Here is a 49,718-nt window from a genome sequence, read left to right on the forward strand (position 1 = left end):
TTGGGAAGGTCAACTTAATGCCTGGCCACTTGACGAAGGTCTTATCGATTATGTAGCTGCTGACTACCAATATGAGCTTGGTAACGAAGGTGCAGCGGCAAATATCATTGCCAACACAAGCCTAACGATCGGCCCGTCTAAGCTTGACGTGGCAAAAATTACTCCAGAATTACTTGCTAGTTTGAACGAAGTAGGTGGCTCAGAAGCAAACGTAGCAACGGGCTATCACGCGATCGAATTTCTTCTATGGGGACAAGATCTGAACGGCACAAATGCAGGTGCAGGTCAGCGTGCGTACACGGACTTTGTTGTTGGTTCTGGTTGTACAAATGGTCACTGCGATCGTCGCGGTGAGTACTTAAAAGCCGCGGCCGATCTACTTGTTCAAGATCTTGAATGGATGGAAAAACAGTGGTCTGCTGATGAAAAAGGCAACTACCGTCAAGAGCTACTAACAGGTTCAGCAGAAAATGGTTTACGTAAAATGCTGTTTGGTATGGGCTCTTTGTCTTTGGGTGAGTTAGCTGGTGAGCGTATGAAAGTTGCGCTAGAAGCGAACTCTACGGAAGACGAGCACGATTGCTTCTCGGATAACACGCACAACTCGCATTACTACAACGAGCAAGGTATCTACAACGTTTATACGGGTACATACAGCCGCCAAGATGGCACGGTTCTTACTGGTCCAAGTATCGCAAACCTAGTTGCTCAGGAAGATAAGAAAGCCGCTGAAGAAATCCAGAAGCAATTTGACGTAACACGCAGTCAAGTTGGCGAGTTGGTGACTTCTGCTGAAAAACACAATCAGCATTTCGACCAACTTATTGCCGCGGGTAATGCTCAAGGCAACGCACTGGTTAACGACACCATCATGGCGTTGGTTGCACAAACCGGTGCTATTGAGCGCGCAGCGGGTATTGTCGGCATCGATAGCCTAAGCCCAGACACCGCAGACCACGAGTTTTAAGAACACATAATAATAAACAAGGGCTCATCGTGAGCCCTTTTGCCGTTAGAGCTCGTTGTTATCCATTCATATAAGAGCAGTGATATGAAGCCATACCTACTTTCCGCCTTTGCCGCGATCCTTTCGACTTCTGCCATGGCTTACGATGTTAAGTCTGGTGGCAACACCAGTGTCAAAAAAGACGGTGCTAATGCCTATTCATTACCCGCGACGAACTTGCCAATGAGTAAGCGACTTGATTTTAGTGTGGGCAATAGTTTTTTCCGTAACCCATGGGTGCAAGCGCCAGCGACTACAGATGCAAGAGACGGCCTTGGCCCGCTTTTCAACACCAATGGTTGTCAGAATTGCCACATAAAAGATGGCCGTGGGCATCCTCCTGAAAAAGACGACATTCATGCCGTGTCTATGTTGGTGCGTTTGAGTATCCCGGCGATGACGCCAGAGCAGAAGAAAGCTTACATCATGGATGGCGGTATTCCGGAGCCTACGTATGGCGGACAACTGCAAGATTTTGCTCTGCAAGACCAAACGCCAGAGGGCAAAATTGCTATTACTTATACGGACGTTCCTGTTGAGTTTAAAGATGGCACAAAAGTGACATTGAGAAAGCCTACGCTGAAAATTACCAATTTAGGTTATGGGGACATGCACCCTGATACGCAGTTTTCCGCTCGTGTCGCGCCACCTATGATTGGTTTAGGTTTGCTAGAAAGTATTCCTGATGAAACGTTGCTTAAGTGGGCAGACGAAAATGACCGTGATAGCGATGGCATCTCAGGCAAGGTGAATAAAGTTTGGGACATCGAAAAAGGCGACTTTTCGATTGGCCGTTTTGGATGGAAAGCAGGACAACCAACGTTGATGCAGCAAAATGCGGCCGCGTTTAATGGTGATGTTGGTCTAACAAGTCACTTGTTCCCGAATGAAAATTGCACGGCGAAGCAATCCCTTTGTGAGGAGTTGCCAAATGGCGGCAAGCCAGAAGTAAGCCAAAACATACTCGACTTCGTAGAGTTTTACAGCCAACACTTAGCCGTGCCGATTCGTCGAAATGTGAATGATCCTGATGTTCAGCTTGGCCAAAAGATCTTTGCCGCTTCGGGGTGCGAAAGCTGCCATAAAACCAGTGTAAAAACGACAAAACGAGCAGACCGGCCTGCGCTTTCAGAGCAACTTATCCACCCGTATACCGATCTGCTGTTGCATGACATGGGAGAGGGCCTTGCTGATCATCGACCTGAATATCTTGCCAATGGCAGTGAATGGCGTACGCCACCACTTTGGGGGATTGGTTACACAGAAGAAGTGAACGGTCACACGTATTTTTTACATGATGGTCGAGCACGTAACTTGATGGAAGCGGTGCTTTGGCATGGTGGTGAAGCGGAGCAAGCGAAACAAAACGTGTTATCGCTGAACCAAAAAGAACGTGACGCATTGATCGCGTTTCTGAACTCTCTGTAAGGATGCAACCATGAAGAAAACAACATTAATGAGCGCTGTTGTTGCAACGCTAAGCTTAGTTGGTTGCCAATCGACAACGGGCTCGTCGGATGCAAAACCTGAGCAAACTAGCCATATTTCTCAAGCTGTTTACGAAGTGGAGTTTCATGCTGCACAGTCATTTTTAAACCAAGCTTCGCAGTTAGAGCAGAGCTTTGCTGATTTTTGTTTGGCGTCGAAAAATGACGCGGAACCAGTACAACAACAATGGCACAGCACCATGCTGGCTTGGATGGCGCTTCAAGGACAGGAACGTGGCCCAGCGACTGCGCTGGAGCAAAGCTGGAACGTACAATTCTGGCCCGATAAAAAAAATACCACCGGGCGTAAAATGTCGGCGCTGACTAAAGCCGATAAAGTTTGGACAGTGGAAGAGATCTCGACACAAAGCGTGACTGTGCAAGGTTTAGGGGCGTTGGAATGGTTACTTTATGATGATGCATCCACGCTTAATACCAATAGCAATGTATGTGCCTCAGGTGTTGCTATTGCCGAAAACTTGCACGATAAAGCACAGATCATCGCTAATTCTTGGGCTCAAAACCCGTGGAAGTCTTTGCAAAAGACAGAGTGGGAATCGGAGTACATTTCGCTGCTTTCTAACCAGCTAGAATACAGCATGAAAAAGCTCAGCCGTCCGCTAGCCAAGATAGGGCATCCTCGTCCTTACTTCTCCGAGTCTTGGCGCTCAGAAACCTCGCTCTCTAACTTAAAAGCTAACCTAGAAAGCTTGCATCAGTTGTATTTTGCGAACGGTAAAGGTTTAGATGCGCTGTTAAGGGCGCAAGGTAAAACGCAATTGGCGGATCGCGTCGCGTATCAGTTTGACATGGCTTTAGAGACTTGGCCTGAAGATAAAAGCCTGTTCTCTGCACTACAAAGTGTGGACGGATATCGTTTGGTTCTCGCGCAATACAACAAGCTAGAACAACTTAAATACCTCATCCATGAAGAGGTGGCTATCGAGCTTGGTGTCGTTATAGGGTTTAATGCAACCGATGGTGACTGATCAAACCCGCCGAACGCTTCTAAAAGCGGCATTGTTAGGAGCGGCAACTCCCGTGTTGCCGTTTGGTTGTGCGGCGACAACAAAGCGAGAGCCCGCATTAATTGGCTGTTCCATTGTCGGGCGAGATAAGTTTGCTGCCGTGGTGGCTGATGAATATGGAATGCCTATTTCGACGTTACCTATCCCTGAACGTGGACATGGCGTGGCGACCAATCAGCATGGCCATGCGGTTGTTTTTGGTCGACGTCCTGGCGCTTTCTTTATGGTGTTCGACTATCGAACAGAGCAAATGCTCAAGTTGGAACTGGCAAAACCGGAGCGCAATTTTTACGGCCACGGCGTTTATTCTCACGATGGTCTTTATCTCTTCGCTACGGAAGGCGAAAGAGGCACTAGCCGAGGCATCATTGGTGTTTACGATGTTCAAAACCAATACCGAAAAATCGCTGAGTTATCGGGATTCGGCATTGGGCCTCATGAAGTGATCATGATGCCCGATGGCACGTTAGCGATTGGTGTGGGTGGGGTGCATACTAATGGTCGTGAGCCTTTGAATTTGGACAGCATGACGCCAAGCTTGAGCTACCTTTCGCAAAACGGCGAGTTGCTTGATCAACTTGCGTTGTCGGATCATAAGCTGAGCATTCGTCATCTTGCGCATGATGGTTCAGAAACGGTGTTGTGCGGCCAGCAATATCGCGGAGAACCTGACGAATATCCTGCTTTGCTCGCCATGCATACGCGTGGAGGAGAGATGCAAACACTGCAAGCAGAACCTGAAGAATGGGCACGCTTTAATCACTATATAGCCAGTATTGCTGCAACCAATGATTGGATTTTAGCAACATCACCTCCGGGCAGTTGTTATGGCATTTGGTCTAAAGAAACGGGCAAGCTGGTGGAGCTGAATGCACTGCCAGATGCGTCTGGTGTGGTGATTTACGGCGATGAGTTTCGCGTCAGTTCTGGAGCGGGAAAAGTCGTTGAACAGAAACCTTCGCAATTCAAAAACGCATACTCAAGCGGTGTTCAATGGGACAATCATTGGTCACGAATTATTTAAAAAGTTCAATAAATAATCTCTTATTGAGAGATTTGTTGTCGATTTCGTCACCAGATTCTTAATTTTAAACCTGCAAGCTGTGAGATATTTGCCATACTTTTTTTATGGCAAGTAGCGCAAGGATCGTTTCAGTGTTTGCTAGGGTTTTAATAATGACGGCACTTATGGTGCCGTTTTGCAGCTTTTCTACCGTGGTTTCTCTCGATGCTTCTGCCCAAACGGAGCAAGAAGGGGCCGTAGAGCAGTTGTCTGTCGAAAAAATGATCCATTATCCAACGGTGATTGATCAACTTTACCAAAGTACGAATTACCGTTTGAATTGGGAAAATGAGAGCGATGTTGAACAGTTCATTTTTCAGATGAAGCTGGTCGCGCTTGCTGACGTTTCCAAAGAGTTTGACAACCAACTGCATCGTATTAACCAAGTAAGATGGAAAGGAGACAACCTTGACTTCGATTTGGTGATGACCGATTCCCTCCTTATGTACCTCAGCTATCTTGAGCAGGTTCCTCAAGAAGGCGTTAACTGGTTGTTTGCAAATAAAGCCCATGTGAGCTTTCCTGCGCCTAGTGTGGATACGCTATCGGTACTGAGCAATGAGATCACGGTAGGGAAGTTGGACCAGTTTTTAGCCAGCTTGCGCTCGCCTTTGCAAATGGATGCCTCGTTTAATACGGTATTTGCTTCGCTTTCTGAATTCTCGCAATATCAATATCCTTTCTATGAGCAAAAAGGTCTGTTGCGCATCGGTGATCCGATAGAAAACAAATCAACCCTTGTTGAACGCATGGCGATCGTCGGAGTGGATGTCAGTTACATCGATTCAGAAATACCGCAATACGATGAAAATTTGGAGCTGGCGGTGAAAGAGTTCCAGCGTATTCATGGCTTGAACCAAGATGGCGTAATTGGTCCGAACACCATTCGTTGGATCAACTTCTCTCCTCAACAACGTTTGCACTTGCTGGCATTGAATGCTGAGCGTTCTCGTATTTGGGCGAAAGAACGAGACAATGTCGTGTTTGTGAACGTGCCGGGTTATGAAGTTACGTACTGGCATGATGGTCAGCCACTGTTTGAATCAAAAGTTGTGGTTGGTCGAGCTTCAAGAAAAACCCCAATCATGACTGGAACGCTAGATTCGGTGATCTTAAATCCAACTTGGAATGTGCCTTGGAAAATCATGGTGAAAGACATCATTCCAAAAGTGAAACGCAATCCGATGTATTTAATGGAACATAACATTCAAATCATCCGTTCTTGGACCTCGCGCGAAATCATCGATCCAACCACGATCAACTGGGCAACAGTTAATCCAAGAACCTTCCCGTACCGCATGCGTCAGGCTTCTGGTTCGCACAATGCGTTGGGTTTGTACAAGTTCAACATGCCGAACCCACAAGCCATATATCTACACGACACTCCAAGTAAAAACTTGTTCCAACAAGATAGAAGGGCGTTTAGCTCGGGTTGTGTTCGAGTAGAAAACGCCGATCAACTTGCAGAGCTTCTGTTCAAAACTCAAGGTTTGGAAGAGCGTTTAGAGAAAAAGCGGGAAAGCGCTCGTTCATCAACGACTTCGGTGCCACTAGGGGAGCGTATTCCGGTACACATCATCTACCAAACAGCTTGGTTGGAAGAAGGTACGCTGTATTACCGAGATGACATCTACAAATACGACCATCAAGGCTAAGCCTGCCATGGCTCGTAAATTTAAGAAAATTTACAATTCTAAAAAATCGTTTTCTGTTCAATAAGTAAACAAAAAATTCAGCGCGACTTCGATATTCCGGACCAATTTATGCATTTGACGAGATAAATTGGTTTCGGTATCGTCCGCTTTCTTTGTTTAGTAATTGAGCAGTGTTTTTGTTTATGGTAAGTCGTAATTTTTCTCGCCGTGATTTCCTTAAAATGACCGCTGGTGGTGTCGTACTGGCGTCTGCAATGCCTACACTTTCATGGGCTTCACTTCCGGATGAACCACGCGTGTTAGCCATGAATAACTTGAATACGGGTGAGCTTCTCGAGACGTGCTACTTCGATGGCAATCGCTACGTCGGCAAAGAATTGCAGCGTTTGAATGAGTTCTGCCGTGATCATCGCCGTAATGAAGTGCATCCAATGGATAAACGTCTGTTCGATCAAATCAGCCAAATTCAAAAGCTCATCGGTACTGAATCCGAAGTTATCGTGATTTCTGGCTACCGTTCTCCTGTGACCAATGCGTCCCTGCGCAGCGGTTCTACTGGTGTTGCTAAGAAGAGTCTACACATGGAAGGGAAGGCGATTGATTTTCGTCTCGATGGTGTAAAGCTGTCTACGGTGCGTGATGCGGCAATCAGTTTGAAGGCTGGTGGTGTTGGATACTATCCGGGCAGTAACTTTGTCCACATTGATACGGGTGCAGTACGCAGTTGGTAAGCCTATTTTAGGGCTGGCGTAAGTCTTGAAGTCGCCTAGGGTTAGTGTCATAGTTGCGGCAGTTTTAACGCAAATTTATTCGGTAATAGGTTATCTATGGCTCTGAAATACCAAGTTGTCCCAGTGACTTCTTTTTCTCAAAACTGTTCTATCGTGTGGTGTGACGAAACGATGAAAGGCATCGTTGTTGACCCAGGCGGTGACGAAAAACAGCTTGCAATGCTCATCAAAGAGCTGGGTGTTGATGTGGTGAAATTGGTATTGACCCATGGTCACTTAGATCACGTTGGCGGTACTGAGCCATTATCAGCGCTGTTAGGCGGAACAGAAATCGTTGGGCCGCACAAAGCGGATAACTTCTGGCTACAAGGTTTGGAAGGGCAAAGCAAAATGTTCGGTTTCCCTCTAACTGAGGCATTTGAGCCGAATCAATGGTTGAATGAGGGTGACGTTGTCACTTTTGGTAGTCAAAAGCTGAACGTTATCCATACGCCGGGCCATACACCAGGTCACGTAGTACTTTATAGTGAAGAAGCGCGTTTAGCGTTTGTTGGTGATGTTCTGTTTAACGGTAGCATTGGTCGTACTGACTTCCCTCAAGGCGACTTCAATACGTTGATTAGTTCAATTAAAGAGAAACTTTGGCCTCTAGGTAACGATGTTACATTTGTACCGGGTCATGGTCCTCAATCTACCTTCGGTCACGAGCGAAAAACCAACCCGTTTGTTGCTGACGAGATGCCACTATACTAGCGCCTTGTCTGTACTCGTTATTATTCTGGCTCGGCGGCCGCTAAGTATCGCCGAGTCAGCCCTACAAATTCGTCGGCTTCCCTGTCTAAATCACTGGCAGAAATAAACACATCATAGCCGTAAAATTCTCTCTGATACTTCATTCTATTCGCCAGCATGGCTTGCAAACCGTCATATTGTTTTCCCGCTTTGTTAGTGTACGGTTGTGGGTCGAGCACCATATCTTCAAATTTCTCTTCACAATGGTTCTGCCTTGCGCCCAAATACAACAAAGCGCGTTGGCTAAGTAAAATCTCCGTCGCGATACGCGGGCAAATTGCATCAAGATAAGGGGAGTAGTGTTTCAAGCGGATGCCTATCCACGGGAGCGGTTGATGCCAGCCGTCTTGTTGATAACTGCATATACCAATGGACTCAATATTTCGCCAACGGACAACCCAACCGCCTTTAAACAGGTGTTGCTGAAAGTGCGAGGCGGTCAATGTGAAAGTGACTTGGCTTTTCTTAATCATCAAGACGGCGAAACCGACGATGATTGCCATCAAAATGACGGAAAGCATTGCTTGTTTCCAACCCGGAGAAATCACGACAAGAAATAGTGTAATGAGCGCTACCAGCAACAAAATCAATCTGTTGATTGGCGAATCAGACTTGAAGTGTGAATTTGTTAGATGCAGCGTTTCCATGCTCATACCTCAATGAATACTCCAAATAAAATCGAGATTTCTTGATATGCAGCTTGATGCTTTTAATCAAAACGAAACCTCTGTTTTTATACCCAGTATTCAATAAATCCGTTCACAAATGATCTGTTTAAATAGTAGACGTTCTAAGCTTTGAGCGCATTTTTCGTAGCGTTTCGCCGCTAAAACCTACAAATCGATTGTAAATTTTGGTATAAAACGCGCTTCAAATTTTCATCCCTGCTGAGATGCAGTGAACTGGAGAAATATTCAATGAGACTTGCTCATAAGCGTAAAGTGCAGATGAAACTGCAAAAACGCATTAAAGCGACAGTAGCAAACCTAGCTGCAGCACCAAAAACAGCAAAGCCTGTTGCGGAAAAAGCAGCAGTAAAACCTGTTGTGGAGAAAGCAGTAGCTGAGAAGAAAGTAGCTGCAGCGAAAACTGTTGATGTTGCACTTACTCCTAAGCAACAACAAGTACTAGACATCGTTGTAGCGAATGCTGAAGGTATCAACCCTAAAGGCATCGGTTTAGCAGCGGGTCAAGAAGACGCTAAAGCAGCATCATGGGCTACTGGCGCACTGAAGAAGCTTCTTGAAGAAAACCTAGTTCAAAAAGAGCAGTTGGCAGGTAACAAAGTTATCTACAAAGCAGTTTAATTACCGCTATTGTTCTGTTTTTATACAATGCCTCGGTGATCGCCGGGGTATTTTTTTGCCCTAATTTCTTACTTTCCTTTCTAAACAAGCGTGCATTTTAGCGATACAAAAATGGCGTTTGTCACATTTTTTTAAATACTGTGTAAATTTTTTGGTAAGTTAATACGTAAGTAGCTTTCTAAATAATGCCTTTCATGCCTGATTCATAACTTAATGATTTAAGGCGTTATAAAATTACCACCATCTAATCTCCTACGTATAAATACGTAATACTAAGGGCTAATCAGGTTATTGATACTAAGATAACTTGCGTGTTCACGCCCATTTCGAATTAGACAACATTGTTACATCTTTATACCCAAGTTACTTCAAGCGTCGCTACTCGGCTCGTGTTTTGACATGAGAATGGTGCTGGTCAGCTTGTCGTACTTCAAATCCGTATGAAATGGATGACAACAATAACCTTGGTGACAAAGGACGTGAACGATGAGTCTTATCCAAAAATCTTTGAGACGAGTGCTCAAAATGACTGCCGTAGTGGCAGCGATGACATTCGTGGCAACTTCTGCAAGTGCTGCTGAAAAAGTATATCGCCTAAAGCTGGCTGAAACGTGGGGGCCTAACTTCCCAATCTTTGGCGACACGACGAAAAATATGGCGAAAATGGCAGAGGAAATGTCAAATGGTCGTCTACAAATTCGTATCGACTCTGCGAACAAACACAAAGCACCATTTGGCGTATTCGACATGGTGAAATCCGGCCAATACGATATGGGACACTCTGCGTCTTATTACTGGAAAGGCAAAGTGCCAAACACGCTTTACTTCACTTCTATGCCTTTCGGAATGTTGCCGACAGAACAATACGCATGGTTCTACTACGGTGGCGGGATGGAGTTGATGGAGAAGGTTTACTCTCCGCACAATTTGATGTCTTTCCCTGGTGGTAACACCGATGTTCAGATGGGTGGCTGGTTCCAAAAAGAAATTAAGTCGGTCGATGACCTGCAAGGGTTGAAGATGCGTATTCCGGGTTTTGCGGGTGAAATCTTGGCAGAATTAGGCGCGAAGCCAACCAACATTGCACCGGGTGAGCTTTATACCTCACTTGAGCGTCGCACTATCGATGCGTTGGAGTGGGTAGGTCCGTCTTTGGACTTGCGTATGGGCTTTCACAAAATTGCGCCTTACTACTACACAGGTTGGCATGAGCCTGCGACTGAGCTTCAGTTCCTCGTCAATAAGCGAACTTGGGAGCGTCTACCGGATGATCTGAAAGCAATTCTCCAAGTCGCGATGAAAACCGCTGCGTACGACATGTACACGCAATCGAAGCATGAAAGCGGCAAAAACTGGGCATCTATTCAGTCTGAGTACCCAAATGTGGAAGTAAAAGATTTCCCACCTGAGGTGATGGATGCGCTGCGTGCTGCCAATGACAAGCTGCTTAAACAGCATGCTGAGGAAGATGCGTTGGCAAAAGAGATTCAAGAATCTCAAGCGAACTACATTAAGCAAGTTCGTCCATGGTCGAACATCTCGCACCGAGCGTACTTGAATAGCCAAGCGCAATAAAAACTCGGTCTGGCCAAATCGTATGATTTGGCCGACGAGGAAGCCCAAGAAAAATTTCAAATAAAAATCATAAAAACGCTCCGTAGATACTGCGGAGCCAACCCACACGTTCCATGGAGTTCGGAATGAGAAGCCTTATCTATATTGAGCGAATCTTCAACCGCTTTGGTGATTTTCTGGGGTGGTTATCCAGCATCCTCTTCATTTTGTTGTTGTTGAACGTGGTGTATGACGTTGTGATGCGTTACGTGTTTAACGACGTGTCTATCGCGTTTCAAGAAATGGAGTGGCACTTATTCTCTGCTGTCTTTTTGCTTGGCGTGCCTTATGCCATCAAATCCGGCGGTCACGTTCGAGTCGACATTTTTTATGAGCGACTGTCATATAAAGCGCAATCCATCATCGACATCATCGGCACCCTGTTTTTCCTCTTTCCTTTTTGTTTGTTGGTCGCATGGTTTGGTATTGATTTCGCGAAAGAGAGTTATGCCTTGGGCGAGACGTCTGGTGACCCAGGTGGTTTGCCGTATCGATGGATAATCAAAGGCATGATCCCGGTTTCTTTCTTATTTATGGCGGTGAGTGGCGTTGGTTTGCTGCTGCACTCAGTCAATAAAATCGTTAACCCTCATCTTATCTATGCCGGTAGCAACGGTAAGTCGTAAAAGGAAGTCATTATGATCGGTATAGTGATGTTTTTTGTGGCGCTCTTTGCGCTACTGCTCGGGTTTCCCGTCGCGTTCACATTCGGCGGTATTGCTCTTATTTTTGGTGTTTGGGCAGAGGGCATGGACATGTTTGCCTTCATGCCATATCGAATTCAATCCATCATGGAAAACACGGTGCTGATGGCCGTACCGCTGTTTGTTTTCATGGGGCTCGTGCTGCAAAAAACGAAGCTAGCAGAGCAGCTGCTGGAATCGATGGGGCGTCTGTTTGGTGGCGTCCGTGGCGGCATCGCAATTTCGACGGTGCTGGTGGGCGCGCTACTTGCGGCATCGACTGGCGTAGTGGGGGCATCTGTGGTGGCCATGGGGTTGATCTCGCTGCCTGTGATGCTCAAATACAACTATGACAAAGGCCTCGCGTGCGGAACCATTTGTGCTTCAGGTACGTTGGGGCAAATTATTCCTCCTTCCATCGTACTCATTTTGCTCGGCGATGTGCTTGGCGTGCCAGTGGGAGATTTGTTCCAAGCGGCCGTGTGGCCGGGTATCGCGCTAGTGGGTGCATACGTTATTTACATCCTTATTTACGCCAAGCTTAACCCTGAAGCAGCGCAGCCGATTGAACGTGATGAGTCACTCAGCCGCAGGGAAGAAGTGATGAAGGCGCTGAAAGCTGTATTACCACCATTGGCGTTGATCATTGTTGTGTTGGGCTCCATCTTTGCCGGTGTTGCAACGCCAACGGAATCGGCAGCACTGGGCGGGGCTGGGGCGATTGTTCTCGCTGTACTGTACAAGCAATTTAGTTGGTCAATGGTCTACGATGCGTCGAAAGAGACGGTTAAAGTGACCGCGATGGTGTTCGCGATTTTGCTGGGTGCGACGGCGTTCTCGATGGCGTTTACGTATACAGGCGGTGACTATCTGGTCGAAGAATGGATGTTGCAGATCCCGGGTGAGAAGTGGGGCTTCTTGATCATTACGATGATTGTGATTTTGATTCTGGGCTTCTTTATCGACTTCGTTGAAATCTGTTTCATCATCGTTCCTATTATCGCACCGGTTGCTGAGCTGCTCGGCATCAACATGACGTGGTTTGCTATTCTCATCGCGATGAACTTACAAACCTCCTTCTTAACACCGCCATTTGGCTTCAGCTTGTTCTATTTGAAAGGGGTTGCGCCTGCAGGCGTGACTACACGGGATATTTATCGTGGCGTGATGCCATTCATTGCGATTCAAATTCTCGTCCTTGCCTCCTTACTGTTTTTCCCAAGTTTCTACGGCATGGGTTAATGAGTAAGGAATAAAAGAGATTTTGTGAGCTGAGAGTCTTCACCTTTTGAGACAAGTTGTTAAGCTGCTCTTGGGGCATATTGACCCTTTGGGCAGCGTTTCATGGAGGGAAGGATGCCTCTCAAAGCCAAGTTAATTTTGCTGACATTGATTCCAGTGGTTTTAGTGTCGGCAAGCATCAGTTGGATTTCCATTTATCAGGCCAAAACATTGGGTCAACGAGAGGTGGAGATCTTCCATCAAAACCTCATTCAATCCAAAGAAGCGGCGCTCAAAGATACCGTTGATGTCGCATTTGATGCTATTTCCCACATTTACAACGATTCGACGATTGAAGAACGTGTCGCTAAAGCTCGAGTGAAGGCCATTCTCAATCGCCTAACTTACGGCTCTGACGGGTACTTCTTTGCTTACGATAAACACGGCACTAACCTCGTACATCCCGTTCTTCCTGAATTGGTTGGGGAGAACTTACTTCACCTAGAAGACGAAAATGGCGACAGGCTTATAGAAGCGTTGCTTTACCAAGCGCAATCCGGAGGCGGCTTTCACCAATACTTGTGGCAGAAACCCTCGACTGGCGACATTGTACCCAAGCTCAGTTACGCCGCATGGTTGGATAAATGGGAGTGGATGATTGGCACTGGTCTTTACATTGAAGATGTCAGCCAAGAAGTCGCGAACATGCGTGCTGCGGTGAACAAAAACATCGAGACCACGTTTTTTTCTGTGGTGGTGATTTTGGTGGTCACCGTGGCGGTGATCATTGTTCTGACTTTAGCCATCAATTTACATGAGCATCGACTTGCCGATAAAAACCTCAAAGAACTTGCTCACAAAACGGTGATGTTTCAAGAAGATGAGAAGAAACATTTAGCGCGCGAGTTGCACGATGGGATCAATCAGCTTCTGGTATCGAGTAAATGTCATTTGGATTTAATGAGCCATCGATTGCAAGATGAAAAGCTCAAGTCGCATCTCGACAAATCACAACGTTCTTTGGTGACGGCAATTAATGAAGTGCGGCACATTTCCCATCAACTTCGCCCAAGCGCATTGGATGATATCGGTTTGGAAGCTGCGTTGACGACATTGTTGCAAGATTTTCATTCACACTCTGAAATTGATATCGACAGCCATTTTGACACTCAACAGCACAAGCTGACCTCCGAAGTCGCAACAACACTGTACCGAGTTGCGCAAGAGTCGCTAAATAACATTGAAAAGCATGCAAAAGCGAAAAAAGTGACGGTGATTTTGCAAAAAATGGGCAATATGTTGCAATTACTCATAAGAGACGATGGCGTAGGGTTTGTCGTCAACCAAGCTGTGCATCGCCAAGGGATTGGTTTGCGCAACATGCAAGAACGTGTGGAGTTTATTGGTGGCGAGTTCGAACTCATGAGTGAGCTTGGTTTAGGCACGGAAATTACCGTGCTTTTGAATTTGGATGAATTAGTTTATGGACAAACCGATTAGTGTGGTGATCGTCGATGATCACCAAGTGGTGTTAGATGGATTTATCGCGCGTTTAGAGCTGGAGCCGGACATTGATGTGATTGGCACGGCAAGCAACGGCTTGGGAGCGATTGAGGTCGTTAAGCATCTGCGACCGGATGTTGTGCTTATGGACATCAGCATGCCAATCATGAATGGCATCGAAGCAACGGGTGTGATTAAAGAGGAATTACCAGAGAGTAAAATTCTCATGCTTACGATGCATGATAACCGCGAATACATCATGAAAGTTATGCAGGCAGGGGCGGTGGGATACATGCTCAAGGAAATTTCAGCCGAGAAAATGGTGCAAGCCATCAAAACCGTGAACCAAGGTTCAACCTATTTTTGCGAGTCCGTAACTCAGACGCTCTTTACACAAGAAATCAAACCCGCCCATCACAAACCCAATCCGCTTAGTCGACGAGAAGAGGCGGTCTTGAGGTTGGTGGCACAAGGCAATAGCAGTAAGAAAATCGCGACGTTACTCAATATCAGCTATCGAACAGTAGAAACGCATCGTCACAACATCAAACATAAATTAGATCTGCATTCGACAGCGGAATTAGCCAAATACGCATTTGAAACGGGGCTGACGGAATAAAAAAGTGCCCGTTTAATACGAGCACTTAAAGAGGTGATTATTCTGGTTTGGTGATGCTGCCGATTTCTAGAAGAGGCGCTACATCGATGTCTTCTGCGTTCATCATGGTGGAGATGCGCTGGACAGAAGAAAGCAGCAATGTTTGTTCCCACTCTTCCAATTTTTGGAATCGATTGATGAAGTGTTCTTGCAGCGGAGTTGGCGCTTGTCTCAGAGCTTCTTCGCCCTTCTCGGTAAGTACCGCATGTACCTTACGTTTATCTTCAACGCTACGACGACGCTCAACGAGTTGATTGCGTTCTAATCTGTCCAAAATCGTGGTCGCAGTTGCTTGACTCATATTGGTGTGGTTAGACAACTGTTTGATAGTCACGTTATCTAACTCATTGATAGCACGCATCAAAATCAATTGCGGAGCGGTCAATCCCGACTCTTTGCTCAGCTTTTTAGAATGTAAATCAATAGCGCGGATGATCTGACGAATCGAGACCAATACTTCTTCGTACTTTTCCAATTTTTTCATCCAGTCTGTAGGGAACATGTAACGACGCGACACTAACTCAAATGCGCTGTTATTTAAAGGGCTGCAGTCAAAATTTAGGTCTACATTTTTCAACTATTTATTCGTCTTTGGCGATTTCTTTTTATTCGCTCGTGCAACTGAAACAGAAAGACCTAAAATTATTATAGCAATAATTGTTTGTGGTCTAATTAATGATGTGGAGATTTGCGCTTTTTGTAATGCAAATTACCGACTGAAAAGTAAGTTATTGGATTTTTTAACAGCAAAAGATAGACAAAAACGCCTCAAATGATAGGATCTTCCGCTTTCACGGAATGTAAAACGTATCGTGTTCGAACGATTTTTTGTTTGGTACGGAAAAAATAATACAAAAATAGAGAGGAACGATGACAAAGGGTATAGATAAGTACAGTATTGACAGTACCGACTATACGGTAGGTCAAGACAACGTTCAAAAGTGGGGCTTTGATGTTCATAACCCAGTTTTTGGTATTAGTGCAGGCTTTATTGCACTGTTTCTTGTCGCAGCATTAGTTCTAGATGCTCATACCGCGAAGACGGCATTGGATGGGCTTAAGTGGAAGATCATTGGTTCATTCGACTGGCTGTTTATTATCGCTGGTAACATTTTCGTTATTTTCTGCTTAGCGTTGATTGTGTCGCCGCTCGGGAAAATACGCTTAGGCGGTAAAGATGCTGTCGCTGATTATTCATTCATGTCTTGGCTCGCGATGTTGTTCGCAGCCGGTATGGGTATTGGTTTGATGTTCTGGAGTGTGGCAGAACCAGTGGCTTACTTCACTGGTTGGTACGAAACGCCACTCGGCGTAGAAGCAAACTCACCAGAAGCCGCACGTTTGGCGCTAGGCGCGACGATGTTCCACTGGGGTCTTCACCCTTGGGCAATTTACGGCGTTGTGGCACTTTCACTTGCATTTTTCACCTACAACAAAGGGTTGCCTCTATCAATGCGTTCGATCTTTTACCCATTATTGGGCGATCGCGCTTGGGGCTGGGCTGGCCATATCGTTGATATTCTTGCAGTACTTGCCACTCTATTTGGTCTAGCGACATCACTTGGTTTGGGCGCTCAGCAGGCGGCAAGTGGTATTCACCATGTATTTGGTGTTGAACCTGGTTTAGGTTTGCAAATTGTCGTTATCACTGTGGTTACTCTGCTCGCAGTGGTTTCTGTTGTTCGCGGTATCGACGGCGGCGTAAAAGTGATCAGTAACATCAACATGGTTGTAGCGTTTTTGCTGCTTATCCTTGTTGGTTTGATTGGCTGGGCGGCGAGTTTAGGCTCGATCCCAACAACGTTAATGGCGTACGTAGAAAACATCATTCCATTGAGTAACCCGTTTGGTCGTACCGACGAAGCTTGGTTCCAAGGCTGGACGGTATTCTACTGGGCTTGGTGGATCTCTTGGTCACCATTCGTTGGTATGTTCATCGCTCGCGTTTCACGTGGCCGTACAGTACGTGAGTTCATCACAGCGGTACTGATTGTTCCGACGGTAGTCACCGTGGTTTGGATGTCGGTGTTTGGCGGTCTGGCGATTGATCAAGTCGTCAACAAAGTAGGCGAGTTAGGCGCAAACGGTCTGACCGACGTATCACTGGCGATGTTCCAAATGTTTGATGTGCTGCCATTTGGCAACATATTGTCGATCATTGCTGTGGTTCTGGTATTGGTATTCTTTATCACCTCTTCAGACTCTGGCTCGTTGGTTATCGACAGCATTACGGCGGGTGGTAAAGTCGATGCGCCTGTATTGCAACGTGTTTTCTGGGCATTTATGGAAGGTGCGATTGCGGTTGCATTGCTTTGGATTGGTGGCTCAGAAGCGGTACAAGCGTTACAAGCGGGCGCCATTTCTACAGCACTGCCATTTACCTTTATATTGCTAGCAATGTGTGTAAGTTTATTGATGGGGATGAAGACAGAGCGTCAATAATCCATTAATTTTATAAATTTGCTTAAATAACAAGTAATTAAGAAGCCAGCACCCTGCTGGCTTTTTTTGTGCGGTTTTTCTGACGCTAGACAAAAAAATGACACGCAAAAATCCATATTTTACAAAGAGTTAATGCGCTATTTTGTTTTTTAAAAATTAGTGAATAGTCGTGAAAAAGTGTGTAATATTCACCCACCTTAACTGTTCTCCCAACTCAATTATAATTATGAAAATATCATTAAAACAAAAGCTAATAGGCGCAAGCCTTTCTGCTGTTGTTGTGATGGCAACAGCACTTACTTGGTTGTCGGCTGGTCAATTATTTGATCAGACTCGTTCAGGTGTCTATTCACGAGCACAAAGTCTAAGTACCACTGCGTCAGAAGGTATTTCGGACTGGGTTAATATCCGTAAGGATATTGCAAGCGCATTCAACGACTACTCGACAGAGCAAGACGTTGTTCCTTTCCTACAGCAAGCACGCAAAGCTGGTGGCTTTGACGACATCTTCTTGGGTACACCAAACGGCGATATGTATCGTTCTCACCCAGAGCGTAACCGTGCTGACTACGATCCGCGTACTCGCCCTTGGTATAAAGATGCCAATGCAGCAGGTAAGCAGATCATCACAGAAGCATACCAAGACGCTATCACTAATGCATTGCTAGTGACCATTGCTGAACCAGTAATGAAAAACGGCAAGTTTATTGGTGTAGTGGGTGCTGACGTACTTATTGATCAGCTTATCGATGACGTAATCAATCTTGATGCGGGTGAAAATGCGCACGCAATGTTGATTGATATGAACGAAGGTACGTTCCTTGCTCACCCAGATAAAAGCCTAACGCTTAAGCCTATCACCAGTTTTCTAAAAGACTTTTCAGAAGAGGCTATTGAGCGTGCGGCAGCAGAAGGCAAGATTGAAAGCACGATGCTGAAAGGCCAAGAGAAGCTTTACTACTTCAAGAAAGTACCTGGCACACATTGGATGTTCGCGATTGAAATGGATCGCGCAACAGAAGAAGCAGGCCATGCAGTACTGCTTCGTGACCTGCTGATCACCGCTGTGATGATCACCATCGTTGTGATTCTTGCGGTATCTTGGTTGGTTGGCTTCTTGTTCCGTGACCTAGGCCGCGTGTCTGATGCATTGGAAGAAATTGCATCTGGTGAGGGCGACCTTACTCAACGCCTAGAACCTCGCAGTGACGATGAAGTGGGCAAACTGGCTGAGAACTTCAACCGCTTTGTGGGTAACATGCACACGATGGTTACCAAGCTAAGCCAAGTTTCTGCCTCACTTTCTGAGCAAGCACGTACAACGGCACAACAAGCAGAAGAACGTAGCCAGCGTATTTCTTACCAGCAAGACGAAATCAACATGGTTGCGACTGCGGTTAACGAAATGGCAGCAGCAACGCAAGAGATTGCGGGTAACGCAGACAGTACAGCACATAGCTCTGAAGAAGCGGTGCAAGCATGTGCTCACGGTTCTAGCCAAGTGAATCAAACGCAAGGCTCTATCCAGAATCTGGCGCAAGAAGTTCAAGTCGCGACAAATGTTATCCAAGAACTTGAAGCGCACGGTAATAGCATCAACACGATTCTATCGACGATTCAAGACATTGCAGAGCAAACTAACTTGTTGGCACTGAACGCGGCGATCGAAGCGGCGCGTGCAGGCGATCAAGGTCGTGGTTTTGCGGTCGTTGCTGACGAAGTTCGCGTATTGAGCCAACGTACTCACGCATCGACCAAAGAAATCCAAGAAACGATCGAAATGCTTCAAGGTACAACCAAGAAAGCGGTTGATATCATGGGAGATGGTCGTCGTTTGGCTGATACCAGTGTGGATGACGCGAATTCTGCAGCAGCGAGCCTGACGCAAATCCACAGTGCGGTAGAGCGCATCAGCGACATGGCAACGCAAATTGCGTCTGCGGCGGAAGAGCAAGCATCTGTAACAACAGAAATCACTCGTAACACAGAAGGCATCCGCGACGTATCGAACGAGCTTTCTGTAGAAGCTCACTCAGCAGCGGAGCAAGCAGCGCACCTATCTGAGCTGTCTCACGAGCTTGAGCAAGAGATCAAACGTTTTAAACTGTAATTCTCAGTTTGACGAAAAAGAAAAAGGAGCCGATAGGCTCCTTTTTAATGCATGTTTTTCGGTGAATGATTGTTGGTAAATAGCTACAACAAAAAATCTATCTACAACCAAAAATCACTGATTGGTTGGTCATCATTGTAGTGATGCGCCATCTGTGCCTGAAGCAACTCGGCAGTAGCAATCGCATCAGTTAACGCGTGATGCGGAGAGTAGTCTGGTAACCCATAGCGGCGTCGAGACTGCGCCAAACGCAGAGACTCTGGTCTCTTTCCTTTCAGGCGATTCCAAATGCCGCCAGCGCTTCTCTTTTGGATGTTCTCTTCGATTTGTAGCGTGTCTAACACGGGAAATTCAATCCCTTCCCCTATGCGCGCTTTCAGCGCTTGATCCAAGAATTCTCTCTCGATTCGACGATAATGCACAACGATGATTTTTCCGCTTAAGCAAGGCAGCAACTCACCCAAAATATCGCTCAGATCTGGCGCATCAATCAATTCGCTGTGAGTGATACCGTGGATGATAACGGAATCTTCATCCAACTTTTTCTGAGGCCTTACTTTCCAGTGTCGAGCATCGCGCAGAAAAATACGTCTCAGATTGAAAGGTACTAAACCGATAGTAATAATGTCGTGTTTTTCGGGATTGAGCCCCGTCGTTTCGAAATCCAACGCGACAAATTCAACCTCTGAAATGGGGGTATTGGGCGCTGGTAATTCGCTGCCGTAAAAGGCGACAAGATTCTCATCATTGACGAGCTCCAACTTTTGCTGAAACTTGGTTGGCCATTGAATCGCAGGCTTTTGAAATAGCTTTTTGATCATGCCAAACCTCACTTAAGGCTCTTATTTGCTTGATAGCGGAACTTAAGGAAGTTCTGCCCATTGCTGAGAATTTGGAAGGCATCTTTCAAATTACGGCGTTCAAAATCGGAAAGATTTTCTGGCTCAATGTTGTTATCTGGCTCAATTCCAAGCTCAACATCGGTCGCTTGATGTCGAATTCGTACCATAGAGATGAACTCTAACGCGTCTTTTAAATCCTGTGCTCGACCTTTTGGCAAGATGCCTGCGTCAATAATGTCGTCGAGACGTTCAAACGAGTTTTGTGCACGAGAGCCAACCGCCAAGGCATGCACACGAATCAGATCAACCAGCGGCGCGGTGCCACGACGTTTTAGGTTGATCGAGTTTTTGTGCTGGCCGTCTTTTTCCATCACAAAATCTTTGAAGAAGCCTAATGGCGGTGTGCGGTTTAGCGCATTTCGAGCCAAACATGCTAAGAAGCGATTATTTTTACGCGCTCGACGCACAATGAAGCTAGTGAGCTGTTCGGCCCATTTTAAGCGGCCATACACGCCATCTAAATCGAAAAATATTGATGCATTCAGTAACGCTTTCGGGTTGGGATCGTCAATCCAGTCAGCGAAACATTCTTCCCATTCGGAGCGAGTCATTCGCCACATCGGGTTTGTGGCCATGATGTCACCGGTACAATATTTGTAACCACAAGCGTCAAGGCCGTCACTGACAAACTTAGCGAGATCTTCAAAGTACTTGCCATGTTTCTCTTCTTGATAGGATTCGTCCAGAATAATGGCGTTGTCTTGGTCGGTAACCAGCAACTGTTCGTCGCGTCCCATTGAACCTAATGCGAGGAAACAATAAGGAATCGGAGGCGCACCAAGTTCTTCTTCGGCCAACTCCAACAAACGCTGTTTGAAACTTCGGCCAATTACCGACATCGCGCTGCCAACCATGTGTGAATTGGCGTCTTCGTTAACCAGACGTACGAAGCTGCTTTTGACTTCTTCTGCGACTGTTGCTAAATCTTCGATGCTTTGCTGCTGAAAAATGCTGCTTACGAGAAGCAGTGAGTTTTGCGATTCATAACGAACAATATCGGTAGTTTCGATGATGCCTATCGGCAGTTGATTTTTGACCACCGGCAGATGATGCACGTTGTAGCGTAACATCGTTAGCATGGCTTCGTAGATGTAAGCATTATGGTCGAGAGAAATCACTTCCGTCGTCATGACCGTTGAAACATCATCTTGAGGAGACAAGCCTTCTGCAAGCACTCGAGTACATAAATCTCGGTCAGTAATGATGCCTAAAACGGGCGATTGCGGATCATCTTCGTCACGGACAAAATCGGGGTCGACAATCAAGAGTGATGAAATGTTGTCCTGAGCCATTAACTGCGCTGCTTGTTGGATTGTTTGGCCGCGGTTTATGGTCGGGGCATCGCCAGTAAGTAGGGTCTTGACTTTAGAGGTGGTTAAGTCGTTTGCGTCTTTGTTTTCTGAAATGGTTTGGCGCAAGCGGGCGCTGTTTTCTACTTCAACAAAATCGGCGAAAGAGTCGAAGTTGTCGTAGATATCTTGAAACACCTCGACCGGAATGCAGTAGAGTAGGGTGTCTTCAATAGCCTTTACCGGGAAACGAACTTTGTTATTGGTAAGCAGCCCCATTTGACCGAATAAGTCGCCTTCATCGAGACGGTTATAAAGCTCACCTTTACGGCGATAAACTTCCACCACGCCACTTCTTACCACGAAAAGATCTTGAATATGGTCACCGAAGTGAATGATTGGGGTATCTTGTCGGTAGTAAGAGATTTCAACGCTTTCTGTCACTTTGGTCAGAGTTTCTTCTGGAAGTTCGTTGAAAGGGGGGTACTTGGCGAGAAAGTTATATATCTCGAGAAGTTCTGCATCCATTCGGGTGCCTTTTGTTTCGCAAATAATAAAGTAATCTTAACGCAGTTTTAAGACAGAATCTTATTGGATCACGCTTTTTCGTACTGAGTCATAAGATTCGGACATCTCCCGCGACAAGGTTTTGTTAATTCGGCTAATATGGAAATTGCCAATTGTAGTTAAGTTTTTAGGTGACTCTCATGAAAGGAAGTAAGATGGTGAGACAGTTATTGCTTGTACCTCTTGTGGTTTTGCCCGCAATCAGTATCGCTTCGGAAGCGGAACAAGCTGCAAAATTTGGGTATGAGCACATTTATTTGGATGTGGGGTCGGGTACGACCAATAAAGATTGGCTAGACAACTCGAATGCGACCACGCTGGGATTGGGTGGCAATTATCTCATCACCGATAATTGGTTGCTTAATGTTGATTACTCAGCGCAGTTTTTCCATCCTGACGATCTAACACTACGTGTGGATCGATTGTTGTTTGGTGGTGGTTATCGTTATGGAATTAACGACCAACTGGATGTTTATGGTACTTATGGGCTTGGTGCGCTGAAAGCGAAAGCAACGGATGAGAAAACGGATAGCACCATTTCCTCTGACACCGAGTTTCTTCAAGCTGTGACCATTGGTGCAAACTATCTTTTGAATGAACAATGGATGGTGTCAGCACAGATTCAGGCCAACCGAAGTGATGTGGTTGACGAGAACAAGTACAGAATCGGCTTCAATTACCAATGGCATGATGTGATTGGCACGGGCTTGTATTACCAATACCGTGATACAGATTACAGTGGTGAAAGTTCGGATTACATCAACGAAGTCGGCTTAAGTTTGAAGTTCGTATTTTAATCCCATTTAGTAACTTCAACCGTAATCAACAGATTTAAGAACAACAAAAAAGGTCAGCATACGCTGACCTTTCGTTTATTTTGTCTGTTTTCGACAGATTATAGAACCGCCGCGATACCTTTACATAGCGGGCCCATGTTTGATTTTGTCATACCAGCTACGCTGATACGGCCAGAACCAACGATGTAAATTGCGAACTCATCTTTCAGACGGTTAACTTGCTCTTTAGATAGACCAGAGAACGAGAACATGCCGTTTTGACGTTCGATAAAGCTGAAATCTGCATCCACACCTTCTTCTTTCAAAGTTGCTACGAATAGCTCGCGCATCTCTTGAATACGGTCACGCATTTCTTGTACTTCCGCTTCCCATTCGGCACGCAGTTCTTCGTTGTTTAGAATATGAGTAACAACAGCACTACCGTGAGCTGGTGGGTTAGAGTAGATAGAGCGGATGATCGCTTTTACTTGAGAGAATGCTGTTGTTGCCACTTCTTCGGATTCAGCAACAAGCGTGAATGCGCCTACACGTTCATTGTATAGGCCGAAGTTTTTCGAGAACGAGCTCGCAACGAGAATTTCTTTGTTGTATTTCGCGAAAGTACGTAGGCCAGCTGCGTCTTCTTCTACACCCTTAGCAAAGCCTTGGTATGCAAAGTCGAACAGAGGAAGCAGTTTCTTCTCAGCAACCAGCTTCGCTAGTGTTTCCCATTCTTCAGCAGTTGGATCGATGCCGGTTGGGTTGTGGCAGCAGCCGTGTAGAAGAACGATGTCACCTTCAGATGCAGCTTGAAGATCGTTTAGCATTGCATCGAAGTCTTTGTCTTTAGTTTCTGCGTTGTAGTAAGTGTATTGAGCCGTTTCTAGACCTGCAGCGGTAAACACGCCGTTGTGGTTTGCCCAAGTTGGGTTGCTGATCCAGATTTTTACGTTACCAAGTTGGCGTTTAATAAATTCACCCGCCACGCGTAATGCACCTGTACCACCAGGCGCTTGAGCTGTTTTCGCGCGTTTTTCCGCTACGATTTCAGCGTCTGCACCGAAAAGTAGTTTTTGTACCGCCAGACCGTACTCTGCAGTCCCTTCGATGGTTAGGTATGATTTGGTTTTTTCCGTTTCAATCAGTGCTGCTTCGGCTTTCTTTACGGTAGCAAGAACAGGTGTTTCGCCTTGTTCGTTTTTGTAAATACCAACGCCAAGGTTAATCTTTTCAGCGCGAGGATCTTTTTTAAATTCTTCAGTAAGGCCAAGGATAGGGTCGGCCGGAGCGGCAACTACTTTTTCAAACATAATCTTCATCCATGTTAATCGAAGGGGTCTGCTCGTATTTATACCTTTCAGCAATATTCGTTACAACACTTACTGATAAGAAAACGTAAAAAAATTTCGATTTGAAACAGGATGCTAACATAACCGATGCTTTTGCTATGAAAACCTTGGTTAAATCCGGATGTAAAGGGGAGTTTTGTAGCAATTCGGTGCTAATTTATTCAATCGAACAATTCATGAATCTGATGGCTACTGAGGAGCGATTTTAGGCGGTTTAAAACGTGAATCCTGCGAGGTAAGCAGAGCCTGTTGTGAAGGAAAAAGTAGGGAAGGGTAAGAAACGCCCCAACGGTGAGGGGCGTTTGCATGTTCAATTTACATCGAACGTTGAGGTCTATTTCTTTAGCTCAATTTCTGACTCTACCGCATTGGTTTCGATGTCAGGATTTGAAGACAACTTATCTGTCGCCCAATCGTTCATGTGTTTTAGGATTGCTGTAAGCGCATGCTTTTGCGTTGGGGTGTCACCAGCTTGAACATCTAGTTTTTCTTTTGGGTGTGACCCTGTCGCATCTTCGGCAACGTGTAGCCAATCTGGATGCCAGTAGTAAGGCTGTCCTGATGGCACACTCCACGTATGTACGCCATTGGTCTCGCCTTTATATTTGATGTCATTCTCGTTGTATTTCGTCATTATAATCGTCTCTCATAGTCTATGAGTTGAGGTGTGCATCACCATTAGCCTCTAAATGTAACAGATGGCATGAAAATTAATGTGATAGCAATCTATTTATCCTGTCGATAGATTGCTCACGATGATGCACAGTTCTCATTCAGACATGTTTTGTTCCAAAAGGCTCTCAACCTTGCATAACAGAAGGTTCGCTTCTGGCTATTCACCATTAATGTGCTTAACAATCGCCTCTTTTGCGTGCTCTTCTGTTGGTGTTTCGCCTTCTGGAACGACTAGATCCGCTGTTTTGTGCACACCTAGCGCGTCTTCTGCAATATGTAACCAGTCAGGGTGCCAGTAGTAAGGCGTTGTGCTGGCTGGGTGATCCCAACTGTGTACGCCTTTATGAGCACCTCGGTATGAGAGGTCATCCATAGTAAATACTTTCATCATTTTCTCCCGAAATAAAAGTCATACCTTTGAAAGTATGGAACATAAATTCTCACTTCGTATCGCGAATTGATATCACTAAGATTGATTAATTACGTTTCGAGATTGATAGTCGCGTTATCAGAATACGGGCGCGAAGTATGCTAAGGTTCGCTCGGTCGTGATAAATGAGGGAAACATGAACCGATACCGCCAACTGGCTGAACTGTTCAAAACGCAGATTCAGCAAAACACATGGAGAGCAGGAGAAAAGCTGCCGTCAGTGCGTGTTACCAGCCGAAATCATTCCGTCAGTGCCGGAACGGTGTTGCAAGCTTATCAGCTGCTCGAAGCACAAGGCTGGGTCGCGGCAAAACCTCAGTCTGGCTACTTTGTTACCGCAGAGCTGGACCGTTTGGAACCGAGTCCTCCTGCGACCTCTGTTTATCGCTCTAACATCAATGATGAGCTTTACGACTATCTCAAAAATCAGGCGTCACCGGATGCGATGAAGTTCGGCTCTGCCTTTCCCGATCCTGCGTTGTTTCCATTGGATGCGTTGAATCGTAATCTAGCCAGCTCTGGTAGGAAGATGGGGCCAGAGACGTTATTGGATAACTTACCGCCAGGCTCTGAATCATTGCGTCGTTTGATTGCTCAACGTTACATTCAACAAGGTATGGTGTTAACCCATGATGACATTGTCATTACTTCAGGGGCGTTAGAAGCGTTGAATTTGAGCCTTCAGGCCGTGACACAACCGGGAGATACTATCGTGGTTGAATCGCCAACATTTTACGGAGCGCTTCAAGCGATAGAACGTTTGGGCTTAAAGGCGATAGAAATCTCAGTAGACCCGCGCACCGGGCACTCATTGCAACAAATTGAAGCGGCTTTTACTGATAATGATGTTCGCGCGTGTTGGTTGATGACGAACTTTCACAACCCAACCGGAATGTCATTAAACGATGAGCAGAAGCAGCGCATCGTCGAGCTTGCTGATAAACACGATGTGTATTTGATTGAAGACGATGTGTATTCAGAGCTCTATTTTTCTAACAAGAAACCAAGTTCGCTGAGAACTTTTGATACCCAAGATCGCGTGTTGCATTGCGGATCATTTTCAAAAAGTCTTTGCCCGGGTTATCGGCTGGGGTGGGTGGTCAACAAGCGCTTTAATGAACATCTGCAAAAACTGCAACTTATCTCGACTTTGTCAGGTAGTGCGCCTATCCAACAAGGTATTGCGCATTATTTGCAAAATGACAGCTATGATAATCACCTTAGAAAACTTCGAAAGAATCTTGAGCAGCGACAATCCGCGTTCATTGAACTGCTCGATAAGTACTTTCCTAAATCGATTCATTACACAAAGCCAGAAGGCGGCTATTTTTTATGGGTTGAACTGCCGGAATCAAAATGCGGAAAAGCGATTTATCTGAAGTTATTGGAAGACAACATCACCGTTGCATTCGGTAAGTTGTTTTCTGTCGGCACAGATTATGAGAACTACCTAAGGCTTAATACATCGTTACCCTGCAACGATGAACTAGAAGAAGCCGTGAAGACGATCGGAGAATTACTTCACTAGCCAACTGTTTACCTATTTTTTGCTCAAACTGTATCAGTGAACGAATCCGAAGTTGTGTTTCAATTACTAGCAGACAACCATTTTAGGTTAGGAGCAATAATGAAAAAGCAGTTGGTAAAGCATGAACTTAGGCTAATGGGTGTTGCTATCTTTAGCGCATTTTTGTTGGTGTTTGCGCACCTGATATTGGCGAAGTCTTTTTCTCATATGGTTTGGACGGAATACACCGCCGCTGTGATTCCATTCGTCATGTTTGGTTTGTGTGTTGTTGGAGTGAAATACGCCGCGCGAGCAGATAAGGATGAAGACGAAAGCAACAGCTAAATTGTACACGCAGATTGCGAGAAAATTATTCGTACAAAATAAAAGACCTCCACTTGGGAGGTCTTTCTAATTCTGAGTCACTAAAAAGTGATTAGAAGTTCGCAGAGCGAGGTGTACGTGGGAATGGGATCACATCACGAACGTTGCCCATGCCTGTTACGTAAGAGACTAGACGCTCAAAGCCTAGACCAAAGCCTGCGTGTGGCACTGTGCCGTAACGACGTAGGTCACGGTACCAGCTCATGTGTTCAGGGTCGATGCCCATTTCACGCATACGTGCATCTAGAACGTCTAGACGCTCTTCACGCTGAGAACCACCGATGATTTCACCGATGCCAGGTGCTAGAACGTCCATCGCAGCTACAGTCTTGCCATCGTCGTTCATACGCATGTAGAACGCTTTGATGTCTTTCGGGTAGTTCTTCACGATTACTGGCGCTTTAAAGTGCTCTTCAGCTAGGAAACGCTCGTGCTCAGAAGACATATCGATACCCCATTCAACTGGGAATTCGAACTCGCGACCAGAGTCCAGAAGGATTTGGATCGCGTCAGTGTAGTCAACTTGTGCAAAGTCAGAAGAAACGAATTGCTCTAGACGAGTGATCGCTTGCTTGTCGATACGCTGAGCGAAGAACTCAAGGTCATCGCGACGCTCTTCAAGTACTGCTTTGAACACGTACTTAAGCATGTCTTCAGCCAGTTTCGCTACATCGTCTAGTTCTGCGAACGCAACTTCAGGCTCAACCATCCAGAATTCTGCTAGGTGGCGGCTTGTGTTTGAGTTTTCAGCACGGAAAGTAGGACCGAAAGTGTAAACCTTGCTTAGTGCACAAGCGTAAGCTTCCGCGTTTAGCTGACCAGATACGGTTAGGAACGTTTCTTTACAGAAGAAGTCTTCGTTGTAGTCCACTTTGCCTGCGTCTGTGCGAGGTAGGTTTTCCATGTCTAGCGTAGAAACGCGGAACATTTCACCAGCACCTTCTGCATCAGAAGCCGTGATTAGTGGCGCAGAGACCCAAAAGTAGCCTTGCTCGTGGTAGAAACGGTGAATTGCTTGAGATAGGCAGTTACGTACACGTGCTACCGCACCGATTACGTTAGTGCGCGGACGTAGGTGCGCAACTTCACGTAGGTACTCGATAGAGTGACGAGTTTTTGCCATTGGGTAAGTTTCGGCATCTTCAACCCAACCTACAACTTTAACGTCAGTTGCAGCCAGTTCGAAGTCCTGACCTTGCGCAGGAGACTCAACAATCTTACCAGTTACTTCAACAGAGCAGCCAGTCGTTAGCTTAAGCACTTCATTGTCGTAATTATTAAGATTATTAGGGACCACGGCCTGAATCGGGTCGAAACAAGAGCCGTCATATATGGCAAGGAAAGAGATTCCAGCTTTGGAATCACGACGTGAACGGATCCAGCCGCGAACAGTTACTTCACTGTCTACTGCTAGCTTACCGCTTAGTACGTCTGATACAGGCGCGTAAGTCATGTTTTAAATATTCTCCATTGGGGTAAAAATTCAACTCAACGCTTATCAAAGTGCTTGTCTCAAAACATTTTTGTTTAAAAAACAAGCGAAGCATTGAGTTGGATAGAATTTTACAGATTCAATGGGACATATTACCCGTCAATTCGTCAGCTTCAACCTTTATATTCAATTTGGACGCGAGAAATTTCCTATTTATTCGCCCTTTGTTGCTCAGAAAGGGTGAATTGGTTAAGTAATTGCTCTAAACGCTCAGAAAGTTCTTCTAAATCGACACTGATATCCCGTGTATGAGAGGCAGATTGAGATGTGTCGTTCGCGTGCAAAGTAATCACGTCGATTTTCGATTGAATGTGCTTGCTGACATCCGAGGTGGTTTGAGTTTGCAGTTGGATGTTTTCTGCGTGTTTCAGCACTTGATGCATCTCATCTACGACATTGTGCATGGTTTCAGACAGCGCTTCGACATCCAGTGAACGTTGATGAGCAAATTGACAAACATGATCGACCGACGACAGGGACTCTTCGCTGCCTTGCTGAAATTGGGAAATGATGCTTTCAATGTTGCTGGTGGCTTCGGCGGTACGTGAGGCCAGATTTCTCACTTCATCGGCAACGACTGCAAAGCCACGACCTTGCTCTCCGGCGCGTGCCGCTTCGATTGCTGCGTTTAGAGCGAGTAGGTTAGTTTGTTCGGCGATGCCTTTAATCACACCGAGTATTGAGGAAACTTCTTCGGTTCGCTGATTTAGAGACGTAATCTTCTCACGCACTTGTTCAATGTTGCTGACTAAGCTCTTGATGTCTTCGCTGACATTGTGCGCTTGGCTGGCGCTGTTTGTGGCTACGTCAACGGTGTGGTTTACCAACGTCGTTGCGTTGATTGTTGCCTCTTCAACCACGACTTGCTGCTGCAACATATCAATAATGTTGTTTTGCACTTCATTGGTTTCTAATTGCTGATTGTTTGCTGCTTCATCAGTGGATTGAGCAACGTCGGTGAGACGACCCGCAGACCCTGCTAACGAGTGTGAGGTGTCTTGCACGCGCTCAAGACTTTCCGAAACGGTATCCATAAAGGAATTAATAGACTGGGAAAGTTGGCCAACTTCGTCATTTTGTTTATGGACAAGTCTCTGGGAGAGATCTTTGCTGGCACTAACGTTCGACATAAAGTGCGAGGTTTTTTGAATTGGTCGCACGATGATCTTACGAATCAATCCCATGGTGATGAGAAAACCAACCAACGCAATGGCAGACATGATGCCCATCGCGTACATCGCTTGTTTATTGATCATCGAACTCACGTGGTTCATGTTGTATTCTAAGCGAATAGCACCCAATACTTCACCCTCTGGTGCGACATGGCAAGAAACACAATTGGTGCCGCGATAGTTTTGGCTCGATTTCATTGGCAGCGCCACAACAATGCCTTTGCCCCAGTCCGCAGTAATTGGTTCTATCACTAGCTCGCCCGCTAGTGCACGCTGATCAATCTCATCAATAGGTTGCTGATTGGCTTGCCCTGCACCGTACAGTTTTGTAACGGCATCGGCACGTAGCACTCGAACTTGCTCAATACCTTCTTGAGCGAGTGCTTTTTGTCGCAGCGTTTCCTTTTGAGACATGGTACCAGTGAGCATCATCATGTTCAGACTATCGAAGTAGTTGCTGGCTTTGTCGTGCAGTTGTTCACTAAGAACATCATTTATCAGCGTTTTTTGTTGATAGTGTTGGTACGCCGTCGACGCAGCGAGAACACAGCTAAAAACGACAATTAACGCAAGCAGGAGCTTAAAGGTAATAGTTGAGCGCATATTCTTATAAGTGTAATTGGAACGAACTGCACAATATTAGTCTTCTCGCATAGGTTGCGCGATGAGCGAAATGAATGATTGTGACCCTACACATGTTGGGGATATGTAATTGTGATGTGAGTGCTGTGTAATCAAATGTTTGGCGCATGACAAAAATGCGACGCTTTGGTGTACGTGATGGCAAAGAGGTCAGGAATAAGCGGCAGTTTTTGCTACGCTTGTATGGGGTAACGCTTGTCTCCTGGCAGCGAATTCCTTAGTATTGCCTGTCTTTTTTAAAGCCTGAGAATCAAGATGAAAACAGAATTGTACAAAGAGTTTATGTTCGAAGCGGCACACCATTTGCCACACGTACCAGAAGGTCACAAGTGTGGTCGTTTGCACGGACACTCTTTCCTTGTTCGTCTTTATGTAGAAGGTGAAGTTGATCCACATACAGGTTGGGTTGTGGATTTTGCAGAGATAAAAGCTGCATTTAAACCAATTTACAATCGCTTAGACCACTACTACCTAAACGACATCGAAGGTCTGGAAAACCCGACCAGCGAAGTGTTAGCAAAATGGATTTGGCAACAACTAAAACCAAACCTACCGTTACTAAGCAAAGTAGAGATCAAAGAAACTTGTACAGCAGGTTGTATCTACAAGGGTGAATAACCTTCGTAGTAATCCCATGTTCAATAACAAAGGCAAGCGTATCGCTTGCCTTTGTTTTATCTAGCGTTTGGTTATTGAGCGTTTAACCAAGCGGGTGACGCATCAACCATTCTTTTTCTTGCTCGCCATAAATGGCTTTTTCTGTGTTCGTAAAGCCACAAGCCGAGAAAAAGTCGAGTGCACCTTGATGGCTATTTGGTACCGTCACGCAAAGCGAGGTGCTCTCTGGGTCGATGGTGTATGCGTACACAAACAGTTTTTTCAGCGCCTCAGCACCAATACCTTGGCGTTGAAAGCGGCGATCAATCATCAAATAATTAAGGCCCAACTCATGCCGCATTGCAAAAGGAGCATGCTGAGCAAACCCTTTATCGATGATCAGATAGCCGACGGTTAGGTAGTCCGAATAAATAGTAAAAAATACTTCTGACTTGTTTCGCTTTTGGTAAGCCTGTTCAAACGGCTTGGCAAATCCTATTTGCTCTTCCTGCACGTCCAATTGCATCAAACTCGAAAAATCTTTCAGTTTGGTTGGTTTAATAGCAATCATGGTTTCAATCACGAGTGGGTGGTGGATGGTCTCACCACCTAACAAAAATGTACGAACGTCTTTAACTTTCATCCAGTTATAGACGCTAGTGATACCCAAATCACTTCGCACACTTAGCGCGAATACATTATGAAGTCATTTGGGTATCAGCTAGTTTAAGTAACTCGCGGCATTAAGAAAAGCTAGAAATGCAGAGGATAGAAGTAACCTTGATGAATGTAGGCACCTAACGTTGTGAGTAAGTGAGCACTATCTGCGGTTTCGACGCCTTCGACGATGACTGTGCAGCGGTAAGTGTTTCCCATCGCAATCAACTGACGCAGCGTTTCCACTTTCTTATCGTCCGACTTCAAACCAATCACAAACTCCCGATCTATTTTCAAATAATCTGGATTGATTTTGCTGATAAGTGACACGTTGTTGTTGCCAGTACCAAAGTCATCAATGCTGATTTTGCAGTTCAGTAATTTTAGTTTCGCGACGTTGTCGTAGATCTCGGAGGTGTAGTACATGGACGCGTTCTCCGTGATTTCGATGGTCAGTAAACGGCAGTCTCTGCTCGCGAGTTCTTGATAAAGAGTCGAGAAGTTTCTGCCTCGCAGAAGAGAAGGGCACACATTGATGCTGATGGGTACCAACAAAGTCGGCTGTTTGGCGTAAATTGCTCGGATCACCAAGATCGTGTGGATCAAAAGCAGTCCATTGCTGATGAGTGTTTCGATGAACCTTTGGGTGTTCTTCACTTTGAATCGAGAAAGGGCTTCGTAGTGAATATTTTGCTGCGTTGAGGTGTTGTAGATCGGTTCGAGCTTGATATGAAATTCTCGAATAGCAAACAGATACATGATGAACGCTTGTAGCGACCGATGCCTTAGTATCACTAAAAAGAACAGGCTCAACAAAATGATGCTCTTAAAAGGTCCAGAGATGTAATACACCTCTTTATAGCCTGTATCTTTAATTTGATAGTGAAAGTATCGCCCGTTGGTATTGCCAATTTCGAACGATGTACCTGTGTTGGTGTAAAGCTTCATCCCGGAAAGGAAAAAGCGCGAGATGTGGCTCTCCACGTTATTCTGTAAGTTGATGTTTTTCACACGAACTAAAATGGTGGCGTTGTTGATGTCGAAGGATTGAGTCGTGTAATTGCTGTTATCGCTCCACTCGTTGAACGCTTTTTGGCTGACGGGAACCACCGCCTCTGGCGTGACCAAGCAGCGAATATTAAAGCGATCCAACATCATGCTGGATTCAACGAGCTTTACGTTATCAAACAACCCTTTTAGTTGGTCTTCATCAGCATAGCAACTCATCTGAGACAGGCTGTCGGCAATGTCCAATGCGCTATCTAAATAGTTGTGTTTCACAATACTGTTGATGGCGTAATAGCAGACCGAGAAAAAGATAGCTGTAGTAACCAGCAACACCCAAGCGATGTCGGTGTATATCCTTTTATTCCGCAAGCAAATACGAAGGGCTTTTCTGACGCTGTTTTTCGTGTGTTGGTTGATTCTCTTTTGTTGATAGATGCCGCTTTGGTGAGTATGTAGCATGGTAAAAGGGATGAAATATCCCGTCCTGTGAATGTTTTCTATGATGTTTCTCGTGGGAGAAACGTGATCCTCCGTGAGCTTGCGAAACTTCTTTCTCAATGCTGCCACCGCGTTTTTAAATCCATTTTCTGGCAAAGCCATCTTGTAGTGTTGAGTGATTTTTCTCTCAATAACGCGCTGACTGATCGGCGCATTTAAACTGCCGTAAGTAGCAATAGTTGAAAGAATGGCATACTCATTTGAACTAACAGGGATGGCGTGGTGGAGTGTGTTGTTGATCTCTAAAGAAATGTCGTTTTCGGACAAGCAAACGCAGATTTGGTTTCCAAGTTCAAACCTAATCATGTGTTGATAAGCTCCAATTTAAATTTTGGCTACGTTATCAATAATGAGAAGTGAAGGGTGTGATTTTGTACGGGGATATCCTAAACATTTGGATATAGTAACAGTTTTAGTTTTTTTTATGAGCTACAGCGAGAGTAGGCTCTGACTGGTTTTTAGCCGGAACAAACAAAAATATCGGCAGGAATAAGGCAATGACGGGTGATGCTTCAAATGCGTCTGCATGCGCATACCTCATCGTGTTTTGGATAAAAAAAAGCCCGAGTATTCACTCGGGCTTATCGATATCTTTTTTATAACGAGACGATTAGCAAATCACTTTGATCGCTAGACCGCCTTGAGAAGTTTCGCGGTATTTCGCGTTCATGTCTTTACCTGTCTCTAGCATTGTTTCGATAACTTTATCTAGAGATACAGTAGGAGCAGAAGAACGACGTAGTGCCATACGAGTTGAGTTGATCGCTTTTACAGCCGCGATACCGTTACGCTCGATACATGGAACTTGAACCTGACCTGCAACAGGGTCACAAGTTAGACCTAGGTTGTGCTCCATCGCGATTTCTGCAGCCATACATACTTGCTCTGGGCTACCACCCATAAGCTCCGCAAGGCCAGCCGCCGCCATAGAACATGCCACGCCAACTTCACCCTGACAGCCAACCTCTGCACCAGAGATTGACGCGTTGCGCTTGTAAAGACCACCGATTGCGCCAGAAGCGGCAAAGTAACGGATGTAATCTTTTTCAGTCACAGTTTGGATGAACTTATCGTAGTAAGCCAATACTGCTGGGATGATGCCACAAGCGCCGTTAGTCGGTGCGGTAACAACACGGCCACCGGCTGCATTCTCTTCGTTTACTGCGAAAGCGAACATGTTTACCCAGTCAACAACAGACATTGGGTCGTTCGTTGTTTTCTCAGAAGTAAGCAGTTGCTGACGAAGTGCTGCAGCACGACGAGGTACACGTAGTGGACCAGGCAGAATGCCTTCTTCGTTCATACCGCGATCCATACATTCGCGCATCGTGCGCCAGATGTTCGCGAAGTAAGTACGAGTTTCTTCGTCTGAGTGAAGTGCTTGTTCGTTCTTCATCACTAGCGCGCTGATAGAAAGACCACTTTCTTTACACTGGTTAACAAGCTCTTCAGCTGTTGTGAACTCGTAAGGAACCTTGATTGGGTTCTCAGCTTCTTTACCGAAGTTCTCTTCATCAACGATGAAGCCACCACCGATAGAGTAGTAAGTTTTTGAGTACACTTTTTCGTCATCAATCCAAGCGTGGATTTGCATGCCGTTTTCGTGTAGCTCAAGGTTCGTTTTGTGGAAGTTCATTCCACCCTCACGTGGGAACGATACTGTATGACAGTGCATGCCAACAGGAAGGCGCTCAGTTTCTTCTACGCGAGCGATGAAGCCCGGAATAGAATCGATATCAACTTTCTCAGGGGAGTTGCCCGCAAGACCCATGATGATAGCAATATCTGTGTGGTGACCTTTCCCTGTCAGTGATAGTGATCCATAAACGTCAACGGTGATTTTAGTGATGTCGCGCAGTTTTCCCATTGCACGAAGATCATCAATAAACTCTTTACCCGCTTTCATTGGGCCTACAGTGTGTGAGCTTGAAGGACCAACACCGATTTTATAGATATCAAAAACACTAATCATATCGATTACCTCAGAAGAAAGCCTCCCAAGGGGAGTTGGGAGGCTTAATTTTATCGTTATATTTTTGGATTAATCATTCTGTTAAAAACAGGGATGATTAAAGAGCGCCGTAGATTACAGAAGTAATTGCTGCAAGACCACAGATTGCTGTGAAAATTTGCACAGGTGCTGAAGTTTTGTACTTCGCCATTGCTGGAACTTTTTGCATCGCGAATACAGGCATCAAGAATAGGATTGCCGCAATCATTGGCGCGCCCATTGTTTCGATCATGCCTAGGATGCTTGGGTTAACGATAGCCACAATCCAAGTAGTGATAACGATGAACAGTAGAGAACCTTTTTCGATCTTGCTTACTGGAGATTGTGAGCGAGATTTGATTAGACCTACTAGACCTTCGTGTGCACCTAGGAAGTGACCGAAGTAGCTAGAAGTGATCGCCGCGAATGCAACCAATGGACCCATGTAAGAGATCAGTGGAGATTCGTGGATGTTCGCTAGGTAAGAAAGTACAGAGATGTTTTGTTCTTTCGCAGATGCTAGTTGCTCTGGAGATAGAGAAAGTACTACAGAGAATACGAAGAACATAACAAAGCCCATTAGCATCATCGCTGCACCGCCAGTGATCATGTCTGTTTTCTTGTAAGCTTCGTCGCCGTATTGCATGCGTTGCTCTTTAGAGAACTGAGAAATGATTGGGCTGTGGTTGAATGAGAATACGATGATAGGAATTGCTAACCAAACGATAGTTGGCATTGCAGCCCAGTCTGGAGCCACTTCAATCATAGACGTGTTCCACTCAGGGATTAGGTAGAAAGACAACGCCAATAGGATGAACACTAGAGGGTAAACCATTGCTGAAGTTGCTTTCAGCATCAGTTCTTTACCGAATACTACGCCTGCTGTCATTGCTGCGATAAGCGCACCAGAAAGTAGCCAGCGAGGAATCGATTCCATGCCCATTTGGTTAACTAGGAAAGAGTCAACCGTGTTTGTGATACCAACACCGTAGATAAGTACGATTGGGTAAATAGCGAAGAAGTATGCGAACGTAATAAGGTTTGCGCCAGTTTTACCGAAGTGTTCTTCTACTGTGTCAGTGATGTCTGCTTCTGGGTTCTTAGCTGAAAGAACGAAGCGAGCTAGAGATTTGTGTGCGAACCAAGTCATTGGTGCCGCGATTAGAGCTAGGATTACTAATGGCCAAAAACCACCCGCACCAGCTTTAATAGGAAGGAAAAGTACACCTGCACCTACTGCCGTGCCGAACAGAGACAGACACCAGGTGAAGTCTTTGTAAGTAAACTTACTAGACGATTGTACGGTAGAAACCGCAGAAGCAGAAGTAGTTGTATTCATTTTTGAGTTACTCATTTTGGGAACAGGAAATAAGTCGCGGGCAATTTTGCAAGATTTTACACTAGGAAAATTAGATCTAAATCATGTATTGCTCGTGCTTATTGAATGATATGTCAAAAACCTGCTTTTTATCACGAAAATGATGTGCTACTCGTGATTATTGCTAATGAGTAAAATTAGAAAAACTTATCAATAGGGCGATTTGTATAAATTTATTTCACCGCAAGCGTTTGCGGTGAAAATGGCAAATTAATCTAATGTGAATGAATGTTTATGAAGTAACGTTTTATTAATATTGATGCACATAATGATCGCATTGGTCGTATGATCATTATCGAATGAAAGAGGAGAGATTTAGCCGGAAATGATGTGCTTTTGCATCGACTCAATGATCTGCGCCGTCATGCCCCAGATGAAATGTTGACGATATGGGATAGCAAATACACGATGACTGCTTCTTTTTAACTCAAACTTACTGCTGTAGAGCTTATTTGGGTTCAAAATATGGTTGGCTGGTACCTCAAAAACCGACTCGACCTCATTTGGGTCAATATGCGTTTTGTAATCTGGAGAAATAAAGGCCAAAAATGGTGTCACATTAAATTGACTAATCGTTGGCAGTTTTGGCAACTGACCGAACACATGAATGTGTTTATCTTCTATACCGACCTCTTCATTAGTCTCACGAAGCGCCGTATTCACCAGATGGATATCTTCGGGTTCAAACTTACCGCCAGGAAAGCTGATTTGTCCTGGATGATGCCGAAGATGTTCGGCTCGCTTGGTCAAAATCACTTGTAGGCCTTCAGGTCTATCCACAAAACCAATCAGAACCGCGGCGTCTCGAAGCGGTTTACCTTTCATAAAATTCAGGCGGGCAAGAGACTCCTTGTGATACCCCGTCGGAAGATGAAATTGAAAGTTCTGCAGCAATTTTGTTTTGTCGATAACCAAACCGAACCCCTAATTTTCGTGCCTACTCATTATTATACACCCAAGATAATAACCCTAAACTCCGGAAGCGAGCGTGCTTGAGTGAGAAAATGAGTGGTGAGTGCACTCCGCCTCATTGTTAATAAAACAGTAAGCTCAAATGTTAAAGGAAAATCGCTTCACATCTAGGCAACCTTTTGCTTTGTGCTTTGTGCTTTGTGTCTCATTCTGCTGAAGCATATTGATTTGAAACTTATAGGGTTATACACCATTCTTATTTTTAAGGCGTTGCAATGAGGTTGGTGTTTGCCAATGAAAGGGATAATCTTTACCGAGTTCATGGAGTTAGTGGAAAGCAAATTTGGACTTGAAGTGCTTGACCAAGTGCTCGAACTTTCCGATGACGAAGGGGTATATACCTCTGTCGGCAGTTATGATCACCGAGACTTAGTCAAACTGATCGTCAATCTCAGCAAAGTTTCTGATATTCCCTCAGAGCAGTTACAAGAAGTGTTTGGTGAAAGCGTATTTTTGAACCTGCTACGCTCCATTCCCAGTCATGCAAGCTTGCAGCAGTGCGACAATACCTTTCAATTTGTTCGACATGTAGAAAGCTTTATTCATGTAGAAGTTAAAAAACTTTACCCAGATGCCAATCCGCCTAAGTTCGATTTTATCAGCGAAACACAGTCAGAACTGGTGTTCGACTACCACAGTGCAAGGTGTATGGCGCATGTTTGTTTGGGGTTGCTCAAAGGCTGTGCTGCGCACTTTGGACAGGTCATTCGTATTACGCACCAAAACCAAACCGAAGACGGAAGCCAAGTTCGATTTTGGCTGGAGGCACAATAAGAAGAGTATGACGGGTAACTCCTCATTAGAAAGGAAACTCAAACGAGAAATCGCCTCAAGAAAGGCGGCTGAACTGCTTTTAGAGCAAAAAAGTTATGAGCTCTACGAATCGACGCAAAAATTGAGTGTCGCGTTAAAGAAGCTAGAACTTCGCTCGGAAAGCGATCTGCGCAAGTTTGAGTTTGAAGAAAAAATTGATGCCACGCTTATTCGGTTTGGACGGACATTCCTTTCCAGCACTTTCGACGAGACAATGATTGCCAGTTTTCTTGAGCAACTGACGTCCAATTCCGTTATTACCGCTTCATATTTATACCTTGATCCTGTCCAACTCACTTCTTTGCGTCGTCATCATTTCGGGCATTTGGAGCTAAAAAGTGACAAACCTATCGCTCGAACACCCAATTGGCAGAATGAGGCGCTACATTTACCCATCATCATTGATGAGCGAGTCGTTGGCGAATTGATATTTTCTGTGTCGCTGGAACAAATTGAGCAAGCTTTTATCTCCAAACAAATGGAACTGGTTTCTGATTTGGTTCACGGCGTGATCAGCCGTCACCTCAGCCTTGAACGTGAAGTCGAGTTAAGAAAGCGAGCGGAAGAGTCAGAAAAAGCGACGAAAGAGTTTGTCGCGATGATTAACCACGAGTTAAGAACGCCACTTAATGGCGTACTCGGCAGCGCAGAGCTGTTAAGCAAAACTCAGTTGGGAGAAGATCAACGGCAATATCTCGGTAATTTGATTCAGTCGGGCGATTTACTTCGCGTCATCATCAACGACTTGCTCGATTTCAGCAAGATGAATGCTGGCATGATGGAAATTATCGACAAGGTTTTTGCGTGGGATGATCTCGAAAAAGCCATTACGGGCGTATTTGCGGCGAAAGCGGCAGAGAAGCGCATTCATTTTTCTATCGACAAGAAGTTAGGCATTCCGGAGTTTCTGATTGGCGATTTAGAACGAATCACCCAAATCTTAGTTAATTTGATTGGGAACGCGATCAAATTTACCCATTTGGGCGGCGTGGTCTTGCGAGTCGAGTGGGTAAACGGCACTGCGTTTTTTGAGGTGGAAGATACCGGGATTGGGATACCGTTAGCGGCGCAAAGTTCGTTGTTTGACCCTTTTGTACAAGTTGACCGCTCGGCAAAACGCAGTTTTGAAGGCTCAGGTTTGGGCTTAGCGATTTGTAAGAACCTCGTGGATTTAATGCAAGGTGAGATCAGTTTCGAAAGTGAAGAGCGCAAAGGTACAACCTTTAAAGTTTCCATCCCTTTAAAAGAGGGGCAAGCTCAAGGCGCAGCGTCGGGGGAGTTGGCTGTTGTCGAACGAAGCGACTTAGCTGGACGCTCGATATTGGTGGTGGATGATATACGAATGAACCAAGTCATTGTGACGCAGATGCTGAAAAAGTTCGACATTACTCCTGATTTAAAAGCCAATGGTTTGGAAGCGCTAGAAGCGGTTAAAAACAAAGATTACGAATTGATATTTATGGATTGTCGAATGCCGGAAATGGATGGTTACGAAGCAACGGCTCACTTGCGACAAAAAGGCTTCGACCGTCCAATCATCGCCTTAACAGCAGGCACAACGATTGAAGAACGTCAAAAGTGCATTGATTCAGGCATGGACGATATCCTCACTAAGCCGTACACAGCAACCGATATTGAACAGATTATGTGTAAGTGGCTCGAGCAGTAGACGCTGTCTCTTAAAAAACGGATGCTTGTTGGCTAACGGCTAACGGCTAACCGCTAAAGGGCATACAAACAACGCTCACAAAAACGCCTCCGTACTGGAGGCGTTTTGACTTGTTTTCGTCCGAAACCTACGATTGCAGTGCTGGCAAAATCTTTGAAAGCTTATCCAACGTTTCTTGATATTCAGAGGTACAATCGCTATCTGCAACGACGCCGCCGCCAGCCCAAGCGTACAGTTTGTGATTTTCCGCGACGAGAGTACGGATGGTGATGCTGGTATCCATACGACCATGGCGAGAAATGTAGCCAATACTGCCGCAATACGCGCTGCGTCGATGTGGCTCTAACTCTTCAATGATCTGCATTGCGCGAACTTTAGGTGCGCCGGTAATTGAACCGCCCGGGAAGCACGCTCGTAGCAAATCTGCAGGAGAATATTGCTCGTCCAAATTCGCACGAATGGTGCTCACCAAATGATGCACGGCAGGGAAGCTTTCAATATCAAACAGCTTTGGCACGTGAACGCTACCCGGTGATGCAACTCGACCAATGTCATTACGCAGCAAATCGACAATCATCAGGTTTTCTGCCTGATCTTTTTCTGCTGTCTGCAAGTCATGGGCATTAGCGTTATCTTGCTTTGGATCTTCGCTGCGTGGGCGAGTACCTTTGATTGGTTTCGTTTCAATGACGCGATCTTTGAGTTCTAAAAATCGCTCTGGAGAGATACTCAAAATCGAAGACTCAGGCATACGGATAAACGCTGAGAATGGCGCTTGGTTGGCGGACTCCAATTTCAGATACGCTTGCCACTCGCTGCCTTGATATGGTGTGTTAAAGCGTTGCGCCAAATTGATCTGATAGCAGTCACCGCTCAACAAGTATTCTTGCACCTTGTCAAAGCGAGTAGCGTAGCTCTCTTTCGTCATGTTTGACTGCCAATCGCCAGACAGAGCGAAGTCTACGCTTTGCTCCGCTTCTTGTTTGTCTAACCATTGCCAAGCTTGCTCGATATTCTGACCGACTAAGTATGCTTTTTTAAGCTTGTGGTCAACAACGACGGCCCATTCATACAGACCTACCGCCATATCAGGCGTGTTGAGATCCTTTTCGGCCTGTTCTGGCATTGTTTCTACGCGTCGACCTAAATCGTAACTGAAGTAACCGAGCGCTCCGCCGACAAAAGGCAAATCCAATTCTTTATTTAACTCAACGTGAGGAAGCCACTGTTCTTGCAACTGATGAAGTAGCGTGAATGGGTCATCTTGAGTTGAATAGGCATTCGATGGCGTTTCAACTTGTGTGCTGTTGGCAGTGGTTTCTAAGGTTGCAATCGGGTTGGCAACCAACACATCAAAGCGACTATCGATATGCGTTTCTGATGCAGAACGCAGCAACATCGCCCAAGGCTGGTGTTGAATGCGAGAAAAGAGGTGAAGAGCAAACTCTGGTGCGTATTCCAGCGCTTTAAAATCAATGAATTGATTGTCCATGTTGTTCATTTGTGTAATTTGTGACAAAGAGATCGTTCACTGCATGGCATGTCATGGGCAGCAAGAGTATCATATTCCTCTGTATAGCCAAACTCCCTCTATTCATAGGGTTTTGAGATGGTTTACAAGTAGGCGACTTCAGCGTTTCGTGTGTCGATATCAGCCGTTCGACAATTGTTTATAAAAAAACGAAGCTCAAAAGAGCAATAAGCTCAACAAACACGATTGAAGCCAAGCCAATAATGGAAGCATAACTATAACGAGGCATGTAATGACGGTAATACGCAAGCAGGATGTAATCAGCAGTGTCGCTGATGCGCTACAGTATATTTCTTACTACCACCCGCTAGACTTTGTTCAAGCTCTTGAAAAAGCCTATCACCGCGAAGAGAGTCAAGCCGCGAAAGACGCGATTGCTCAGATCCTAATTAACTCCCGAATGTCAGCAGAAGGTCACCGACCAATTTGTCAGGATACTGGCATCGTGACGTGTTTCGTCAACATCGGTATGGGCGTGCAATGGGACTCAACCGATATGACGGTTCAGCAGATGGTAGATGAAGGTGTTCGACAAGCGTATACGAACCCAGACAACCCGTTGCGTGCGTCAGTACTTATGGATCCTGCCGGTAAACGTATTAATACCAAAGACAACACGCCTGCTGTCGTACACATCAACATGGTACCGGGCGATAAAGTTGAAATTCAGATCGCGGCGAAGGGCGGCGGTAGTGAAAACAAAACTAAGATGGTGATGCTAAACCCATCTGACGATATTGCTGAGTGGGTAGAGAAAACGCTCCCAACAATGGGCGCGGGCTGGTGTCCACCAGGTATGCTTGGCATTGGTATTGGCGGTACGGCTGAAAAAGCAGCGGTATTGGCAAAAGAATCTCTAATGGAACACATCGATATTCAAGAGCTTATTGACCGTGGCCCACAAAACGCAGAAGAAGAGCTTCGTCTTGATATCTTCAATCGCGTGAACAAACTTGGTATCGGCGCGCAAGGTCTTGGTGGTTTGACGACGGTTGTCGACGTTAAGATCAAAACTGCGCCAACGCACGCGGCTTCTAAGCCTGTTTGTTTGATCCCGAACTGTGCGGCGACTCGTCACGTACACTTCACGCTTGATGGCAGCGGCCCAGCAGAGCTAACGCCACCTAAACTAGAAGATTGGCCAGACATTACTTGGGAAGCGGGCGAAAATACGCGTCGCGTAAACTTAGACACGATCACTAAAGAAGAAGTACAAGAGTGGAAGACAGGCGAAACCGTTCTTCTATCAGGTAAAATTCTGACTGGTCGTGATGCTGCGCATAAACGTATTCAAGGCATGCTAGATAATGGCGAAGGTCTACCAGAAGGCGTAGATCTAAACGGTAAGTTCATTTACTACGTAGGCCCTGTCGATGCAGTTGGTGATGAAGTCGTTGGTCCTGCTGGCCCAACAACATCAACTCGTATGGATAAATTCACCGATATGATGCTAGAAAAAACCGGCATCATGGGCATGATCGGTAAAGCTGAGCGTGGCCCTGCAACGGTTGAATCTATTAAGAATCACAAAGCGGTTTACCTAATGGCTGTCGGTGGCGCTGCGTACTTGGTAGCGAAAGCGATCAAGAAAGCTCGCGTTGTCGCATTTGAAGATTTAGGTATGGAAGCGATTTACGAATTTGAAGTTGAAGATATGCCAGTAACAGTGGCTGTAGACTCAAATGGCGTTAACGCGCACCAAATCGGTCCAGACACTTGGAAAGTGAAAATTCAAGAGATGGAAGCGTAAGGTAAACGGTAATCTTACATTGTCTCAGTAGAGAGAATGTGACAAGGTGCTGATTTACCTAGCAAACATTTGACAAAAGTGCAGCGAAAACTGCACTTTTTGTCTATATAATGTAGATATAAACCTTAGGGCATAGCAATCAAACGTTATGCGAACAATAATTAGGAGACGGCATGCCTCGTTTTATTCAGATTCTACAAATTATTCTTGCTGTAGTGGTTGGTGGCTTTGTTGGCTACGACTTGATTCTTCACGGTATCAGTATTTTTGATGAAAAATACGTCACCATCACTTGTGTGCTTTGGTTTGTTCTTGAAATCGCACTCTTTGTTATCTACAAGCTGATTGAAGAAGATTAGAACATCAAGCCGCTAGTTAGAATATATAAGCCTCTGAAGTGATTCAGAGGCTTTTCCGTTTATAGGCAGCAATATTTTACACTTATCGAGGTCAGCACTAGATTGCAGATTTTGTTCATCTTTGATTAAGGTTGGTAAACTTAGACTCGTGATACTCAAGTTACTTCTAAGGAAGCGTTGGGTATAAAAACTGGTGAGATAAATAAAAACTATGAAAAGAATAAAGCAAGAAGTGAACGACTTTATCAGCCGTGGTATGGATTCTAATGTAAGAATTGCGGTAACTGGGTTATCCCGAGCGGGTAAAACGGCCTTTATCACGTCTTTGGTTAATCAGCTACTTCACACCGCCACTCACGACAATCTACCTTTATTGACCGCCGCGAGAGACAAACGCCTTATTGGTGCAAAGCGTGAACCTCAAACCAATATGATGGTTCCTCGCTTTGCTTACGACGAGGCGATGAGCCAGATTCATGCGAACCCACCACAATGGCCAGTGCCAACGCGTGATGTGAGCGAAATTCGCCTAGCTTTAAAATACAAACCAAAGAAAACGACCAAGAAGCTGCTCAGTAAAACGGCGGTTCTCAATGTTGACATCATTGACTATCCGGGTGAATGGCTACTGGACTTGCCTTTGCTAGATATGGACTTTTCGAGTTGGTCTCAAACGCAGTTTGACGCGCTGAAAGGCAAACGCAAAGAGTTAGCTCAAGCATGGCTAGCTGAACTCGAACAGATCGAGCTCAATGCGGATGCAGATGAAAAACAGCTAGAGAAAGTGGCTCACGCCTACACGGATTATCTCCATGCTTGTAAAGATGCTGGGCTGCACTGGGTTCAGCCAGGACGATTTGTGTTACCAGGAGAGCTTGCTGGTGCACCGGTGTTGCAGTTCTTTCCTTGTCGATTTGAACCGGAAAGCAAAGCGCCTAAAGGCAGCAATTTAGCCATGTTAGAAGCGCGTTTTCATGAATATCAGCAAAAAGTCGTGAAAGCGTTTTATAAGCACCATTTTGCAACATTTGACCGCCAAATTGTGCTGGTGGATTGTTTACAGCCACTTAATGCTGGCGACGAGGCGTTTTATGATATGCGTCAGGCTCTTGAGCAGATCATGCACAGCTTTCGTTATGGTCGCAGTAGCTTTTTGCGTCGTTTGTTCTCGCCAAAAATAGACAAAGTGCTATTTGCCGCCACCAAGGCCGATCACGTGACACCAGATCAGCATCCGCACCTTGTCTCTCTACTGCAACAAATGGTGCACCCAGCATGGCAAACCGCTGCTTATGAGAACATTGAAATGAGTTGTATGAGCATTGCTTCCATCCAAGCGACCACTTCAGGGTTTATTACCTCAGGCGACAAAACCATTTCTGCGTTACAAGGGACGACCTTAAACGGTGAGGCAATGACGATGTTCCCAGGAGAGGTGCCGAAGAAGCTACCCAATGCCGCCTATTGGCAAAACAGTGGTTTTGACTTTACTTCCTTCCGTCCTATGCCGTCAGCAAGTGATGAACCGATGAAACACATACGTCTAGATAAAGCACTAGATTATCTGCTAGGAGACAAATTGAAATGAGCGAATTGAAGCAGAAACAAATTTTCTCTGAAAAAGCACTTGAGAAAGAGCAGCAATCGGATTCACCAGAGTTAACGGCGCAAAAGACATTCAGTGAAAAAGAAACTTTTGTACCAGTGAAGATAGAAGAAGATCGAATTGAAACCGAACAAGAACTGCAACTTGAACATGTGATTCGCCCTAGGCCGGGCAGAAAATGGCTCGCAACCGGCGTGTTTGCTACTTTTGCCGGATTGGTCGGGTGGCAGGCTGTAGACTCATTTGTCACTGCGGTGCAAACAGCTGACTGGCTAGCATTAGGTTGGGCGGGTTTCATTACTGCAGTGGCTTCATTGGGCCTAGGTGCTATCGGTAAAGAACTCTGGAAGCTACGTAAATTAAGAAATCATTTCAGCATTCAAGAAGAAGCCGAACTGCTCGTTCACAGTGACAGTGTGGGTAAAGGCAAGGTGTTTTGCGAAAAGGTGGCGGAACAGAGTGGTGTTTTAGCAGAGAACCCAGGCTTTGATCGCTGGCAGAACAGCATTAACCCAGCACACAGTGATGCGGAAATCCTCGATATGTACGATTCTATGGTCGTTAGTCAACAAGACAAGCTCGCTACAAAAGTGGTTTCTCAGCACGCGACTGAGTCTGCTGCGTTAGTTGCGGTAAGTCCACTCGCCGCCGCTGATATGTTGCTGGTGGCGTGGCGAAACTTCAAAATGATCGATAACTTATCCAAAGTGTATGGCGTTGAATTAGGTTATGCTTCGCGCATCAAGCTATTGAGAGCGGTATTCGTCAATATGGCAGCGGCAGGCGCAAGTGAGTTAGCCATTGACGCTGGTATGGATTTGATGTCGATGGATCTTGCTGGCAAAGTATCTGCTCGTGCAGGGCAGGGGCTCGGCGTGGGGATTCTTACTGCGCGTTTAGGATTGAAAGCGATGGCCTTACTGCGTCCGCTTCCTTGGTATCCTGATCGCCAAGTCAAACTCGGGACTATCCGCAAAGCCGTGGTGGCGAAAGTTGCATCAATCACGATGAAACCATAACGAATATCACCTTTGACCGATAGGATTGCTTGACGCCATTACAAGCTTGATAGAAACTACTGTCAACTTTTCCTGACAGTTGTGAATTGGGATATTTTCAGTGCGTCTTGAAGTCTTATGTGAAGATAGACTCGGTCTTACCCGAGAACTGCTCGATATTTTAGCGTCTAAAAGTATCGACTTACGTGGTATTGAAATCGATATCAGTGGCATCATCTATTTAAATTGCCCAGATATTGATTTTGATACTTTTAGTGAGTTGATGGCTGAAATCCGCCGTATTCCGGGGGTTAAAGACGTACGTAAAATCCAATTTATGCCAATGGAGCGCCACAACACTGAGCTGCTTTCGTTGGTTGATAATTTGCCGGACCCGGTTTTTGCAATCGACCTCAAAGGTGCTGTCGATATGGCGAACATGTCTGCTTTGTCGCTACTCGGCCTGCATAAACAAGAAGTCATCGGCACTCAGATTGGTGCGTTATTACCAAGCGTCCGTTTCTCTCGTTGGTCTGAAGGCGTGAACGCTCGTACTCGTGAAAACCTAGTCATTGATGGGTTGGATTACATCTTAGAGCTCATGCCTGTCTATATCAGAGACGAAGCGCAGAATTCTACGCTTGCAAGCACTTTGATGACGATTCGAACAAGCCAGCACGGCACGCAAATCGAAGAAAGACTGCCGTTGCATAATCCATTGGGTTTTGAGCACTTCGTAGGAATATCAAACCGCCATAAAGCATTGATTAATCAGGCTAAGAAGCTTTCTGTTCTGGATCAACCGCTACTAATCGAAGGTGAAACAGGTACTGGCAAAGAAATGCTCGCAAAAGCCTGTCATAGTCGTTCTAGCCGTGCGAGTAAACCATTCCTTGTGTTGAGCTGTGCATCCATGCCAGATGACGTTGCAGAAACCGAGCTGTTTGGTCATGCGCCGGGTTCATTCAATCACGAACAAGGCCACAAAGGTATTTTTGAACAGGCAAATGGTGGTACGGTATTTCTTGATGAAATTGGTGAGATGAGTGCTCATCTGCAAATCAAACTTCTTCGTTTTCTACAAGATGGTAACTTCCGTCGTGTTGGTGCAGAAGATGAAATGCATGTAGATGTTCGCATTATTGCTTCGACAAAACATAACCTTGCTGAGCTTTCTGAAGCGGGTATGTTCCGTGAAGATTTGTATTATCGCCTCAATGTACTGACGCTAAGCATTCCTCCACTGCGCAAGCGCTCGAATGATGTGGCACCTTTGCTAGATTTGTTCGTGACAAAACACGCGCAGCAGCTGGGTATCGATAAGCCGGGGCTGGATGACGGTTTGGTTGATGCTCTGGCCAGCTACCAATGGCCGGGTAACATGCGTCAGCTAGATAATATGGTGTTGCGAGCGCTAACAGAAATGGATGGTCATTTACTGAAAGCCGAACATTTTAATTTGCCACAGCCGCAGTCAGTTGGCGGGGGCAGTGCAACGCTTAATATTGATGGTTCTTTGGACGAGATCATGCGTGATTATGAATCCCAGGTGTTGGAGCGTTTGTACCAGTCGTTCCCGTCAAGCCGTAAGTTAGCGAAGCGTTTGAACGTATCGCATACGTCTATTGCGAATAAGTTACGTGACTATGGGATTCGTAAGAATTAACGCGAGTAATCAAGAAAAGGGAAGTTGTCGTTTGTAATGGAAGATCATAGTTCATCAATCGCCGTTCACAAGTTGGACGGCGACTTGCTTCTACGAACCGCTGAAATCGGTGATGCCGATATGATCGCGGCGTATTTTCAATCTAATCGCGATTATTTGAAGCCATTTGAACCAAAGCGAGAAGAGGCGTTTTTCTCTGTTAATGGTTGGCTCCAAAAACTGATTAAGTTGAATGAGCTCCATCGCATGGGGCTTGGCTACTATTGCTTGCTAATTCATGTTGATACAGGGCGCATGCTAGGAACGATTTCATTCAGCAGTATGAGTCGTTTTCCATTTTATAGCTGTAACGTTGGCTATTCCTTGGCGGAAGAGGCACAAGGTCACGGCTATATGCGTCGTGGGTTAAAAATGGCATGCGACTACATGTTTAACGTGCAAAAAATGCATCGTATCCAAGCCGGCTATATGCCTCATAACAAACGCAGTGAAGCTGTGCTAGAGTTTGTCGGGTTTAGCAAAGAAGGTTACGCAAAGGATTACCTTTTGATCAATGGTGAATGGCAAGATCATGTGCTGACATCATTAACTAACCCTCATTGGCAGCAAGAAGGGCGCTAATATGGATCGATTAGAAAAGCAGTTAGCATTACTCATTGAACTTGATAAGCTCAAAAGCGTATTGCGTCGTACTCGGGTGAAAAGCGCCGAAGGTCGTCTTGAAAACAGCGGTGAGCACAGTTGGCACGTCGCATTGATGGCAGTATTAATGGAAGAGCACGCAAATGCGCCAGTCGATATCTGTCGAGTGATGAAAATGCTATTGATACATGACGTTGTTGAGATCGACGCAGGCGACACGTTTGTTTATGATACTGCAGCTTCAAAAGAGCAAGCAGAAAAAGAAATAAAAGCCGCTGAACGCTTATTTGGTATGTTACCAACAGATCAAGGGCAAGAATTATTAGCGCTTTGGCAAGAATTTGAAGCCGCGCAGAGTGATGATGCAAAATATGCAAAAGCACTTGATCGTTTAATTCCGATGCTCTTGAACTACCATAACAATGGTCAAAGTTGGAAAGAGAATAGTGTAACGCGTGAACAGGCGCTTACCATTAATAAACGAATTGAATTTGGCTCTGTTACCTTGTGGGACAAAGCGAAAGAGTTGATTGAAGAAGCCACAGAGAAAGGTTGGCTGAAATCGTAATAAAGGAGACTGAATGTCTTATTTGCCTTTGGATGAATACCAAAGAAAATGGATTTTTACGCATCAGTCGATGCCAGTGCCAGAAGAAGATTTGGCATTTATCAAGCCGATGAGCCAAGCTCGTTCTGCGCAATTTTGGAAAGAGAACATTAGCGCGCAAAGCCCTGATATGGACCGCCTAAGCTCACAAGATTGGCCGATGAGTGAATCAAATTGGTTAGAATCTGTAGATTGGATGGCTGCATGGGAATCGGATGAGCCTGAAATGCCACAAGAAGTTGATGCACATATCGATTGGCAAGATGATGTGACCGTGTATTTCTGTTACGAAAAGTACAATGTCATAGAAACAAAATGGTCGATTTTTAAAAAGCATTGGAAGAACTTTTTGTTCTATGATGATGGTCCTATTCTTATTGGTCGTCGCCGCTCGCAAGCACTGTGGTTTGACTCAAAAGGAATGGTTAAACTTGGTGAGCGTCACTAACTCATCACCCGCTCATGATACTAGCCACCAACCAGGTGGCTTTT

General features: G+C 45.4%; 44 protein-coding genes (1 of these 44 only partly in view). 29 read left to right on the forward strand and 15 right to left on the reverse strand.

The genetic code is table 11. From position 1 onward, the window contains the following. The 7 genes from ACF8EG_RS17550 to ACF8EG_RS17580 form a co-directional block, all read left to right on the forward strand. Positions 1–967: the 3' portion of an imelysin family protein gene (locus ACF8EG_RS17550; protein WP_005494743.1), read on the forward strand. It extends 296 nt beyond the left edge of the window; 967 of the gene's 1,263 nt are visible here — the last part of the coding sequence; its start codon lies off the left edge, out of view; the stop codon is at positions 965–967. A gap of 84 nt (positions 968–1,051) precedes the next feature. Continuing rightward, positions 1,052–2,434 (forward strand): di-heme oxidoredictase family protein, encoded by a 1,383-nt coding sequence (locus tag ACF8EG_RS17555; protein WP_069506651.1) that lies wholly within the window; start codon positions 1,052–1,054, stop codon positions 2,432–2,434. A 10-nt stretch (positions 2,435–2,444) separates the two neighbouring features. After that, complete coding sequence (locus ACF8EG_RS17560) at positions 2,445–3,482, forward strand: imelysin family protein (RefSeq protein WP_025503622.1); 1,038 nt, start codon at positions 2,445–2,447, stop codon at positions 3,480–3,482. Beyond that, entirely contained in the window at positions 3,463–4,545 is a 1,083-nt protein-coding gene (locus ACF8EG_RS17565; RefSeq protein ID WP_069506654.1) for a DUF1513 domain-containing protein, read from the forward strand. Before ACF8EG_RS17560 ends, ACF8EG_RS17565 begins: the two co-directional genes overlap by 20 nt. 152 nt (positions 4,546–4,697) lie before the next feature. Next, positions 4,698–6,239, forward strand: a complete 1,542-nt coding sequence (locus ACF8EG_RS17570) for a murein L,D-transpeptidase (protein WP_029855501.1) — start codon at positions 4,698–4,700, stop codon at positions 6,237–6,239. Positions 6,240–6,421: 182 nt separating this feature from the next. Further along, on the forward strand, positions 6,422–6,970 hold the full coding sequence (locus ACF8EG_RS17575) for a DUF882 domain-containing protein (protein WP_005457820.1): 549 nt from the start codon (positions 6,422–6,424) through the stop codon (positions 6,968–6,970). Between the two features lie 96 nt (positions 6,971–7,066). After that, the gene (locus tag ACF8EG_RS17580; protein WP_025625995.1) at positions 7,067–7,723 is read left to right on the forward strand and encodes an MBL fold metallo-hydrolase; all 657 of its coding nucleotides are present in this window, start codon (positions 7,067–7,069) and stop codon (positions 7,721–7,723) included. A gap of 20 nt (positions 7,724–7,743) precedes the next feature. Here the strand turns inward: ACF8EG_RS17580 and ACF8EG_RS17585 are convergent, their stop codons facing one another. Further along, entirely contained in the window at positions 7,744–8,409 is a 666-nt protein-coding gene (locus ACF8EG_RS17585) for a DUF2982 domain-containing protein (RefSeq protein ID WP_069506657.1), read from the reverse strand. 270 nt (positions 8,410–8,679) lie between these two features. On the opposite strand from ACF8EG_RS17585, the gene ACF8EG_RS17590 reads away from it, so the two are divergent. The 6 genes from ACF8EG_RS17590 to ACF8EG_RS17615 all read left to right on the forward strand — a co-directional run bounded on the left by ACF8EG_RS17590 (position 8,680) and on the right by ACF8EG_RS17615 (position 14,709). After that, complete coding sequence (locus tag ACF8EG_RS17590) at positions 8,680–9,069, forward strand: hypothetical protein (protein WP_005490722.1); 390 nt, start codon at positions 8,680–8,682, stop codon at positions 9,067–9,069. Positions 9,070–9,555: 486 nt separating this feature from the next. Continuing rightward, positions 9,556–10,644 carry a TRAP transporter substrate-binding protein gene (locus ACF8EG_RS17595; protein ID WP_069506660.1) on the forward strand — a complete coding sequence of 363 codons (1,089 nt, stop codon included), beginning with the start codon at positions 9,556–9,558 and terminating at the stop codon, positions 10,642–10,644. 125 nt (positions 10,645–10,769) lie between these two features. Further along, the gene (locus ACF8EG_RS17600; RefSeq protein WP_020838784.1) at positions 10,770–11,309 is read left to right on the forward strand and encodes a TRAP transporter small permease subunit; all 540 of its coding nucleotides are present in this window, start codon (positions 10,770–10,772) and stop codon (positions 11,307–11,309) included. Positions 11,310–11,321: 12 nt separating this feature from the next. Next, positions 11,322–12,608 (forward strand): TRAP transporter large permease subunit, encoded by a 1,287-nt coding sequence (locus tag ACF8EG_RS17605; protein ID WP_005494762.1) that lies wholly within the window; start codon positions 11,322–11,324, stop codon positions 12,606–12,608. Between the two features lie 114 nt (positions 12,609–12,722). Beyond that, a complete protein-coding gene (locus ACF8EG_RS17610) occupies positions 12,723–14,087 on the forward strand; it encodes a cache domain-containing protein (protein ID WP_020840950.1) in 1,365 nt (454 codons plus the stop codon). Then, a complete protein-coding gene (locus ACF8EG_RS17615; protein ID WP_053339728.1) occupies positions 14,071–14,709 on the forward strand; it encodes a response regulator transcription factor in 639 nt (212 codons plus the stop codon). The genes ACF8EG_RS17610 and ACF8EG_RS17615 overlap by 17 nt, the downstream gene beginning before the upstream one ends. 37 nt (positions 14,710–14,746) lie before the next feature. On the opposite strand, the gene cosR is transcribed toward ACF8EG_RS17615, so the two are convergent. Next, positions 14,747–15,223 carry a MarR family transcriptional regulator CosR gene (cosR, locus tag ACF8EG_RS17620; protein ID WP_005494763.1) on the reverse strand — a complete coding sequence of 159 codons (477 nt, stop codon included), beginning with the start codon at positions 15,221–15,223 and terminating at the stop codon, positions 14,747–14,749. Positions 15,224–15,618: 395 nt separating this feature from the next. On the opposite strand from cosR, the gene ACF8EG_RS17625 reads away from it, so the two are divergent. Then, the gene (locus ACF8EG_RS17625) at positions 15,619–17,190 is read left to right on the forward strand and encodes a BCCT family transporter (protein WP_005458059.1); all 1,572 of its coding nucleotides are present in this window, start codon (positions 15,619–15,621) and stop codon (positions 17,188–17,190) included. 226 nt (positions 17,191–17,416) lie between these two features. Next, entirely contained in the window at positions 17,417–19,300 is a 1,884-nt protein-coding gene (locus ACF8EG_RS17630; RefSeq protein ID WP_005458057.1) for a methyl-accepting chemotaxis protein, read from the forward strand. A 101-nt stretch (positions 19,301–19,401) separates the two neighbouring features. Here the strand turns inward: ACF8EG_RS17630 and ACF8EG_RS17635 are convergent, their stop codons facing one another. Both ACF8EG_RS17635 and ACF8EG_RS17640 read right to left on the reverse strand, forming a co-directional pair. Then, entirely contained in the window at positions 19,402–20,121 is a 720-nt protein-coding gene (locus ACF8EG_RS17635) for a 3'-5' exonuclease (protein WP_021822203.1), read from the reverse strand. A gap of 8 nt (positions 20,122–20,129) precedes the next feature. Next, complete coding sequence (locus ACF8EG_RS17640) at positions 20,130–22,019, reverse strand: putative nucleotidyltransferase substrate binding domain-containing protein (protein WP_031830108.1); 1,890 nt, start codon at positions 22,017–22,019, stop codon at positions 20,130–20,132. A 194-nt stretch (positions 22,020–22,213) separates the two neighbouring features. Between ACF8EG_RS17640 and ACF8EG_RS17645 the strand changes: the two genes are divergently transcribed. Beyond that, complete coding sequence (locus tag ACF8EG_RS17645; protein WP_005494765.1) at positions 22,214–22,855, forward strand: outer membrane beta-barrel protein; 642 nt, start codon at positions 22,214–22,216, stop codon at positions 22,853–22,855. A gap of 98 nt (positions 22,856–22,953) precedes the next feature. Here ACF8EG_RS17645 and ACF8EG_RS17650 read toward each other — a convergent pair whose 3' ends face one another. The 3 genes from ACF8EG_RS17650 to ACF8EG_RS17660 all read right to left on the reverse strand — a co-directional run bounded on the left by ACF8EG_RS17650 (position 22,954) and on the right by ACF8EG_RS17660 (position 25,246). Further along, a complete protein-coding gene (locus ACF8EG_RS17650; protein WP_031813767.1) occupies positions 22,954–24,144 on the reverse strand; it encodes an amino acid aminotransferase in 1,191 nt (396 codons plus the stop codon). Between the two features lie 373 nt (positions 24,145–24,517). After that, on the reverse strand, positions 24,518–24,817 hold the full coding sequence (locus ACF8EG_RS17655) for a hypothetical protein (RefSeq protein ID WP_069486229.1): 300 nt from the start codon (positions 24,815–24,817) through the stop codon (positions 24,518–24,520). Between the two features lie 198 nt (positions 24,818–25,015). Beyond that, entirely contained in the window at positions 25,016–25,246 is a 231-nt protein-coding gene (locus ACF8EG_RS17660; RefSeq protein ID WP_005483298.1) for a hypothetical protein, read from the reverse strand. Between the two features lie 178 nt (positions 25,247–25,424). Between ACF8EG_RS17660 and ACF8EG_RS17665 the strand changes: the two genes are divergently transcribed. Together ACF8EG_RS17665 and ACF8EG_RS17670 are read left to right on the forward strand one after the other, a co-directional pair. Next, a complete protein-coding gene (locus ACF8EG_RS17665; protein ID WP_069506663.1) occupies positions 25,425–26,816 on the forward strand; it encodes a PLP-dependent aminotransferase family protein in 1,392 nt (463 codons plus the stop codon). 99 nt (positions 26,817–26,915) lie between these two features. Continuing rightward, complete coding sequence (locus ACF8EG_RS17670) at positions 26,916–27,140, forward strand: hypothetical protein (RefSeq protein WP_005485465.1); 225 nt, start codon at positions 26,916–26,918, stop codon at positions 27,138–27,140. Positions 27,141–27,231: 91 nt separating this feature from the next. Here ACF8EG_RS17670 and asnS read toward each other — a convergent pair whose 3' ends face one another. Continuing rightward, positions 27,232–28,632, reverse strand: coding sequence for an asparagine--tRNA ligase (gene asnS / locus ACF8EG_RS17675; RefSeq protein WP_392419666.1), 1,401 nt, complete (start codon positions 28,630–28,632; stop codon positions 27,232–27,234). A 188-nt stretch (positions 28,633–28,820) separates the two neighbouring features. Continuing rightward, on the reverse strand, positions 28,821–30,446 hold the full coding sequence (locus tag ACF8EG_RS17680) for a methyl-accepting chemotaxis protein (protein ID WP_020840942.1): 1,626 nt from the start codon (positions 30,444–30,446) through the stop codon (positions 28,821–28,823). Positions 30,447–30,740: 294 nt separating this feature from the next. Between ACF8EG_RS17680 and queD the strand changes: the two genes are divergently transcribed. After that, positions 30,741–31,103 carry a 6-carboxytetrahydropterin synthase QueD gene (gene queD / locus ACF8EG_RS17685; RefSeq protein WP_005494779.1) on the forward strand — a complete coding sequence of 121 codons (363 nt, stop codon included), beginning with the start codon at positions 30,741–30,743 and terminating at the stop codon, positions 31,101–31,103. An 82-nt stretch (positions 31,104–31,185) separates the two neighbouring features. On the opposite strand, the gene ACF8EG_RS17690 is transcribed toward queD, so the two are convergent. The 5 genes from ACF8EG_RS17690 to ACF8EG_RS17710 form a co-directional block, all read right to left on the reverse strand. Further along, positions 31,186–31,653 (reverse strand): N-acetyltransferase, encoded by a 468-nt coding sequence (locus ACF8EG_RS17690; RefSeq protein WP_021448879.1) that lies wholly within the window; start codon positions 31,651–31,653, stop codon positions 31,186–31,188. Between the two features lie 182 nt (positions 31,654–31,835). After that, on the reverse strand, positions 31,836–33,551 hold the full coding sequence (locus ACF8EG_RS17695) for an EAL domain-containing protein (protein ID WP_069506666.1): 1,716 nt from the start codon (positions 33,549–33,551) through the stop codon (positions 31,836–31,838). Between the two features lie 304 nt (positions 33,552–33,855). Beyond that, complete coding sequence (locus ACF8EG_RS17700) at positions 33,856–35,217, reverse strand: L-serine ammonia-lyase (protein WP_005483216.1); 1,362 nt, start codon at positions 35,215–35,217, stop codon at positions 33,856–33,858. 97 nt (positions 35,218–35,314) lie between these two features. Further along, positions 35,315–36,574, reverse strand: coding sequence for an aromatic amino acid transport family protein (locus ACF8EG_RS17705; RefSeq protein WP_069506669.1), 1,260 nt, complete (start codon positions 36,572–36,574; stop codon positions 35,315–35,317). A gap of 354 nt (positions 36,575–36,928) precedes the next feature. Further along, a complete protein-coding gene (locus ACF8EG_RS17710) occupies positions 36,929–37,528 on the reverse strand; it encodes a CoA pyrophosphatase (RefSeq protein ID WP_005458814.1) in 600 nt (199 codons plus the stop codon). A 291-nt stretch (positions 37,529–37,819) separates the two neighbouring features. Between ACF8EG_RS17710 and ACF8EG_RS17715 the strand changes: the two genes are divergently transcribed. Beyond that, entirely contained in the window at positions 37,820–38,359 is a 540-nt protein-coding gene (locus ACF8EG_RS17715) for a heme NO-binding domain-containing protein (protein WP_031854756.1), read from the forward strand. A 7-nt stretch (positions 38,360–38,366) separates the two neighbouring features. After that, positions 38,367–40,067: an ATP-binding protein gene (locus ACF8EG_RS17720; RefSeq protein WP_069506672.1), complete on the forward strand. Its 1,701-nt coding sequence runs from the start codon at positions 38,367–38,369 to the stop codon at positions 40,065–40,067. A 127-nt stretch (positions 40,068–40,194) separates the two neighbouring features. Here the strand turns inward: ACF8EG_RS17720 and pabB are convergent, their stop codons facing one another. Then, positions 40,195–41,559 (reverse strand): aminodeoxychorismate synthase component I, encoded by a 1,365-nt coding sequence (pabB, locus tag ACF8EG_RS17725; protein WP_069506676.1) that lies wholly within the window; start codon positions 41,557–41,559, stop codon positions 40,195–40,197. A 271-nt stretch (positions 41,560–41,830) separates the two neighbouring features. Here pabB and ACF8EG_RS17730 point away from each other — a divergent pair, with 271 nt between their 5' ends. The 8 genes from ACF8EG_RS17730 to ACF8EG_RS17765 all read left to right on the forward strand — a co-directional run bounded on the left by ACF8EG_RS17730 (position 41,831) and on the right by ACF8EG_RS17765 (position 49,674). Further along, positions 41,831–43,348, forward strand: coding sequence for a fumarate hydratase (locus tag ACF8EG_RS17730; protein ID WP_005376905.1), 1,518 nt, complete (start codon positions 41,831–41,833; stop codon positions 43,346–43,348). A 173-nt stretch (positions 43,349–43,521) separates the two neighbouring features. Next, positions 43,522–43,707 carry a hypothetical protein gene (locus ACF8EG_RS17735; RefSeq protein ID WP_005458825.1) on the forward strand — a complete coding sequence of 62 codons (186 nt, stop codon included), beginning with the start codon at positions 43,522–43,524 and terminating at the stop codon, positions 43,705–43,707. 211 nt (positions 43,708–43,918) lie between these two features. Next, positions 43,919–45,295: a YcjX family protein gene (locus tag ACF8EG_RS17740; RefSeq protein ID WP_025501954.1), complete on the forward strand. Its 1,377-nt coding sequence runs from the start codon at positions 43,919–43,921 to the stop codon at positions 45,293–45,295. Beyond that, on the forward strand, positions 45,292–46,332 hold the full coding sequence (locus ACF8EG_RS17745; protein WP_023585343.1) for a YcjF family protein: 1,041 nt from the start codon (positions 45,292–45,294) through the stop codon (positions 46,330–46,332). The genes ACF8EG_RS17740 and ACF8EG_RS17745 overlap by 4 nt, the downstream gene beginning before the upstream one ends. A 100-nt stretch (positions 46,333–46,432) precedes the next feature. After that, positions 46,433–47,977, forward strand: coding sequence for a transcriptional regulator TyrR (gene tyrR / locus ACF8EG_RS17750; protein WP_025572249.1), 1,545 nt, complete (start codon positions 46,433–46,435; stop codon positions 47,975–47,977). A gap of 36 nt (positions 47,978–48,013) precedes the next feature. After that, a complete protein-coding gene (gene rimJ, locus ACF8EG_RS17755) occupies positions 48,014–48,598 on the forward strand; it encodes a ribosomal protein S5-alanine N-acetyltransferase (RefSeq protein WP_005458831.1) in 585 nt (194 codons plus the stop codon). 1 nt (position 48,599) lies between these two features. Then, positions 48,600–49,187 carry an HD domain-containing protein gene (locus ACF8EG_RS17760; protein WP_020838800.1) on the forward strand — a complete coding sequence of 196 codons (588 nt, stop codon included), beginning with the start codon at positions 48,600–48,602 and terminating at the stop codon, positions 49,185–49,187. Positions 49,188–49,200: 13 nt separating this feature from the next. Then, positions 49,201–49,674 carry a DUF2947 domain-containing protein gene (locus tag ACF8EG_RS17765; RefSeq protein ID WP_005458833.1) on the forward strand — a complete coding sequence of 158 codons (474 nt, stop codon included), beginning with the start codon at positions 49,201–49,203 and terminating at the stop codon, positions 49,672–49,674. The last annotated feature ends 44 nt before the right edge of the window (positions 49,675–49,718 follow it).

It is taken from the genome of Vibrio sp. YQ_11 (genome assembly GCF_043103065.1).
GTDB lineage: Bacteria > Pseudomonadota > Gammaproteobacteria > Enterobacterales > Vibrionaceae > Vibrio > Vibrio parahaemolyticus.

What these genes read in the sequence shown, in the direction of transcription:
- ACF8EG_RS17555 (WP_069506651.1), top strand. Translation starts at nt 1,052, where the DNA reads ATGAAGCCATACCTACTTTCCGCCTTTGCCGCGATCCTTTCGACTTCT.
- ACF8EG_RS17560 (WP_025503622.1), top strand. Translation starts at nt 2,445, where the DNA reads ATGAAGAAAACAACATTAATGAGCGCTGTTGTTGCAACGCTAAGCTTA.
- ACF8EG_RS17565 (WP_069506654.1), top strand. Translation starts at nt 3,463, where the DNA reads ATGCAACCGATGGTGACTGATCAAACCCGCCGAACGCTTCTAAAAGCG.
- ACF8EG_RS17570 (WP_029855501.1), top strand. Translation starts at nt 4,698, where the DNA reads ATGACGGCACTTATGGTGCCGTTTTGCAGCTTTTCTACCGTGGTTTCT.
- ACF8EG_RS17575 (WP_005457820.1), top strand. Translation starts at nt 6,422, where the DNA reads ATGGTAAGTCGTAATTTTTCTCGCCGTGATTTCCTTAAAATGACCGCT.
- ACF8EG_RS17580 (WP_025625995.1), top strand. Translation starts at nt 7,067, where the DNA reads ATGGCTCTGAAATACCAAGTTGTCCCAGTGACTTCTTTTTCTCAAAAC.
- ACF8EG_RS17585 (WP_069506657.1), bottom strand. Translation starts at nt 8,409, where the DNA reads ATGGAAACGCTGCATCTAACAAATTCACACTTCAAGTCTGATTCGCCA.
- ACF8EG_RS17590 (WP_005490722.1), top strand. Translation starts at nt 8,680, where the DNA reads ATGAGACTTGCTCATAAGCGTAAAGTGCAGATGAAACTGCAAAAACGC.
- ACF8EG_RS17595 (WP_069506660.1), top strand. Translation starts at nt 9,556, where the DNA reads ATGAGTCTTATCCAAAAATCTTTGAGACGAGTGCTCAAAATGACTGCC.
- ACF8EG_RS17600 (WP_020838784.1), top strand. Translation starts at nt 10,770, where the DNA reads ATGAGAAGCCTTATCTATATTGAGCGAATCTTCAACCGCTTTGGTGAT.
- ACF8EG_RS17605 (WP_005494762.1), top strand. Translation starts at nt 11,322, where the DNA reads ATGATCGGTATAGTGATGTTTTTTGTGGCGCTCTTTGCGCTACTGCTC.
- ACF8EG_RS17610 (WP_020840950.1), top strand. Translation starts at nt 12,723, where the DNA reads ATGCCTCTCAAAGCCAAGTTAATTTTGCTGACATTGATTCCAGTGGTT.
- ACF8EG_RS17615 (WP_053339728.1), top strand. Translation starts at nt 14,071, where the DNA reads ATGGACAAACCGATTAGTGTGGTGATCGTCGATGATCACCAAGTGGTG.
- ACF8EG_RS17625 (WP_005458059.1), top strand. Translation starts at nt 15,619, where the DNA reads ATGACAAAGGGTATAGATAAGTACAGTATTGACAGTACCGACTATACG.
- ACF8EG_RS17630 (WP_005458057.1), top strand. Translation starts at nt 17,417, where the DNA reads ATGAAAATATCATTAAAACAAAAGCTAATAGGCGCAAGCCTTTCTGCT.
- ACF8EG_RS17635 (WP_021822203.1), bottom strand. Translation starts at nt 20,121, where the DNA reads ATGATCAAAAAGCTATTTCAAAAGCCTGCGATTCAATGGCCAACCAAG.
- ACF8EG_RS17640 (WP_031830108.1), bottom strand. Translation starts at nt 22,019, where the DNA reads ATGGATGCAGAACTTCTCGAGATATATAACTTTCTCGCCAAGTACCCC.
- ACF8EG_RS17645 (WP_005494765.1), top strand. Translation starts at nt 22,214, where the DNA reads ATGGTGAGACAGTTATTGCTTGTACCTCTTGTGGTTTTGCCCGCAATC.
- ACF8EG_RS17650 (WP_031813767.1), bottom strand. Translation starts at nt 24,144, where the DNA reads ATGTTTGAAAAAGTAGTTGCCGCTCCGGCCGACCCTATCCTTGGCCTT.
- ACF8EG_RS17655 (WP_069486229.1), bottom strand. Translation starts at nt 24,817, where the DNA reads ATGACGAAATACAACGAGAATGACATCAAATATAAAGGCGAGACCAAT.
- ACF8EG_RS17660 (WP_005483298.1), bottom strand. Translation starts at nt 25,246, where the DNA reads ATGAAAGTATTTACTATGGATGACCTCTCATACCGAGGTGCTCATAAA.
- ACF8EG_RS17665 (WP_069506663.1), top strand. Translation starts at nt 25,425, where the DNA reads ATGAACCGATACCGCCAACTGGCTGAACTGTTCAAAACGCAGATTCAG.
- ACF8EG_RS17670 (WP_005485465.1), top strand. Translation starts at nt 26,916, where the DNA reads ATGAAAAAGCAGTTGGTAAAGCATGAACTTAGGCTAATGGGTGTTGCT.
- asnS (WP_392419666.1), bottom strand. Translation starts at nt 28,632, where the DNA reads ATGACTTACGCGCCTGTATCAGACGTACTAAGCGGTAAGCTAGCAGTA.
- ACF8EG_RS17680 (WP_020840942.1), bottom strand. Translation starts at nt 30,446, where the DNA reads ATGCGCTCAACTATTACCTTTAAGCTCCTGCTTGCGTTAATTGTCGTT.
- queD (WP_005494779.1), top strand. Translation starts at nt 30,741, where the DNA reads ATGAAAACAGAATTGTACAAAGAGTTTATGTTCGAAGCGGCACACCAT.
- ACF8EG_RS17690 (WP_021448879.1), bottom strand. Translation starts at nt 31,653, where the DNA reads ATGATTGCTATTAAACCAACCAAACTGAAAGATTTTTCGAGTTTGATG.
- ACF8EG_RS17695 (WP_069506666.1), bottom strand. Translation starts at nt 33,551, where the DNA reads ATGATTAGGTTTGAACTTGGAAACCAAATCTGCGTTTGCTTGTCCGAA.
- ACF8EG_RS17700 (WP_005483216.1), bottom strand. Translation starts at nt 35,217, where the DNA reads ATGATTAGTGTTTTTGATATCTATAAAATCGGTGTTGGTCCTTCAAGC.
- ACF8EG_RS17705 (WP_069506669.1), bottom strand. Translation starts at nt 36,574, where the DNA reads ATGAATACAACTACTTCTGCTTCTGCGGTTTCTACCGTACAATCGTCT.
- ACF8EG_RS17715 (WP_031854756.1), top strand. Translation starts at nt 37,820, where the DNA reads ATGAAAGGGATAATCTTTACCGAGTTCATGGAGTTAGTGGAAAGCAAA.
- ACF8EG_RS17720 (WP_069506672.1), top strand. Translation starts at nt 38,367, where the DNA reads ATGACGGGTAACTCCTCATTAGAAAGGAAACTCAAACGAGAAATCGCC.
- pabB (WP_069506676.1), bottom strand. Translation starts at nt 41,559, where the DNA reads ATGGACAATCAATTCATTGATTTTAAAGCGCTGGAATACGCACCAGAG.
- ACF8EG_RS17730 (WP_005376905.1), top strand. Translation starts at nt 41,831, where the DNA reads ATGACGGTAATACGCAAGCAGGATGTAATCAGCAGTGTCGCTGATGCG.
- ACF8EG_RS17735 (WP_005458825.1), top strand. Translation starts at nt 43,522, where the DNA reads ATGCCTCGTTTTATTCAGATTCTACAAATTATTCTTGCTGTAGTGGTT.
- ACF8EG_RS17740 (WP_025501954.1), top strand. Translation starts at nt 43,919, where the DNA reads ATGAAAAGAATAAAGCAAGAAGTGAACGACTTTATCAGCCGTGGTATG.
- ACF8EG_RS17745 (WP_023585343.1), top strand. Translation starts at nt 45,292, where the DNA reads ATGAGCGAATTGAAGCAGAAACAAATTTTCTCTGAAAAAGCACTTGAG.
- rimJ (WP_005458831.1), top strand. Translation starts at nt 48,014, where the DNA reads ATGGAAGATCATAGTTCATCAATCGCCGTTCACAAGTTGGACGGCGAC.
- ACF8EG_RS17760 (WP_020838800.1), top strand. Translation starts at nt 48,600, where the DNA reads ATGGATCGATTAGAAAAGCAGTTAGCATTACTCATTGAACTTGATAAG.
- ACF8EG_RS17765 (WP_005458833.1), top strand. Translation starts at nt 49,201, where the DNA reads ATGTCTTATTTGCCTTTGGATGAATACCAAAGAAAATGGATTTTTACG.